Below are 57,671 nucleotides of genomic sequence, written 5' to 3'. Positions count from 1 at the left end.
GGCTTGCTTTTGCTTATTTTATTGTGTTCAAGATGGCCTTCATGTTTACATCTTCTGTTAACCGGAGCATCGGGTTGACGGAAACCTACGGGATCATACAATATTTTTCTTTCATGTTTAACATTTTGCTGCCGATTTCATTGCTGTTCGAGCTTCCCATCGTCGTCATGTTTCTGACCAAACTGCGAATTCTCACCCCCCCGCGTCTTCGGAAAATGCGCAGATACGCCTATATGATACTTGTGATTGTCGGTACGGTAATTACTCCGCCGGATTTGATTTCCGATATCCTCGTTATCATTCCGCTGATTCTGTTATACGAATTCAGTGTTTTCCTGTCGGGCATGATCTATCGCAAGCAGTTGGAGAGGGACAGGCAGTGGGAAGAAGAATTCGGAGATTGATTCACATAATTGAATGGTATGGAAGCCAGGGAAGGTGCCCTGGCTTTCTTTTGCTTGGATTATAGGAATGAGGTCATTCGGGATGGCCGTAGAAGATTAGCCGATTGCCGAAAGGGTCCGTAACGCTAACCTCTAAAGTACCCCACGGAGTTGTTTCCAGCCCGGGTTTGGCATATGCGTAATTTTTGGACAGCAATCTTTCATGAAAGGCGGCAATGTTCTCAGTTTGAATACGAATAGCAGAGCCCGGACAACAATCCCCATGATGTTCCGAAAGGTGAAGGACGGTTTGGTCACGGGAGACCTGCATGTACAGCGGGGCTCCTTCCTCAAACCGGTGCTCCCAATCCAATTGGAATTCCAGGAAAGAGAGATAGAACTCTTTAGCCTTATTATCTTCAAAGATTCGCAGAATAGGCGTAACCGATGTGAACTTGCCGTTTAAAGAATCCATGAAAAAAGCCTCCTCATTTTCAAGATAAAATCTTCGGCCTCAATCGTATTGTAGCGAACCTAAAGAGGGAAATAAACCGGGTGCGGCATCGTTTGAAAAATGAGGTGGAGCAATGGAAAACGCTTCAAATTTCCTCGGCTGAAGGGCTGAGGCCGCGGAACGTGTTCTTTTTACTCAGAGCGGCAAAAAAATATGAAATTTCCCTCAAAACTACTTGCAAAAGCATTGGAAAATGTTTATGATAAAAAGTGTTATTAGCACTTGAATCGAACGAGTGCTAATTCGGCTACATAGGCCGCTAAAGCAAAAATTAAAGGAGGCTATTTATCCATGATCAAACCGTTAGGCGATCGCGTTGTTATCGAAGCCATTGCTAAGGAGGAAACTACTGCTAGCGGTATTGTTCTGCCCGACACGGCTAAGGAAAAGCCGCAAGAAGGCAAAGTAATTGCAGTAGGCAGCGGTGCGGTGAAAGACGGGGAACGCATTCCTTTGGAAGTTAAAGAAGGAGACCGTGTACTCTTCTCCAAATACGCTGGTACCGAAGTGAAATTCGAAGGCCGCGAGCTACTGATCATGCGTGAAAGCGACATTCTCGCTGTATTAGCTTAAACCTGATAGATATCGATTCGTTTCGACGTTAGAGAAAGTAAATTTTTTGAGTACCTATTGAAATAGGAGGGTTTATAACATGGCCAAAGACATTATGTTTAGCGAAGACGCACGTCGTGCGATGCTCCGTGGTGTAGATGCTTTAGCAAATGCTGTAAAAGTGACTTTGGGTCCTAAAGGGCGCAACGTCGTTCTTGAGAAAAAATTCGGAAGCCCGTTGATCACTAACGACGGCGTGACCATTGCGAAAGAAATCGAGCTGGAAGACGCTTTCGAAAACATGGGAGCTCAATTGGTTAAAGAAGTAGCAACCAAAACTAACGATGTAGCCGGTGACGGAACGACTACCGCTACCGTATTGGCTCAAGCGATGATCCGCGAAGGGCTGAAGAACGTTACTTCCGGCGCTAACCCGATGGTTATCCGCAAAGGAATCGAGAATGCGGTTAAAGCAGCTGTAGAAGAGCTGAAGAAGATCGCCAAGCCGATCGAAGGCAAGAACTCTATCGCTCAAGTTGCCGCTATTTCTTCCGGCGACGAAGAAGTTGGCCAACTGATTGCAGAAGCAATGGAAAAGGTCGGCAACGACGGAGTTATTACCGTTGAAGAATCCAAAGGCTTCGCTACCGAATTGGAAGTCGTGGAAGGAATGCAATTCGACCGCGGTTATATTTCTCCTTACATGATCACGGATACGGACAAGATGGAAGCTGTTCTGGAAGATCCGTACATCCTGATCACTGACAAGAAAATCTCCAACATCCAGGAAGTTCTTCCTGTATTGGAGAAAGTAGTTCAGCAAGGACGTCCGTTGCTGATCATCGCAGAAGACGTTGAAGGCGAAGCTCTGGCTACCCTCGTAGTCAACAGACTGCGCGGTACATTCACTTGCGTAGCTGTTAAAGCTCCTGGCTTCGGAGATCGCCGCAAAGCTATGCTCGGCGACATCGCTGCATTGACCGGCGGTCAAGTGATCACGGAAGAGCTCGGCCTTGAGCTGAAATCGACCGGCATCGAGCAGCTTGGACGTTCCCGTCAAGTTCGTGTTACTAAGGAAAACACGATCATCGTGGACGGTTCCGGCGACAAGAAGGATATCGGAGTTCGTATCCAGCAAATCAGAACCCAATTGGAAGAAACTACTTCCGAATTCGATAAAGAAAAGCTGCAAGAGCGTCTGGCTAAATTGTCCGGCGGCGTAGCTGTCATCAAAGTTGGAGCAGCTACCGAAACCGAACTGAAAGAGCGCAAGCTGCGCATCGAGGACGCCCTGAACTCTACTCGTGCTGCAGTAGAAGAAGGTATCGTATCCGGTGGAGGTACTGCGCTGGTTAACGTATACAATGCTGTAGCAGCTGTAGATGCTTCCGGCGACGAGAAGACTGGTGTAAACATCGTTCTTCGCGCACTGGAAGAGCCGGTACGCACCATCTCCAGCAATGCTGGTCTGGAAGGCTCCGTTATCGTTGAGCGCCTGAAAGGCGAGAAAATCGGCGTAGGCTTCAACGCAGCAACCGGCGAATGGGTGAACATGATCGAAGCAGGAATCGTAGACCCTGCGAAGGTTACCCGCTCCGCACTGCAAAATGCAGCTTCCGTAGCCGCTATGTTCCTGACCACCGAAGCTGTCATTGCCGACAAGCCTGAGAAAGATAAGCCGGCTATGCCTGACATGGGCGGAATGGGTGGCATGGGCGGTATGATGTAAGTCGTTCCGTAAAAACCTTGATACACCAAGGATTGTCACTTAGAATGTGAGCGGAATTATGATTGCGAACCCCCCTCTAATTAATGAGGGGGGATTTTTTTTGCAGCTCTTTATTATTTGTCCACCTTATTCTATGGTATTATTAGGAAAATGTCTTTGGGACAATATAAAAGGTAGTGATTGTAGTGGCCTTATTCCGTACATACCACCCACAGCCGCCTTTGTCGGGTTTTATTAATATTTTTTGGTTATATAAAGGTTACAACCCGCCTCATGAAATGGAGCGTGTATTTCCAGACGGCTCCATTGAAATGATTATCAACTTAGAAGAAAATTTGATTAAAGTATACGATCAAAAGAATCATAATCGGTTCAAAAGCTTCCGTGGAAGCCTGATCTCTGGTCCGAGATCAGAATTCGCCGTAATCGACACAGCCTGCCAAGCGTCAACGATGGGTGTCCATTTTAAGCCTGGCGGTGCTTTCCCATTTCTGAAGTTGCCAGCCAATGAATTGTGCAATGAGCACGTCTCTTTGGAAACACTTTGGGGAATAAAAGCGGACCAAATGCGGGAACAGCTCATTGAAGCTAAAACGCCGCTTGCTAAATTTCAAATTCTCGAACAATATTTAATCAGGATGATGACCGGAGTATCTGAACACCATCCTGCTGTTATATTCGCAATAAGTAAATTCCAGGACTACCCTAGTCAGTGGAAAATTGCTGATGTTACTGCACGTATAGGCCTGAGCTCACGTAGATTTATTCAAGTATTCAAGGAAGAAGTCGGATTGACACCTAAACAATTTAGCCGTATTCAGCGCTTTCAGAATGTGCTCCGTCTCATCGAAGGTGGAGAGCAAGTGAATTGGATAGATATCGCTTTGTCTTGCGGTTATTATGACCAGGCACATTTTATCCACGATTTTCGGTCTTTTTCCGGCATTTGCCCAACAACCTATCAATCACTTCAAGGTAAACAAAAAAACCATGTTCCGCTTGATCAATAGGGTCATTTTTTTACAATACAACTCATTCCAATATGACTTAGAATAATTTTGATGCATAGTTCCCAATATGTGACCTGGTCTTTTGGGACGAACGCATTCAATTTTTAAGAAATGGAGGAATGTTTGATGACACCTAAAACAAAAGCCATACCAGAGGGTCATCACGCTGTGACACCTTACATGATTATCAAGGATGCAGCCGAAGCCATAACGTTTTACAAAAAGGCATTTGGGGCCACTGAATTGATGCGTATAACAGACGCCAATGGAAAGGTTCGGCATGCGGAGATCAAGATCGGTGATTCGCCAATCATGATCGTTGACGAGTTTCCGGAATATCCGATAATGCAGAGTCCGAAGTCTCTTGGAGGGGCTACGATGCATATTTTTCTTTATGTTGATGACGTAGATGCACTTTTTGCACAAGCTATTGATGCGGGTGCAAAGGAACTGGAGCCTGTAGAAAATCATGTTGAAGGGGATCGACGTGGAGGAGTAATGGATCCTTTTGGACACATATGGTGGATCGCAACACATATAAAGGATGTGCCCCTTGAGGAACTATAATAACACTACCTTGATTTAAGTTGCTAAGACAACATAATAGAATCCCATCCAATTCTACTACGGTTGGTTTGAAATTAATCCGGTTCACCCCTTTAGGAAAATTACCCGAAGGGGTGTTTGTATGTCTAAAGAACCGATTGTGTCACTTTGATTTCTAAAAAAGGTTATCCCACATTTCTTCATTCCACTTAGCTAAGTAAACTACTTTCTGTGATACAAATCATAGTCGATTAATGCGGAATTGGGGAAGCAACTTTTAAGGTATTGATGAAATATGGATTGGAAAGGTTGACAGTAAGAAAAATAGCAGAGGAAGCAGGTTTAACTATAGGGGGCGTACAATACTATTTTTCCAATCAACAGGAGCTATATGTGTATATGTGTATATGTGTATGCTATGGAGTTATTGTTAAAAAGGGGTGAGGAGAGGATCCCGTTCTATCCAAGAGGGTGATGACGTATTTAAAGGGGTTATTAAAATGCTCAAGCAATTGATCCCGTTAAAGGACCCTGAACAAAGGATGGAAATTGAAGCGTGGTTCAATTTTGCTGTAATGGCAATGAAAGATGAAAAATTAAGTGAATATAACGAACAAATACGTCAATCAACAAAAGAATTTATGAGATATATGATTGAGGTTCTTGCTAAGAATAATCTTTTAAAAGACCATCTGAACATAGACGAAGAATCGGTCGGCTTATATACTTTTATAGACGGATTAACCCTTCAAGCCATTTTTTATCCGTCTCATTTTGATGAAAGCATAGTTGAAACTTACATCGGTAATTATTTTAGTAAGCTATGTTATGATAAATAGAAACTCGGTTTCCTTCTAACTAGCTATAGAAAGATTGGAAGACGTTGAAACGAAGTACAGGGATTTACGTATTTTCTAAGAGGGAATAAATGATATGTTTCCCCAGTGAAGGTGTGAGATAAATGACAAAGAAAACGGTATCCCTATTTGCTTTATCATGTATGCTGTTTATCATCGTAGGACCTTTTGGTGCTTGGATGGTATATAAACAAGCACAACCCCCGGGCCAGTTTTCCAATCAAGTCATTAATCCTGGTGAACCCTTTTCCTCAACTAGACCATCGAAAACCGTAGCAGTGTGGGGGACTCCGGCTAATCTGGATATTCAAGGAGTACAATGTAAATTAGAAGATGAACAGATTAAATTAGAGAAAGAAAGAACAACTGCTGATATCAAAGGAACAGAAACTGTTTTGTTATTTGATGGCGATTATACAGTGTTTGATCGCATGTCCTGTGAGGGTGGAGGATTAGGGCAGATTCATATGTCAACTAGATTTCCAATGGATAAAGCCCGGACGTTCATGATGGCTTTACTTGTCGCGACTCCTATAGTGGGCGGGTTCGGAATCGTTCTATTCAGGCGTACCAGATTATCCAGATAAGGATACCGTTATATAGCCGGAGGGATTTATAAAATTAACATGTAGAAAACAATTATAGAAAGGGCCAAAATCTCTCTATGACAACAAAATCTAAAAGAAATGCTCTTATCGTTATTTCTGTATTCATTTTGCTGTTTCTTCTCAAGGAATTTGTCTGGGACAAATATATCGTCAATCCAACGGAGTGGGACGCTCTGAAAGAGAAATCCGGGCAGCCCGGTACTATGGTGGAGGTTGATGAAGACAATAAATTGGCCGTATTGTATCCCGGGAATGGCTTTCACATTTACCTGGTATCCAAAGGATATTGGGGCTGGTCAATTCATGATGAAATCGCTATTCCAAATGAAAGCAGCGGCGATCCATTTACTGCCCAAATAAAGTCGTTAAAACAAAAAGGAAAAGATAACCTGGATATCATCCTCATCCTCAGTCGGGATAAAGAAATCGATCATTTCATCGCTTTCGATGAAAGTGGCGAGGAGTATCGTTTTAATAGGACGATCAATCGAGAGCAGAATACCTATTTATATTATTCTATTAGGGAAGAAAACGTTCCCGGCAAACTGATTTACGAAGCTTATTCGGCCAACGATAAGTTATTATATAAAGAATAAAAGACAAATCTTCATATAAACTGTCACAGTGTAGTAGAAATATTACTTCTGGGGCAGTTTTTTATTATTCCATTCCCGGATGTTTCCGAAGGTGACCTCACCTATTCGAAGCATCCTTATTTATTTTGCAGGGGTTGGCATCATTAGTTGGTAAGGACAAAAGGCACAGGCTTATTTTTGACGGCATTAACGAATGAAGACACTCTAACCCGACGTAGGGTAATGGCACTAATATTTAACCTCATTTATGAGAACAACGATGCAGGCTTTTAGAACAGTTTTTTTCATACCATGGTTGGTTGTACGAGAATGGGGTAATCCATAAAATAGGTGTAATTATGGAGGATAGGAGAATTAATAGAATGGTAGATATTCATTGCCATATTCTTCCCGGCGTGGATGACGGCTCTCCTTCTCTGGAACATTCATTGCAAATGGCGAGAATGGCGGTGCGGGAAGGTATCGGGACAGTTATTGCAACTCCACATCATGCTAATGGGAAATATGATAACCCGGCAGGCAGGACACAGGAAAATGTAAAGAGGTTGACCGTAGAGCTGAAAAGGCAGGACATTCCGCTGCAGGTTTGTCCGGGCCAGGAAGTGAGGGTGTATTCCGATTTGATCTCGGATATGGATAACGGCAGCCTTTTCACATTGAACGGCTCTCGTTATTTACTGATTGAATTCCCGTCCCACCGTATTCCTCCTTCAATTAAAGAGCTTATTCATGAATTGAAGGTTATGCAAATTACACCGATCCTGGCCCATCCTGAACGCAATAAGGAAATTGCCGAGAACCCTGCCCAACTCTTCGAACTAATAGAATTAGGGGTTCTGTGCCAATTGACCTCCCATTCGATCACTGGCTTATTCGGCCCTGCTATTCGAAACCTGAGCTTGGACATGTGCAGAAGAAACTGGATTCATTTTATTTCTTCAGATGCTCATAACGTAACCCAAAGACCATTTTCCCTGAGAGAGGCCTATGCTGAAATCGATACCGAAATTGGGTCCATGTACTCATCTTATTATCAAAAGAATGCGAAAGCGATCATAGAGAACCAATCGATTTCGATCTGCTCGGAGCCAATTCCGATCAAGAAAAAATGGTACCGGCTCTGGTCCTGAAGTAATATTGTTCCACAAAATTAACTGTGCTAGTATTTGTTGTAATCTGCACAAGTCTCCTAATATATGGTTCGTAATTCGGATTATGGTAGATGGAGGATAAGGAGTTGAAGTTGATGGGTATGAAGAAGAAGATGCTGGTGTCTTCGCTAGCCGCGAGTTTTGTTTTAAGCTCGCTGCCTGTGCTGCCGCTCAGCTCACACGAATGGCCGAATAAGTTGGGAATCCAGAGAGCAGCCGCTTCAGACTTTTCCGAGCTGCCTCTACCAGAGCTGGCGGATAAAATAGCAGGCCAGATAAAGGAATTAACCAAGGATTTTACAGAGGAAGAACGACAGGTCATTAAAGAGTTAAGATCAAGATTGGCATCTCTGGACGCAGCCACAGCCAAAGCCTTGGTTGCACCGATCTGGGCCAGGCTGGAATCGAAGGCAGACGATAAGGTCAAATACCCGGACCTGACTCTGGACAACCTGGTTTGGTTGATTCAGAGAATGGCGGCAATTAACGATGAAACATTAATAGAGGATTTGGAAGAGCTGCATCGCGATCCCAAGGCACGCAAAATGTTCAATCAATTGTCTAAAGTGGCCGGCGTACCCGGCATCGGTATGGGAGATTTTCAACAATTCAGGAAGAAGGTCTATGACGAGCTGGAAGCTTTGGTCCGGAAGGAAATTCCTTCGCTGTTCGTAGCAGTGATCGAGGGCAGATTTAAAGAGGAAGCGGACAAGCTGGTGGATCAGGCGATTGAGATCGTTGTACAGCACAAAAGTTTGAAAATAAGCAAATTGCTTAGAGAGCTCAATGTGACCTCGGAAGATTTGAGGAAGACACGGAAATTATTCTCGGATATTCTTGATCCGGACAACAAAGTACAGCTGGCCGTGGCGGGAGTTCTGGTTCGTTCTCAAATCGAATTTGTGCCGCAAACAACGAATAACGGGAAAACTTTGACTCCAACATTGAGGCTGTTCGGCTATGAAATTAATAAATTACCATATCTGAGCTGGAAGGTAGTATCCGATAGCGAGATTTACGGGAAGGAAGGACGTTTTATTCTTCCGGATAATGTGGAATCAGCCAAAGCGGACATTGCCGCCACCTTGGAATATAAGAACATGAGTATGCTGATCTATAAGGGCACTATTGAGATGGGGAAGGGGATCGTAGCTCCTACAAATCCTCCCAAGCCCCCAAATCCTCCGGGGCCTCCGAAGCATCCAAACCCTCCGAATCCTCCCAGGCCAGGTGGGGGGAATGGTGGGGGAGGGTATTCACCAACGCCTCCCGTCCATAGGCCGGATGTGAGTAAGGCCATCGAATCAATCTCTAAAGTGATAGCCGGACTCGAATCAGCACCGGGTTCATACACCCGCAATGAAGCCAGGGGAAAAGCCAGGAAAGCGGTGGAGGAAGCGATTCGTGCCGTGGCTGTGGCGAAACTGAACGAAAACTTAAAGATAGAAAATGGCGTGGCCAAAGCGGATTATGATGTAGAGGACTTAAGGGACCTTCTGGAGGACGTCAAGGCCATCGCAAATGAAGCTAATGAACAGCTTAAGCAAACAAATCCGGATGCTGGCCCTGCCAAAGTTGTATTCACGCTTGATTTCGGCCAATTGGAAGAGGTATCCAGGGCCGAATTGCCTATCAAGAAGGAGCTTATGGATTTGGCCAAGGAATACGGAATAGATGCGATTGCTGTCCGGATTAACGGCCTTACTGCGACTTTCGATATGGAACAGTTGCAAGAGGACACCATTTGGAAAGTGGAAAAGCTGGATCGCCCAGCCACAGCGGCTCATCAAACCTTGGTCTCTGATGTCTATGAGCTGAGTTTTGATGCGGGCGGCAAGCCGCTCACTACGTTTAGTACACCTGTAGAGCTTAGATTTCCGGCTTCCCCGGGTAACCATGATCAAGAGCTCCTTGCTCTGGTTAAATTCGATCAGGGCAAGACTTTGGTAAAAGGAGGAATGTATGATCCGGATCAGCAGGCGTTGATCGTGGGCAATAAGGATTTCTCGGTCTATGGAGTGATTGAGAACCATGTTTCCTTCCATGATCTGGATGAAGTCAAGCAGTGGGCTGGCCGTCAGGTATCAGTGATTAGTTCTAAAGGGATTGTGGAAGGCCGGGCGGAAGGAGAATTTAATCCGCGGGATTTCGTAACACGTGCAGAGTTCGCCAAGATGATTGTTAAAGTGCTGGGCTTGGAGGATTCCACCGCTACGGAATCATTCTCCGATGTCTCTGATCAGGATTGGTTCCAGCCATACGTGGCTGCTGCAGTGAAATACGGTGTCGTTAATGGCCGATCGGAGGACAAGTTCGAGCCTAACGCGTACATTACCCGCGCCGAAATGGCCGCCATGGCTTCCCGGGCGTTGATGGAAGCCAGAGGTTATCAGATGACGCCTGACATGGAAAAGGCCGCCGAGCTATTTATAGATGCCGGTGAAGTTCATTCGACTCTTATGCCCGGAGTATCCCTTGCGGCTTATGAGGGGATTATTATAGGGGAAGAAAATCAGAGGTTCAACCCTAATAACAACTCGACAAGAGCCCAGGCCGCAGTGATGATCTACAGGCTCTTGAATAAGTAAACAGGTCCCGTCGAATAATTCCTCCTCTCCCCCAAGACTGAGAGGAGGAATTTGCTTAGAAGAAGGCTATTTGCAGCATTTAACAACCAAGGCCCATGGGGGTGGACAACATCAAGAAGCGGAAATGGAAGAAATGGTTAGGATGGTCGGCGGCTTTGCTAATCGTTCTTGTTGTAGGCGGTTATTTCGCCATGGATTATGCGGTCGACCGGATGCTCAGGTCGATCTCGGCGGGACTGGAGCTGGAAGCTGTGTCCCAACCGGGAGGACAGGATAACTCTCCCGACCGAACCTCTGATTCGGCAACGTCTGATTCCAAGGAAGGGGATAAGAATGTTCCGGTGTCGGGAACCCCAGTTCCTGAAGACAAAGGCGAGGCGGTCCCTGATCCAACTAGCGGCCCTGATTCTGGTGGCGCTTCCGACTCTGATTCCGGACAACCTCCTTCTTCCGGGGTTAAGGAGACTAAGGAAGAGGCTGCCGCTGACAAAGGAAAATATCAGGCCAACATAACTCCGGATAAGGCGTCGAAGGCTCAGGAACAGATTACTTTGCAGGATAAGACGAAGGTGACCTCGGTTCTTCTCAAACGATTGGGCGCCTCAGACATTAAAACGCTGATGGACCTGGCTTCCGGCGGAATGTCGGTGGAAGAGAAGAGGGAAGCGAAGAAGGTGATATTGGAAAAGCTGAGCGAAGAAGAATATGACGAGCTTATAGCGATTGCTGCCAAGCTAGGCCTGAGCCAAGGGAAATCTTATGAAGACAGCTTGAAAGAATCGTCGTCTAAAGCCAGCAAGTAATTCCCCGACTCTATCTATTGGCGATACAGCTGCAGCATCTAAACTATTGTAAGGAAAGGTGAGACTTGTGAATAAACTGCGTCGAGTCCTTGCGTTGCTATTATCCATCGTACTATTCCTGGGAATGATGACCAGCGCTTCTGCTCAGCAGATCAGTGAAGAAATTCAGGTATATTATGCTCCCCTCAAATTTAAAATGAACGGGGAAAACATGAGGCCTCCAGAAGGGCAAGAGGGCTTTATCTATCTGGGAAGCACCTATGTACCCCTGCGGTTTGTCGCCTACTCTCTGGACAAAGCCGTTCTGTGGGATCAAGAAACCTATACCGTAACTATTCAGGAGCCCAGCAAGCAGGAAAAGGCCATGATTAAAGACTATAAGCTTAATCGGGTGGTCAGAACCCCCGAAGCTGCTTCAAGCGAGTCGGTAAGTCCGACCACGATTTCGGTTTATTTCGAGACAGTGCAATACATCTTTGATGGAAAACAAAAGTGGCCGGAAGAGGGCCTGCCAGGAATGATCTTCGAAGATACGTTGTATGTCCCTATCCGATTCGTCTCGGAATCTCTCGGGCTTGAGGTGAGCTGGGATCAAGACACCTATACAGTAACCATCGGGAAGAAGGAAACGCCGAAGAAACCGGAAGAACCAGCGAAGGAACCATCGGGAGAACAATCCGGGGAAACGTCCAAAGAACAAATAGACTTTCCTAGCCCACCGAATAGCTCCGGAGGTCCCGGAATACCTAGTTATGGCGGCGGCGGCGGCGGCGGAGGCAACAATGGCGGTTCCGGAGGTACAGGCGGTGGAGGAGGCAACAATGATGGCTCCGGCGATACAGGCGGCGGAGCGACCAAACCTTCTTATGAGAGCATAATCGGAGAGGCGGAGGCTCAAATAGGCAGCCTGCAGAGCAAGGCGGAGTCTGAACTAAGTGCGATCATTAACGAATTTAAACAAACCAGAGACAGCTCCCTAATTACGGAAGGTCAGAATAAGCTAAACGGCTTTGACAACGAATTTGATCAGATCATGAACAGCCTGTCTAACGAATTGAGCAGGAATGGGTATGACACCAGCGCGGTACAAGAGTATAGAGAGGAGTACGAGCGAATTAAATCGGAGAAGGAGCAGGAAGTGATTAACGACTTGCTGTCCTCTATGAGGAAAGGGAAGTAGGGGTAAGCGGGGGAAGCACAATAAGTGTAAATAACAAGATAAAGCCTCGATACTTCGGTATCGAGGCTTTGTGATAAGAGAATTAGTTAATGAAGCCTGCGTTGTTCAGAAGACGATTCAGCATCGCAGCTGCTTGAGCGCGAGTTGCATCGTTTCTAGGAGCAATCGTAGTGTCAGTCATGCCGTCAACGATTCCTGCTTTAACAGCAGCAGCCAGTTCAGCTTGACCCCACACGATGCTGTCCGCATCGGCGAATTTCGCCAACAGGGCATCTTGCTCCGTGCTGGATACTTTCACATCTTTACCGGCATAAGCCAGCGCTCTTACTACCATTGCGGCCAGTTCTTCGCGGTTGATTTGGGCATTCGGACGGAAGGTTCCATCTTCGTAACCATCAACAAGTCCGCTTTGAACTGCTGCGCTAACAACACCTGCGTACCAATCGCCAGATTGAACGTCAGAGAAGGTAGAGGAAGAGCTTGCGTTTGCACTCAGACCTAAGGAACGTACAACAATAGCTGCAAATTCAGCACGAGTAATGTTGCGCTCCGGACCGAAGCTTCCATCTTCATAGCCGTCAACAATCAGTTTGTGAGACAGAAGATCAACATAGGACTTAGCCCAGTGGGAAGCTACGTCGTTGAAGCTGATGTCCGTTTCGATTGCCGCGTAAACGCCGGTTCCGTTCCGCTTGATGGTAACTTTAGAGTTGTCTCCATCTTTGCTGAATACGGAAGGTGCGAAAGCCAGTTTATTCGAGTTGGACACAACACCAGTAGATTTGCTGGCATCTGCACTGCCTTCAAAGTTGATGGAGCTGTTAGTGTAAGTGTTGCCGAAGGAAGTAATAGCCTTCGTCTTATCTCCAGCTTCAGCCGTTACTTTGAAGTCGTACGGAGTAGCGATCAGCTTAGCATTCAGAGCTTTAACTGCATCTTCAATAGCTTTAAGTGCATCATCTTTAACTTCTTTCATTTCTACGCGGATCCACAGATCCTCAAGCTCTACGCCCATCTCTTTAGCCAGATCTTCAAGCTTGAGAGCTTTGATCGGAAGAGTGAAGGAAGTATTCTCGTTGTAGATGGTCAGAGTTTCCCCTTCAACCAGTGCGGAAGCCGGAAGAAGAACAAAATCGCCTTGGATTTCCAAAGATGCATTTTTGTTTTCTTTCAGCAGGTCAGCCAGTCTGTAAGCGTCGGCTTTACCGTTAAAATCAACGATGCTGCCTATCGGTCCGCCAAAGCCGCCGCCAGGGTAACTGCCGCCTGGATTACCGCCAGAGGTTTCTCTGTAAACCCAGTCAGATACTACATCGTTATACTGGAATTTAACTTTCTTGTAGGTCACATCAGTTATTGTACCATCGATGTTAAAGTACACAACATCAGTGACATTCTTAGATGTGTCCTTATTGGCGATAATATCTTTAATTTTGTTACCTTTTTCATCATAAACTGCAAGAATGACGGAAGATTCCCCTTTAAGAGCTTCACCAAGCTCTCCGTCAAAATAAACACTGCCGGTTACGTTTCCGTTCGCCTTATATGTAATCGCTCCGAATCCGGATGCAAAAGCAAGCAGCGGAGTAAGAATGGAAACGATCATAAGGGTCGCGAGAAGACCGGACATCTTTTTCATAACAGAAGCTTTAAACAAGTTCCTATCTCTCCCTCGCAATTGATTGTTTTTATTAGAAAGCATTGTATAGTTTCACCTCCTTTCAAGCGTAATCAAAATATTAAAAGTAATAGTATCATTATCCTTTAAAAGTATAGCATCTTTTCACAGCAAATGGTAGTTTCTGAGAAACAGATGATACTGGAATTTAGTCAAATTTTGTATTTAACAGATCTTCAAGATTTTTAGATTCTTGGGGATTTGCCGCGAAGAGCTTCCCTTTCAACCCGTCCTCCGTTTTCCCTTGTTTATGCAGGGCTGCAAGATACCATCTGGCAACAGTTTGAGCTAACGGTTCCTTCAAGTTCTCGGTAATTCCATGTCTCAATGCTGATTCCGCATTAGAGTAATCACCCTTGATATAATATATCTGTCCTGCGTATAAAGCAATAGCTTGAGTGACATTAAATTCTCTTCCCTGAAGTTGTCCTTCCGGCAAAGACTCCAGATGGTTTACTTTGGCAAGAACAGTATTATATAATTCGATAGCTTCATTCCAGTATTGGTCCGTGAGCGCAATATTTTTATCCAATCTGGACTGATTTCCAAGTTCGTACAGAATATGCATCTGAGATTCATACATCTCGATATCCCAAGGGAAAATTTCTAACCCTTCTATATTGACGCTGTGAGCCTCCAAAAAGTTTCTCTGTTCCATGAAAAAATTTAATTGGAATAATATCCCCAGTCGATGGTACGGCTCTGCTTTTCTAAAATCCTTAATAAGCTGAACGGCTTCTTGTTCCAAAGAAGGATCATTTATTTGTCGAAACACCTGCATCAAAATATCCTGCTTCAGATCAACGTAATCCGGATGATTGGGCTGCATTGACAAGGCTTTATCCACCGTAGCAATAACCTCGGTATATGGCTTCGCTTGCTGTGCTTCTGCAATAGCCTGATGATAATAGGTATTCCCAGAAAGGAGCCTGATTGACATGGTGATAAAGACTATGGCTGTAACAAGCGTTCCCCCGGAAATTATTTTCGGCAGATAACTTTCCCATTTGCTTAATCGATTTGTGAATGGCGCTGCTATCGTGTCAAAACTGGACACAAGTCCACCTAAGCATATGAAAACGACAATAGCAAGGTACGCATAACTCAGATTGAAATCGATAACGCTATGAATAAGCAATGAGATCAAAATAATGAGATATAGGACCCTGGCATCTTTCGTATCCTTGTCGCTTTTAAAGTAGTTTCTGCAATAGTTATACAAAACTAACCCAAGTAAGACGGCAAAAATGAGAAACCCGAAAATTCCGACTTCAACAAGATATTGCAGGAAGAAGTTGTGAGCTTGTTTGCTCGTGTAAGGATTGTTTTGATATTTCTCATAAAGTGCCGCCCAGCCGCCGCCGCCAGCTCCGAAAACAGGATAGTCTTTGACCAACTTCAACGAATCTGCATAGAAAGTTCCTCTCTCCAATACACTATGCTGTTGAAAATTAATATTGTCTATCCTTATTCTAATATTTTCAGGCAAAAGCTTGGTGATACCGGTATCCGTAAATAGAATGATTACGGCAATGGTTCCCAAGATTACGGCCCCAATCGGCAGAACAACAGGAGCATATCGCGATTTGATTTTTTTCTGTATTGTTTTTTCTAACACAGGAGTTAGATAATGATTCAACAAAGTTATGAGAACCGAAACAATAATTGAGGCCGCCGCAAGAATTCCCCAGCCTTTGAGCGATAAATTCGGGTTGAAACTATTTTGTAAGCTTGAACCGATCTCAGTAATCTTTCCAATAGTCAGTAATACGGCTACAGCGGATATCCCCAAGTACAGAAGCAGCTTGATCTGCCTTTCCACGGAAAAAAACAAAAGCAGCACCAGGAGCACGATAGGCAATATAACCAATCCTCCGCGGGAGAGAGTTAGCATGAAAGAAACAAGGATTGGAACCAGCATTAGAGAATGCAAAGCAACAGAATACCATTTGCGTGATCTGAAAATGAAAAGCATACACCCAAAGAGTAGAGCTATTAAATAGGCAGAATAAGTATTAGCGTATTGAAATACGGAAGTAAGTCTCAGGCCGTTGGAATCACTCATCACCGCATGTTTATAGGCGGGTAATCCTTTTAGGCTCGTGAAAAGTTCAGCAATTCCATTAGCAATTTTAAGATTGCCAAGCCAATTGAGCATACCGAAAATAACTATTAAATATCCGGATATTAATAAAGTATATTGCAGAATATTATTTCCAAGCCGGTTATTAGTAACATAAATGGCTAAAATAAAAAATGTTGCATACATCATATGCATGTACAGCATGTTGGCACCATAATAGTGAGATGCGGCACCAATTAAAGAGATTAAAAAACTTAACGGAACCAACCAAATGTAAATTACAAAAAAATCTCGTAGATTGCGATACTTATAGTTGAAAAATAAGTAAAAAGAAGTAATTAGCAATAAAATAGATGACCAAACAAAGGACGAATAGATAGGCCGATCGAAGTCCATGTTATAGCCATTAAACAGCCCCCTTTGAAACGGGGCCCACAGTAAAAATAAAACTGCAATGGCAATTAACGACCAGAATAAAATGGAATGAGAATCATTTGTTGCTAATGTACTTGAAGAGGATGATTTTCCTTTTGCTTTATGTTTCATTATCGAGTACTCCCTTTTTAGACGTAATTCTACAATATTTTATCACACATGAAGGGGGAGTGAAACTCGTTATGTCGAATGGTATACTATTACTGTAGTTTTGTTGGGAGTAATTTGATATTATGTACTGTGTTACATACGCAAAAGCAAATAATATAGGCTAAGGTGCTGCTGAATGAAAAGTCATATACAAAATTTTACTAAGTATAAAGATCTGCTTGTTGAACTAATACGTAAAGATATTAAACTGAAATATCGGAATTCTGCTTTGGGTATCGTCTGGAGTATGTTAAATCCTCTATTGTTAATGATCGTATTAACGATCATTTTTTCAGCTATTTTTAACAATACAATAGAAAATTTCCCGGTTTATGTACTTACTGGAAGGCTGATATATTCCTTCTTTGCTGAAGCAACAAATTTTGCGATGGATTCCATCCATGCCAATGGACAATTAATAAGGAAGGTTTATGTTCCCAAGTACTTTTTCCCATTTGCAAGAGTATGTTCATCTTTTATAACTACTATATTATCTATTGTTCCTTTAATTGCCGTTATGATCGTAACTGGCATGAGTTTTTCATTTATAAACCTGATGATTATTTTTCCGTTGGCATATGTTTTTCTTATTTCCTTAGGAGTAGGCTTGATTTTGTCTACGGTAACTGTATTTTTTAGAGATATTAAACATCTCTATTCAATTGTGCTTATGTTAGTTATGTACATGACTCCCATTTTCTATCCAAAAGAGATTATACCTCAGAAATATATGCCCATTATCGAATTAAATCCCTTATTTGAGGTTGTTGGAATGTTTAGAAATGTCTTGATGTACGGTAATTTCCCTACACTTGAATCCCATTTTATTTGTTTAATTCATGGCCTTCTATATTTCGTTGTAGGTCTATTTATTTTTTATAAAAAACAAGATAGATTTATCTTTCATATTTAATATAATGAATTGATGTTACACAAGTGAGAACAAATAAGGGCTTGTGGAGGCTTGTGAAATGAATGATATAGCTATAAAGTTGGAAAATGTTTCTATGAAATATAGAATGGCTAGTGAAAAAATCTCTTCAATTAAATATTACTTTATACAAAAGATGAGAAAAAAAATCTCTTATGTTGATTTTCACGCGCTAAATAATATTAACTTTGAAATTTATAAAGGTGAGGTATTTGGAATTGTCGGATTAAATGGCGCGGGAAAGAGCACCCTGCTGAAGATTATTGCAGGCATCCTAAAGCCAACAAGCGGAAAAGTAACTAAAAATGGCGCCATAGCCCCTCTTATTGAATTAGGAGCAGGATTTAATGGGGAGCTTTCCGGGCTAGAGAATATATATTTGAATGGACTTGTACTGGGTTATTCCAAAAAGTTTATTCAGGAAAAAGTCGATGAAATCATTGAGTTTTCCGAATTAGAGCAATTTATTCATACTCCATTAAAAAATTATTCATCAGGGATGAGGGCGAGACTAGGTTTTTCAATCGCAACAATTGTCCAGCCCGAAATTCTTATAGTGGACGAGGTCTTATCAGTCGGAGATCATAAGTTTAAAGAAAAAAGTGAAAACAAAATGATGTCAATGATTAATGGAGGAGCCACAGTGCTTTTTGTATCTCATTCGCTGGGACAAGTAGAGAAACTATGCAATAGAGTGGCATGGCTGGAAAAAGGACAGATTCGCGAAATTGGGGAACCCCAGCCGATCATCGAAAGGTTCAAGAACGAGAAATAAAATGTCAGATAGATGAAGGTGAAGGGAAAGTGGATTACAAAATATCAGTTATCATTCCTGTGTACAATGTAGAACAATATATATCCAAATGTTTGGATTCCGTGGTTAATCAAACACTGGGAATAGATAATATTGAAGTTATTATAGTTAACGACTGTACTCCGGATGGAAGCATGGAAATAGTCGAGAACTACGCCAAGGTCTACCCTTCTATTAAAATAGTTAATCAAGTGGTCAATCAAGGGCCGGGCGCTGCACGGAATATCGGCTTGAACCATGTAACAACGGAATATGTATCTTTTTTGGATGCAGATGACTTTATTTCAGAGAATACCTATGAATGTATCCTTAATAAGTTCGAGGAACACGATTGTGAAATAGTTTTGTATGAATATGAGTACTATAGTGAAACCAACAAACAATATACTCGCAATCCTTCCGCTGTTTTATATCAAAATAATAGACTTGTAACGAATATTCTAGATACCCCCGAAATTATTTTTTCGGGGTTTGTCTGTAATCGCGTTTTTAAACATACGCTGTTTCAATATCTTGACTTCCCTAATGAAAGAATGGGTGCTTTCGAGGATACTTTAGTCGCGACGCGGACTTCATTTGAAGCTCAGAAGATATTTATAACGAATGAATGTAGATACTTTTATAGGAAAAGAGAAGATCAAACAAACCAGTCGAGAATGGATGGTATCTTCGATAAAAAAGAGCTTTATTATAATCATATGGAAGTTAGCTTAAAGATGAAAGATTTATGTAATGATTATCCGCAGTACTCAGATTTAATCCACTGGTATAATGCTAGAGGGTATACACCTTTTATTTACCACATGTTATGGAAAAAAACATTTACAAAACAGGAACGGCGGGAATTGTATTATCATGGAGCCCAAATTTTAGCTGATGTTCCTGACCAAATCATTAATAGACTCGAACAAGATTTTACCCAGTTTCTTGTCAGAAAAATTAAAAAGGGCGGGTATTCCCGTTATGTTCTTGCCGTCTATAGTTATTTGTTCACTAGTAAAATGAAAAAAGTACCGAACTTTCTCAAGACACGGTTTCAAAAATTGTTTAAAGGTATGGACTTAGTTTTAATTCTACTGATTGCAAATTTACTTAAAAACAATAGAAAATATCAGGCAGTTTGGCTTATTTGCGAAAGAGGAGATGACGCAGCGGATAACGGATATCATTTCTTTAAATATTTGCGAGAAAATCATCCTGAAATCAATGCCCACTATCTGATAGATTTCAATAGTAAACAAGATTATGAAAAAATAAAAAAGTTTGGGAACATCGTTCAATTTGGAAGTATTCAACACAAATTACTATTTGCGGTATCAAAGTTTGCGATATCAGCACATAAAGGAAAAATAGAACCATGGAATTACCAGTTGTTTCTCAAACTGGCGGGAAGAAAGTTCGGAGATAAGAAATACGTTTTTCTTCAGCATGGAATAACGAAGGATGACGTAAGAGACATTCTTGGACGAGAAAATACTTCTTTCGATCTATTCATAACTGCAGCCAAACCGGAATTCGATTATATTGTGAAGACATTTGGCTATGCACCCACAGAAGTAGCTTATACCGGCTTTCCGAGGTTTGATGCACTTCATGACTTTGAGTCAAAGCAGCAAATTCTATTTATGCCAACGTACCGATTAAATGTTGTTCAGCCTTCATGGCTTCCCAAATCAGTTCCCGATAGCGTATTTATTAATTCTGAATTCTATGCGAGGTTGCAGTCTTTCATAAATAATGAACATTTGATCCAGACCCTGGAAAAAAATGATTATAAATTAGTATTTTATCCTCATTATGAGGTTCAGCAATACTTGAAGTACTTCAGCACAGTAAGTGATAGGGTCATTATTGCCAATAAAAATGAATATGATGTACAGAGGCTATTGAAAGAATCCCAGCTTCTAATTACTGACTTTTCCAGCGTTTTTTTTGATTTTGCTTATATGGAAAAGCCGGTCATATTTTATCAGTTTGATAGAAATAGTTTTTTCGAACAACATTATAGGAAAGGATATTTTGATTATGAGCGTGATGGGTTCGGACCGATATGTGAACAGGAAGAAGATCTAGTAAACAAGGTAGAGTATTATTTTGAGAATGATTTTAAATTGGATGATAAATACATTTCGCGATTAGATGACTTTTTTGAACTGCGGGACCGGAATAATTGTAATAGAATTTTTAAAGCTATAAAGAATCTGGGTTAAGAAGAGGTTTATTATGGCTGTTACAGTAACGATTATTATAAGGACTTACAATAGACCTCATTTATTGAGGGAGGCTTTGAGGAGCGTTCAGCAGCAGACTTTTTGTGATTTTGAAGTGGTTTTGGTTGAAGATGGACCCGGAACTTCAAAACATGTCATAGACCAATTTCCTGACTTGAACATAACCTACCATAGTTCTGGGAATAAAGTGGGGCGCTGTCGAGCAGCAAATATCGGACTGGAATTGTCGGAGGGTCAATATATAAATTTTCTGGATGATGATGATTTGTTCCTCCCTAATCATGTTCAAACAATGATAAACGGTTTTTCAGTTTATCCAGAAGCTGCAGCTATTCACACAAGTTCATTGGAAAGGAAAGTTACATATGTTTCTTTGGATCCTCTTAAAATCAATGTAGCGGAAGAATGCGAGAAATATAATGAACCATTAAATGAAGGGGAGATTTTGTTCCAGAACAAATTTCCAATTCAGGCTGTGATGTTTAAGAGGGAATTATATGAAAAGTACGGTGGACTAGATGAAAAACTCGAGTATCTAGAGGACTGGGATCTATGGATAAAGTACAGTCTGCAAGGCAAATTTTGCTATATAGATGAAGTAACTTCAGTGTATCATGTGCCTGCTGACAGGCAGAGATTAAATGAACGACATAAACAATTAAAGGATTATGAGAAAGTTATTCATGAAAAGTACCGAAAGTACAGGGAAGCGTCCAACTATCGTCCACCGACACGATTTACGAAATTAAAGACGTACTTAAATAAGTATGGCATACGAAAGACGGTTAAAAAACTTGTTGAAAAAATGATGTATCGCTAGAAAATTGTTGATTTTTTCCTAAATGTTTAGTTTATTATAATGAGGCAGTCCTAACGGCTTATATAATTTTTTTTATTCTACGTTTTTATATATTTAAAATTAAGTTCTGGAGGAAGAGGCAGTGCAACTAAGTCAGGAAAGTAGTTATAAGTATTTATTTTCGATTGTGATGGCAATTTATAATGTAGAAGAATATTTAGAAGAAGCAATTAAAAGCGTCGTTAATCAAACCCTTAGTTTTGAAAAGCATGTTCAACTAATACTAATTAATGACGGAAGCCCAGATAACAGCGAGAGAATATGTTTGAAATACCAACAAAAATATCCGGATAATGTTGTGTATGTAAAAAAAGAAAACGGAGGAGTAAGCAGCGCAAGAAACGAAGGGTTGAAACACGTTCAAGGAAAGTATGTTAATTTTTTGGATCCTGATGATAAATTGTCAGAAAATACGTTGCATGAAGTGTTTGTTTTTTTCGAAGATAATTATGCAGCAGTAGATGTGGTTGCTATTCCAATGTTTTTCTTTGAAGGGGTAAACGGACCTCATATTTTAAATAATAAGTTTTATAAGACAAGAGTTATCGATATAAAATTGGAATATAACCAAATACAGCTTTCCTCATCCAGCGCTTTTATAAAGTATTCTGCTATGCGAAACATCAAATTTAACGAAAATTTGCAGTATGTCGAAGACGCTGACTTAATAAGTAGGGTTGTTATAGAAAAATGTACACTAGGTGTTGTAGGGGGAGCTAAATATTATTGCAGAAAGCGTAACAATAAGACGTCAAGTACACAAAATGGGACAAAAAGGAAAGAGTGGTATACAAGCACTTTGATATATTTTTCACATGCTATAATACAATACTCGCTGTCAAAGTACAATGAAGTCCTAAAATACATCCAATATTTAGTGATGTATGACTTGCAATGGAGATTAAACATTAAGGATATAGGCACTTCAGTTATGACTGAGCAACAACAAGAAGAATATATCGAACAATTAAAACGTGTGCTTTATTATATTGATGATGAAATTATATTTCAACAAAAACAACTCAATATCCATTATAAGATGTTTGCCTTGCAATTAAAATACGGAGAAAAGTATCAAGAATTATTAGAAAAAGTTTTCCTTGAAGACGATGTTCGACTTTATTTTAATAATAGGCAGATTAATTCTTTAGGAAACCAAACAGCGGTTATTGAAATATTGCAGATAAATAATAATGAATTACTTCTTGAAGGACATTTTGGTTCTTTATTTAGTTTTAAGGATGTCAAGATTTTTGCAGAAATGGATGGGCAAAAATACGAGGCGCAAACAGTTGATCGCTCTGCTCATGCTCTATATTGCTTAGGAAAAAAAATTAAAGAATTTTACGGTTTCAGGCTTTTATTGCCACTAGAAAATATAGTTGAAGTTAGGGAAATAAAGTTAGTTGCCCAGATAGAGGATTCTAAGATCCCAATTAAAATGAGTTTTTTGCGCTTCACAAAATTGTCTACAGATTTAAAAGCAAATTACTACTGTAAAGATAATTTTATTCTAACTGCCAATAATAAAAGCATTAAAGTCCAAAGGAAGACGCTTCTTGAAAAAATTAAGAAGGAATTCGGGTTTTTACAATATTTGTTTAGCAGTAATAGAATAGGTGCGAGAAAGGCTGTTATAGCAAGACTCGTTAACCACATAAATAAAATTATCAATAAAAACAAGGAGATCTGGTTGTTTCTAGATAGACAGGATAAGGCCGATGACAACGCAGAGCACTTATTTAAATATGCTATTAAGCAAATAGACGGGATTAAAAAGTATTTTATTATCCAGAAGGATTCCAAGGATTATAATAGGTTAAAGCATGATGGACTACCAGTAATACCATACGGATCTTATAAACACAAATTTTTACAACTACAGGCGAAAAAGGTTATTTCCTCACACGTAGGTGATTTTGTCAGAAACCCCTTCTATTCGTTAGAGATATATTATAGAGATCTTATGGATTTCGACTTAATATTCTTACAACATGGAATAACTAAGGATGATGTATCAAATTGGCTTAATAAATACAATGAGAACATCAAGATGTTCGTAACCGCAGCAAATTTAGAATATCAATCGATTCTTTCTGGGAATTATTACTATGATAAAAATGTGGTTAAGTTAACAGGGTTTCCGAGATATGATAATTTAGTAAATGAGGATAAGAAGCAAATTTTAATAATGCCGACATGGAGAAGAAGTATAGTAGAGAAAATAAACCACAGAACTGGCCTTAGACCTTACAGCGAGACATTTAAACTATCAGAATATTTTAAAATGTATAACTCTCTAATTAATGATGAGAGACTTATTACTCAAGCGAAACAAAAAGGGTATAGTATTGTTTTTCTTCCTCATCCCAATATTCAACAGCAGATTTCTGATTTTGATAGAAATGAATACGTGGAGTTTGTTGATTATCATACAAGTTACCAACAGTTATTTAATGAATCCAGTATGCTAATAACAGACTTTTCATCAGTTGCTTTTGATGTGGCATATTTGAAAAAACCGGTACTATACTTCCAATTTGACGAAAATCATTTAGATGAGGGTTATTTTGACTATGATACGATGGGGTTTGGTGAAGTTTGTAGAGATTATGAAGATATAATAAAGAATGCAATAGAATATATTAAAAATGATTGTAAGATGAAAGATATATATGTTAAAAGAGTTGAAAAGTTTTATGCATATACGGACCATAATAATTGTAAAAGAGTTTATGAATCCATCAAAAATTTGTAGGTATTATCAAGGGCGAAATAACAAAATTATATATGTTAACATAATCGAGAAAATACATGAACTTTTGATCACAAGTAGAGGATCATTACTGCTCAGTATTTTCATCGAGCTCAACCCAAACTTTGATTGGTCCCTCTAGACCATCAGCAGAGAGTGGTGTGGTCTCTAGTTCAGAGATTAGAATTGTGAGGCGCGTGGTGCATAATGTAGGCACTTTCCGATAATGTAGTAACAAATGCGGAATGTTAGAAATTATACTAGTAGTTTAGTAAATATTATATGCTTAGGAGTGGCAGTTCATGAAAGGTATCATTCTGGCTGGCGGAACAGGATCGCGCCTTTACCCTCTAACCAAAATAACAAATAAGCATCTACTTCCCGTTGGGAAGTACCCGATGATTTTTCATGCTGTTCATAAATTGAAAAATGCTGGAATTCGGAATATTTTAGTTGTTACGGGAAAGGAACATATGGGGGATGTAGTTAATCTGTTAGGAAGCGGAAGAGAATTCGAAGTAAGCTTCACATATAAGGTTCAGGATGAAGCTGGTGGTATTGCTCAGGCATTAGGACTCGCTGAACAATTTGTTGGACAAGACCAGATGGTGGTTATTCTTGGGGATAATATTTTTTCGGATAATATTGTCTCTTATGTTAGGAGCTTTGAGCAGCAGAGTCAGGGGGCCAAAATTTTAATTAAGGAAGTACCTGATCCACATAGATATGGCGTCCCGAAATTGGAGAACGGAAAAATAATCTCTGTTGAAGAAAAACCCCAGTATCCCCAAAGTAATTATGCTGTAACAGGAATCTATATGTTTGATAGTACGGTGTTTGAAATAATAAAGGGTTTAAAGCCGTCCCAACGTGGAGAGCTGGAAATTACGGATGTCAATAATGAATACATTCGCCGTAATGAACTTACTTATGATATTCTGCAAGGATGGTGGACGGATGCAGGGACGCATTTGTCCTTGGCGAAGGCCAATGAACTGGCCAAAGATATGATACTGGGAGAAACATTTAGTTTACCTTAAACGAACAAAAGTATTAAGCTGTATTGGTGGTCTTAACGATCACCAATATTTTTGTTATTTTATCCATAATCGGTTAAGATGAGCTTAATATAATATTGTGACGGTTGAACGACTAGAAAGGAGGAATAGTATGAACATAACCCCCCTAAAACTGGAAGGCGTGTTCTTTATAGAGCCCCAGGTTCACAGGGACTCCCGCGGATTCTTCATGGAAAGCTACAATGAAAGAAAGCTGAGAGAGCTAGGTATTCATCAAAAGTTTGTCCAGGATAATCACTCACTTTCTACAGAGGTAGGGGTGTTAAGAGGGCTGCATTATCAATTAAACCCTAGGGCCCAGACAAAGCTGGTAAGGGTGACAGCGGGTGCCGTATATGATGTTGTTGTTGATATTAGAAGGGGATCTCCTACATTTGGTCAGTGGATCGGTGTTATTCTAAGCGCTCATAATCATAGGCAGTTGTTGGTCCCTAAAGGGTTTGCTCATGGATTCTGCACCCTGGTCCCTAATACGGAAGTTCAATATAAGGTGGACGAATATTATTCCCCGGAATGCGATAGAGGCATATTATGGAATGATCCGGAATTAGCCATTGACTGGCCTGTAACGAATCCTGTTCTATCGGAGAAGGACAAAGACCACCCTGTTCTGAAAGATGCTGAAATCAACTTTTGACCGCTTTCGTTACAGATTAAGATTAGGGGAGGATAAGATGAATATTCTGGTGACCGGCGGGGCCGGTTTTATTGGAAGCAACTTTGTCATCTATATGTTGAACAAATATCCCGAGTATCGGATCATTAATTTGGATTTGTTGACCTACGCAGGCAACCTGGAGAATTTATCTCTAGTTCATAACGAATCTAATTACAGCTTCGTGAAAGGGGATATTGCCGACCCTATTGTTGTAGAACGTTTATTTCAACAAGGTGTGGATGTCGTTGTTAATTTCGCTGCGGAATCTCACGTTGATCGCAGTATCCAAGACCCCGGGGTATTTGTTAGAACAAATGTAATGGGAACACAGCTCTTATTGGAGGCTGCCCATAAGTACAAAATAAAGAAGTTTGTGCAAATATCTACCGATGAGGTTTATGGGACATTGGGTGAAACGGGATGGTTTACGGAGGAGACTCCGCTTGCCCCAAACAGCCCATATTCAGCCAGTAAAGCTGGAGGAGACCTGCTGGTTCGGGCTTATCATGAAACCTTCGGGCTTCCGGTAAATATTACCCGCTGCTCCAACAATTATGGCCCGTACCAATTTCCAGAAAAACTGATCCCGCTAATGATCACTCGAGCTGTTCAAGATCAACCTCTTCCGGTGTACGGAGATGGTCTAAATGTCCGTGATTGGCTTTATGTAGAGGATCACTGCAGCGCGATAGATCTTGTTCTTCATCAGGGTAAGGATGGGGAAGTCTATAATATTGGCGGGAACAATGAGAAGACGAACTTATCGATCGTTAAGATGATTTTGAAGGAAATGGGGAAACCGGAGTCCTTAATTAATTATGTGAAAGATCGTCCCGGGCATGATCGCAGGTACGCCATAGATGCGACGAAAATTCAAGAACAATTGGGATGGCAGCCTAAGCATCATTTGGAAACAGGGCTTAAAGCTACCATCCAATGGTATTTGAACAATGAGGAGTGGTGGCAGAGGATTCTTTCGGGGGACTACCAGAAATATTATGAACGACAATATGGAAATTCCTAGGATGGGAAAAGTATGAAGATACTGATTACAGGAGCAGCCGGCCAATTAGGGAAAGAGCTATCCATCAAGTTAAATCATCATTATGATGTTTATTCTATGAGCCGGGCGCAATTAGACATTACACAGCCAAAGCACTGCAACGAAGTCATTGGCCGTATTCGCCCTGATGTAGTAATTCACGCTGCGGCCTTTACATCGGTGGATCTGGCTGAAACTCAAGCAGAAGAGGCATATAAGGTTAACGTTTCAGGGACCCGTAATGTAGCCGTCGCTTCGGAGAAAGTCGGGGCTAAGTTTTGTTATATAAGCACCGACTATGTATTTGACGGACAAACGATGAATCCATACCGGGAAATTGATTTACCCAACCCAATCGGGATTTATGGTAAAACGAAATGGGCCGGGGAAGAAATGACTCGGACGTTGACCACCAAATTTTTTATCGTCAGAACCTCATGGGTATATGGGATGTACGGCAATAATTTTGTAAAGACGATGCTTAAACTGGCAAAAGAGCGGGACGAGATCCAAGTTGTTAACGATCAGACGGGATCTCCGACTTATACGGCGGACTTGGCGGATTTTATTGAAAAGCTTATTTTAACAGAGCAATATGGGATTTACCATGCTTCCAACTCCGGGTCCTGTACCTGGTATCAATTTACTAAAGCCATTTTTGAAGAGTGCGGGACGACTACAAAGGTTATTCCATGTACAACAGAGGAATTTCCACGGCCTGCGCCAAGACCTAAATTTTCAGTGTTGGATCATTTGTCTCTGCGTGCAGAGGGCTTCGAAGAATTTCGTCACTGGAGAGATGCACTGCGACAGTTTCTAAATCAAATAAAGGTATGAGACTATTGAACAAAAAAAGCGTCAGTATCCACATAGTCACTTACAACAGTGAACCCTATATTGAAGATTGTTTACAGGCTGTGTTCCGACAAAGTTATCCAATTGACCAGATTGTTGTGATCGATAATGCTTCTCGGGATCGAACGCCGGAGATATTAGAACAGTATTCGGAACGAGTTCATGTTGTATTAAACAAGGTAAACACCGGATTCGCCCCTGGTCATAATCAGGCCTTACGAATGACAACGAGCGATTATTTTCTGGTCTTGAATCCGGATGTGCTGCTGCATCCGGATTACGTTCGTTGTTTGATTGAAAGAATGGAACAGCGTCCTGATGTAGGAAGTGCCACCGGCAAGCTGCTGTTGAAGTCCTCGCCCGATTTGTTGGATAGCGCCGGATTAGTAATCCATAAAAGTCGAAGAGCATTTGACAGGGGGATGGGGCAGCCGGAGGGAGAATACGCTAACTATGCTGAGGTCTTTGGTGTTTCCGGAGCGGCGGCGCTCTATTCACGTAAGATGGCGGTAGATATAAGCGTTAATGGAGAATTTTTCGACGAACAATTCTTCGCTTATAAGGAAGATGTTGATGTAGCTTGGAGGGCTCAAATTTACGGATGGAGTGCTATCTACGTCCCTGAGGCTTCGGCCCTTCATGAAAGGGGCTGGAAAATAGGAAGCCGCCAAAAACAGCCTCTATTTGTAAGGAGACATTCTTATATCAACCGTTACAGGATGATTTTGAAAAATGACTCCATCAAGTACATCTTGCGGCACTCCCCAAGTTTTGTATGGCATGAAATCCTAAGTGCAGGATATTTGATCCTGAGGGAACCGGGATTAATCAAATCATGGGGCGCTTTATTGCGTCAATTATCATATATCAAGCAGCAAAGAAGGGTAATTCAGAAAAATCGAAAAAAAGAATTACAAAAAATCTACTCTTTTTTCCAATAAGCCGAAATCACCTTCAATTCATGCTATAATGGATTAGGTGATTTTTAATGGATTTAAGTATTATTATATTAAATTACAATACCTGTGAGCTGACCTTGAAAGCGTTAAGGTCGGTTTATGCCTCCAGGACAGGGTATCAATTTGAAGTGATCCTAATAGATAATGCCTCTTCGGATTCCTCTGTTGAGAAGATCCGGGAGGAATTTCCTCAGGTTCAATTGATTGAAAATCAGGAGAATGTCGGATTTGCGATAGCCAACAACCAAGGAATGAGGATCGCTGCAGGCAGATATATTCTACTTCTCAATTCAGACACGATTGTTCAAACAGATACATTAGAGATTATGGTTCGTTTTATGGATGAGCACCCGGATGTCGGAGCGAGCGGCTGCAAGGTCATTCTTCCCGATGGTTCCTTGGATAAGGCATGCCGAAGAGGTTTTCCTACACTGTCAGCTTCTTTTTACTATGCGTTTGGGATTTCTAAGCTTTTTCCGCATGTTCCCAGGTTCAATCAATATCAATTAGGATACTTGAATCCGGACGAGGAATATCCGGTAGATTGTCTCGTTGGTGCCTTTATGCTTGTCCGTCGTAAAGCGATCGATGAGGTAGGCCTGTTGGATGAGCAGTTCTTTATGTACGGGGAAGACGTGGACTGGTGCTATCGGATTAAACAGGCCGGTTGGACTAATTATTATTACCCTAAGACTCATATTATCCATTATAAGGGAGCCAGCAGCCGGAAGAGACCCTTAAAAATCGTCTATGAGTTTCATAGAGCCATGTATTTATTCCATCGGAAGCATTTTCGTTCAAGATACTCCCTGCCAACGAATTTATTGGTTTATGGGGGAATCGGATTAAAGCTGGCTTTCGCTGTTTTAAAGAATGGTTTGGTGAGGGCGAGGTGAAGAGAAACAGTGATTCGCGGGAATCAAAGTGTATTGTCCAAAATTTATGCATTTTGCGATTTTGTTGTCATTCAAATCGCATTTTTGGCAGCCTACTGGCTTAAATTTAAGTCTGGTTGGATTGAATCCGAAGGCACTCTTTCTTTCCAGACCTATCTATTATGGAGCTTAATATACGGATTCCTTTGCATCGCTTTTGGTTTTTTTACCGGATTCTATACACCGAAACGTAAAAAACGGTTTGCCTATGAGGCTTATAAAATCATACAAATTCAGGTTATCAGCTTCTTAGCCTTGCTCAGCTTTCTCTTTATTTTTAAAGAAGTACATATTTCTCGAGAGATGCTGGCTATGTATTTAGTGACAAGCATTGCTTTTCTCGGTTTCTACCGTTACTACATTAAGATATGGTTAAAGAAGCTTAGGGAAAAAGGGTTTAACAAGCAATTTGTACTGATTCTGGGGGCTGGAAGCTTGGGAAGAAAGTTTTATGCCAACTTGCAGAAATACCCGGAGCTTGGTTTTGAAGTTGTAGGCTTTTTAGATGATTTTCTGCAAACGCATGAAGATAACGCCTTAAACTACAAACCCATTCTTGGAACGATTGATGAATTAGAGGATAAACTTAATAACCTGCCGATCGATGAAGTGATCATTGCGCTTCCATTGGCGGCTCATGACAAATATGGCAAGATCATTTCCACTTGCGAAAAAGCAGGGGTGCGGACCATGATTATCCCTGATTTCTTTGACTATTTGCCTGCAAGACCCAATTTCGATAATTTTGCGGGAATTCCTCTGATAAATGTAAGGGATATTCCACTGGATGACCTTACGAATCGGATTTTGAAGAGATCTTTCGATATCGTTTTTTCTTTGGCAGCCATCATGATTACTTTGCCGGTTATGCTTCTTATTGCCGTAGGAATTAAACTAACTTCTCCGGGTCCCGTAATATTTAAACAGGAACGGGTGGGTCTAAACCGAAGGACCTTTCCGATGTATAAGTTTAGAACGATGAAAGTGATGGATGAGAAGGATTCGGATACCCAGTGGACGACTGAAAACGACCCTCGCCGAACTGCGTTCGGTGCTTTCTTGCGCAGAACCAGCTTGGATGAGCTTCCACAGTTTTTTAACGTGTTAGTTGGTCATATGAGCGTTGTCGGTCCCAGACCGGAACGTCCGTATTTTGTAGAGCAGTTTAAGGAAGAAGTCCCCAAATATATGGTTAAGCATCATATTCGTCCAGGCATTACAGGTTGGGCACAGAGCAATGGTCTAAGGGGCGATACTTCCATTGAAGATCGCATTAATCACGATATTTTCTATATAGAAAATTGGACTTTCTTATTTGATATTAAAATTATTTACAAGACGATTTGGAATGGGTTTGTTAATAAGAATGCTTATTGATGTCCAACATACGCGTAATCGCGGATAGAAATTGTATGCTATGGAGGAAAAAGATGAAGATTCGTAAAGCCATTATACCAGCGGCTGGAATGGGGACAAGATTTTTACCGGCCACTAAAGCAATGCCGAAGGAAATGCTGCCTATAGTAGATAAGCCTACTATTCAATATATAGTAGAAGAAGCGGTCGCCTCCGGAATTGAAGATATTATTATTGTGTCGGGTAAGAGTAAGCGGGCCATTGAAGATCATTTTGATAGTTCCTTTGAGCTTGAATATACCTTGATGGAGAAGGGAAAGATGGACTTACTCTCCGAGGTTCAGAAAGCTTCCGGAATGGCCGACATTCACTATATCCGTCAGAAAGAACCGAAAGGGCTTGGACACGCGGTTTGGTGTGCGAGGAAATTTATTGGGAATGAACCTTTTGCGGTATTGCTTGGTGATGATATTGTACAATCGGAGAAGCCTTGTTTGAAACAAATGATTGAGGTGTTTGAGCGCTATCACTCATCCATTGTAGGGGTTCAGGAAGTCCCTAAACAAGAGGTACATAGGTATGGGATTGTTGACGCTTCTCCTGTTGAGGAAAGATTGTTTAAAGCCAATCTTTTAGTTGAAAAGCCGGAACCTTCGGTAGCTCCTTCTAATTTGGCCATTATGGGGAGATATATTTTAACACCAAGAATATTTGAAATATTGGATGAGCAGGAAGTCGGGGTTGGCGGCGAAATCCAATTAACGGATGCGATTTCCAGATTGAATCAAGAAGAGCAAGTATTAGCGTATAATTTTATGGGATGCAGATACGATGTTGGAGAGAAACTTGGGTTTATTAAAACAACGCTAGAATTCGCCATGCAGAGAGAGGAACTACGAGAAGAACTATTGGAGTATATGAGAAGGATAGTATCTGATAAAGTATATAGTTAGAAATTGGGCCGTTCGTGGGAACTCTTAAGTAGTTAGTCTTACAATATTGGCAAAAAAGAACCTCAAAACCACATGATTATGGGATCCGAGGTTCTTTTTTTAGCTTACTTTACTTACCCCAACCCCTGAAAAAACTCATCCTCGCGGATCTTATCACCCAGAGTGAGACAGGTGCTTTCGGCGGATTCGATGGTCCAGGCGGCTATTTTGGTTCCGTATTGGACGGCAGTGGACAAGGGAAGGCCTTGGACGAGTCCGGATACCGTGCCGGAGAAGAAGGCGTCTCCAGCTCCGGTGGAATCGACCATTTGGACTGGCTGAGCGGGTTGGTGCCCGGACTCTCCGGCAGCGGAATCGTAGTAGATGCAGCCTTGTTCTCCCAAAGTAATGACCATGGAACGCATGCCGTTGGAGTCCACAAACTTCTTCAGCAGTGGAATCATTTCGTCCGGCTGCATTTGGGTTAGATCGCTTCCGAGCAGCTTGCCGGCTTCGTAATGATTACATATGAAGCATTCCAAGCTTTGCAGTAAATCAGGGTGTTGGCCGATGACATCCAGATTTCCGGGAATTCCATAGACCGGTTTGTTATGCGGTTTGGCCAGGTTTAGCATCTGACGGGAGATCGCTTCGTTTAAATCCAATTCCAGGACCAGATGGCTGCAGGAACGGACGATTTCCTCTCCGCTCTCTTCAATGATGCGAGCCAGATGCTGCAAATCCGGCATTTGCGAGATCGATCCGGCCAGATCGCCGTGCTCGTCGAGGATGGCAAGCCACATCCCCATTCCGCCATTGTCCACTCCCTGCAAATACTTCAGATTGACGCTGATTTCCTGCAAGCGGGCAGGCACTTCTTTCCCTACACCACTTAAGTCGTAGGTGCTTACGAACATAGTGGGGAGCCCGATACGGGCTATATTTTCCGCTACGTTGCGTCCGACTCCTCCATGCACGAACTGAATGGTCCCCAAATTCCGGGACGAGCTATGATAAGCTTCTTTAGCAAAGCCCTTGCAATCGACAAATACGGTTCCAATGACCGCAACCAGAGAATTCATAAGCCCTCTCCTTTTTCGATATACTCTTCGAGTTACTGACACTCCCTAACTAGACGATTGTCATGCTGTTTTAAAGGGTAAAAGATATTCGTAGATCAACCTTAAGATTACAAAAACAGGGACCCGGACTAGTGCAGGTCCAGCGGTTCGCTAACGTAACCTGGTTACTGCCGCGCGGAAGTATGACATTATTTATCAACTGTATTATACCTGATAAATTCCGGATTGGCTTCATTTTTAAGTAAGAGCATCATTTTCAATCATTGGACGGACTTTAAAAGAAAATAATGAATATAATGAAATATGGTATTTTTAGGAAAACGGAACGTATAAGCATGCGATCTATCCCAAAATGAATTTCAGGAACAGACTAACGGAAACGGAAATTGGATGATAGAAAAGACTTCGCGTATCGGACGAGCTGTCATTGTTGAGGCTTAAGGGTTGTTTTGTATTCCAGGGAGGGGTTTACATGAACAAGGAGGGCAAGTCTGGATCGGAAGCGGAAAGAGAAAAAGTAGAAACGGAAGTAGAAGCAGAAGCAGAAGGCAGAAAAATAGCGGAAACCGAAACGAATGCAGAGTTGGAAACAGAGGCAGAAGAAATAGTGCTAGAAACAGAATCAGAGGCAGAAGCAAAAGCAAAACCAGATGCAAACATGGTAAAAGCAGAAGAGACAGCGACGAATGCCGAGGCTAAGGTAGGAGTTGAAATGACAGACGGGGCCGGGGCAGAAAAAGCTGAGTGTGGTGCAATAACTGAGCTAGAAGCAGTAGCAGAGGCAGGAGAAGCAGAGGTGGGGTCTGAGGCAGAACGAAATGCAGAGCAAGAAACAGAAGCAGGAGAAGCACAGCTACAGCTAGAAAACGATGGGAGAGCCGGAGATGGAAAAGTAGCGGAAACGGCAGGGAACTCAGATCTAGAATTAACAGCAGAAATGGAAGCAAAGCTGGAATCAACAGAAGAGCTGGAAGCGGTGCAAAAAGCGGAAGTGGAAGCCGGAGTGGGAGCAATGATGGAACCGGGGGAACAAGCAGAAGGATCGGTAGGCAAAGGGATGGTAGCGGGTGTTTTGATCGGATTGATCTTGTGGGGGATGATTGGCTTCGGTTTATGGATATGGCTGAAAAGCATTTGACAAAAAGTTAAGCGATAGAATATGATGATATATATTTTAAAGGCTGAGATTAAGAAGAGTATGCGGGGAGCCGAGGGCTGGCAGAGAGCCGGTGGTGGGTGCAAATCGGTGCCCTGGTCCCACGGAATGGACTTATGAGCCGCTTGTCGAACAGGGAAGCTTAAGGAAGCAGGCCAGCAGCCCCAAGCGAGCCGGGAGGACCCGGTTAAACCCCAGTAGACCAAGCCGGGAATGAACTCCCCGTTATTCAGAGTCGGGTATCGAATCCGTTCCTTGTCATTCCGGATTCCGTACTTCAGAGTGCGCCTGCTCGGTCAGGCGAATTAAAGGTGGCACCGCGATCCTTCGTCCTTTTTATGGGACGGAGGTTTTTTATTTTTGAAGGAGGTGATGGCCAAATGGAAGATGGCTGGTGGCGGTCGTTGAGAACGTTGAAATCGTCAAGAACGTGGAAAGCAACACGGAGAGAGCAGGAAAGCAGAGGAACAACATTTTATTCGAGGAGGAATTCCATTGAGACAAGAACCGCAACGGGAACGTATTTTGACGGGCGACCGTGTCACAGGAAAATTGCATTTGGGCCATTACGTCGGGAGCTTGAAAAAACGGGTGAAGCTGCAGGAAGAGTATGACCCCTACTTCATTCTGGCGGATGTGCAGGCGTTGACGACTCACTTTGAACAGCCGGAATTGGTAAGGAAGCATTTGCGGGAAGTGGCACTGGATTATTTGGCCGCAGGGATTGATCCGGATCGATCGACGATTTTTATCCAGTCGCTGGTTCCGGAGATCGCGGAGCTGACGGTGTATTATTCCATGTTTGTAACCGTAAATACATTAAGGCACAATCCAACGGTCAAATCGGAAGCGGCCGATCGGGGGTATGACGATCTGTATTACGGATTTCTCGGATATCCCGTCAGTCAGGCGGCCGACATCACCTTCTGCAAAGCGACGCTTGTTCCGGTCGGGGAGGACCAAATACCGCATATTGAACAGACACGAAAGATCGTGCGCCGCTTCAATGAGCTGTACGGTGCCGTCTTCGAGGAGCCGAGGGCATTGGTGGGAGAGGTGCCGAGGCTTATTGGTTTGGACGGGAAAGGAAAAATGAGCAAAAGCCTGGGCAACGCCATTTCACTGGATTCGTCGAAGAGCGAAGTGGAGGCCAAGCTGAAGAAAGCCGTGACGGACCCTGCCCGTGTTTATAAAAGCGATCCGGGCCATCCGGATATTTGCCCTGTATTTGCCTATCATCAGGCATTTATGCCCGAGGAGAGCGAAGATATCCGCGAACAGTGCACACAAGCCAAGATCGGTTGTGCGGAGTGCAAGCTAAGGATTGCCCGCCGGATTAACGATGTTCTGGAGCCCATGCGGGAACGGCGCGCCTACTATGAGGCCAGACCGAAGAGGGTGGAGGAGATACTGCAGTCCGGAACGGAGCAAGCCCGGCACATTGCCCGGGAAACGATGCTTGAGGTCCGTGAAGCTATGAACATAAATTATTTTGCCGAGCGATAATATAAAGTGGGTTCAAGATAAACGGTTGTCGATGAAAGTGGCCGAGACGTTGGAGTATCGTGGAGCAGACTCGTAAGCTGCTAGTAAGCCATATTCCGACGAACTGAACCAGTTGGAAAAAATAGACGGGAAGGGGCGCTTATTAGCGGTCCCTTCCTGTTGTTTGTTAAAAAAGTATAAGTTTCCAAAGGACGGCGATAGCCGTTTATCCTTGAGGCAGATACTTATGAAAGTGGGCGATAGGAACGGCAAGCCCGATGTTGCTTGTTCGGTCCCCCAGTTTCGCCTTGGTGGTAGCGAAGACAACGGCAATGACTTTGCCTTCTTTATTTAGGATCGGACTGCCACTGTTGCCCTTGTAGATCGGGGCTTGAATCATAAGCACGGGCACCTCCCAATCCGTAAGGAGGGTTTGACCAAGAACCGTTCCTTCGTTGGCCATCTGGTTGAAGAATAACGGGTTGCCGATCACGTAGATAGGTGTTCCCTCCTGAACATCGGATGCCGATTCGATATCAAGGGAAGGCAGGAGCTCGCCGGGCTCCCTTATTTGCAGGATGGCTGCGTCAATGGCGGGGTCGCTGGCCACTACGTCGGCAGTATAGTTTTGGCCCGATGGAAAGCTGACCAGGCTCGTACGCTCCCCTTCGATGACGTGATGATTGGTCAGGATGAGGCCGTTATCGGCAATGTTAAACCCGGTCCCCTTGCGGCCGCCGGCATTTACGACAACTACCGCCTGCTTGTATTGCTGAATCGCTTCATTCTTGGACAATTCCCTGTTTGTCTTCAGAAATTCTATCGCCTGCAAGCTGAACATCTGCGGGAAAAAAGCAACTATATTAGCCAATAAGCCCAGCACAAGCAAAAGAACGATCCACCTTCTCAGCCTCCGACGGGAAGGCTTCGGCTCCTCCTCTGAATCGTCATCATCAAAAAAGGAGGGGTCCTCCGGATCAAAATCTTCATATGAAAATTCGGCGTCCCGATCTGTATCCTCCGGTTTTCCGCTCTTGGCACGCGCTTCCTCAAGTGCCGCTTCATCTGCATCTTCGTGCATCTCTCTATGAGGTTCCTGGCCTTGATGAGGGCGTTTGGGCGGATCTTCCCGATTTCCCTTGGAGGCTTCATGAGGTACATTCCGTTCATCCGATTTAATGAGACTTCCCTCCCCGTTTCCTTGTGAACAGCTTATATGGAGTTGAACCGCCGATGCGCGGAGTTAGGTACTGTTCCTGCTGCAGCTGCTGATTCCTCTCGCTGCCATAGTTCTCTTCTTTCTATATTGCCAATCTTTGACTGGCCTTGCAAGACAAGATTAAGACACATTCTGTTACAAACGAATTATTTGAACCTCTTTGGAAAAAGACGGAGCGCAAAAAACCGGCCCTCTGCAAAACGCATCTTTTGCATAGAGCCGGGGGCGATTCTAAAATATTTAAGGTTGACTAAAACGCGCTTATTCCTTTTCGGTGTAGGTAAGAACCGCTTCGGCAAATCCGTCTCGCAGCTTATCCATGCTGGACTGAGGGGCTCCGAACATTATGCGGACGTACTGCTTGGGCGAATCCACCAAGGTGATCAGGAAAGCCATATTCATTCCGTTAGTCGTCACCTTGCCCGATACTTCAAATTGCAGTGCCGGATGGCCTCCCACGGTCAGCTTCACGGGCTTGGTAATCGTCAGATTCTCCATATCGGTCAGCCGGTTGTCCACAATAAACTGATAATATTGGTCCAGGGAAGATTCATTATTATAATCCTGTCCCAGGACGAATAGCACCGAGCTGGTTGCTGTATCGACGGCCTGGATGTCCACCTCTTTCACGTCCATCTGCTCCCATTGGCCGGTTACCGTCAATTCCATGCCCTCATCGCTGCTGGCCAGCTTGACCTTGGCATCAGTCGGACTTTGAGCCCCGGCACCCGATGCCGGCTTCGCTTGAACGATTTTAAACGATTTAATAATTTCGAATAATTCCTTCTTGGTCGAATGGAATTTCTGATCCGGGGTGACTGCGAGAATTTGGTAGAAATGATCCCCCTGATCGACTACCGTAAGGATTCCGTGAATTAAATCCTTATCCAGCATGCCGGTGTATTCCGCTTGCTTGCCGGGAAGCGAATCGATCGTCACATCCTGAATCTCATACATGCGAAAAAGCTGGTATTGATTGCTGAAGCTGCCCTTCATCACTTCCATGAAGCCGTTCAGATCGATATCGTCGGCCATATCGGTCTTGGGCATGCTGTTTACCATTACAGCCTTGTCATCTTTCGGGCCGGATACGTTCAATTCCGGTCCGGATCCCGGATTCCAATCGGACGGGAAGGTCGTCTGGACGTCTCCGCCGCCGCTGGTCAGAGTTTGTCCTCCTCCCGAGCTGCTGCAGCCGGTCATCAAGAGGGCCGTGATCAGGGCGGCGGCCGCCCATTTGTTTAAGTGGTTCATTATTTTCATTGTTCTGATCCTTTCTATTTTCCCTTTGTAGAAGCACCCACTATTTTTTTCGGTATTGAAGCTGGGATACATTACTAATTATTGGTAATTCACTAATTGTTCACAATTTATATAGATAAGGGACGATGCCGCTGCAGCACTTCTTTGTAAAAATAAAAAACTCCGTCCGATAAGGACGAAGTTAAAGTGCAGGTTTGGGAAAAGAAACCGTGAAGGCATTCTATCGCACAACTGAGATTGGCCGCAGCAACCGAGGCTCTCCCGGCGCACGTTGGCGGACTGAGGGTGGATATAGCTTTCATTCTCCTTCGGCGGTTATCCGTCTATCCGCGCAAGCTCCTTCTCGACTTCATCGAGCTGATCCTCGCCGAACACTTGGTACCCATGTTTGCGCAGCAGCTCTGTCGTCACCCCTTCTCCCGGCACCTTCGTATCGGTAAAGGTTCCGTCATAGATAAACAAAGTACCACACGACGGGCTGTCCTGCTTCAGAATGACCAGAGCGACCTGATGCTCATTGGCCAAACGAAGGGCGGCCTGCGCTCCTTTCTCAAACTCGGCGGTGACATCCACCCCGGCTCCGGTAACGACCTTGTCGCCTTGTCTCTGCGCATCCGGACGGGGAATCGGCAGGCCTCCGACGACTTCCGGGCAGATGGGGATGAGGCGCCCTTCATCGTGCCACTTCAGAAAACGGGGGTCCAGACAAGGAACATCTCCCTCGTCATATCTGACCTTCTGGCCGAGCAGGCATGCGCTGACTAATATTTTCTTCATCGTAGTTTTCACTCTCCCGTAACCTTAGCATTATTTTGCGGCTGAATCCCAAATTTCCGTTGTATAGGCTTTGGACAGATCGGCTTCTTCTTTAATTACTCCGAACTGGTAGGCGATATCGGCCGTCTGCTTGAACAAGGCCGGATCGATGCGGCCGATCTGCGACGGATCGGTCCCCTTGGGCAGAATCAGCTCTCCTATCGCTTTCATCATGCTCAACTGGTGTTCTCTTGTCGTGCTTCCTTCATCCACGCTTTTCATGACAATATCGACGGCGGCCTCCGGATTTTCAATCGCATCGGCCCAGCCTCTGATCGAGGCACGCAGAAACTTGACCGCGGCATCCCGATTGTTCTCCAGCCATTCCGTGTTGGCGAACAGATTGTCCTGCAGCATCGCGACCCCTTCATCGTTCATATCGATGACATTCAGGTCCGATTCCGGAATGCCTTGACTCAGCACCAAGGGAAATTCATTATGCGTAAGGGCGGACGCCGTGTCCAATTGATCGTTGAAAAACTGATCCATCGTAAACCCCTGCTTCGTCAATTTCACATCGCTGTCGGCGTCGATCCCGTATTTGTCCAACAAAGCCAGAATTTCGAATTCAAGGCCGCCCATCCAGCTTCCGATTTTTTTGCCTTTCAAATCCTCCGGACGGTTAATGCCTGCCGATTTTTTGGAAACGAGCACCAGACCGCTTCTCTGGGAAATTTGGGCGATTTCCACCAAAGGAAAGCCTTCCTCTTGATGCGACAGCAGGCTCGCTACCCAAGAGTTCCCAATGTGGGCCGTGCCATTGGCAACCTGCTGCTCGGGGACGATGTCCGGACCGCCGGGCAATATTTCGACATCCAGCCCTTCTTCGCGGTAATACCCTTTCTCCAGGGCCACAAAATAACCGGCGAATTGAGTTTGCGGAAGCCACTTGAGCTGAAGCTTCACTTTGACCGGCTTGGTTTCTTCTCCGGCTCCGGTTGGTTTGCTTTCCCCGCCGCCGCAGGCGGACAGAACCAGAGACAGCGAAAGCAGCAAGCTGAGAATCCAGGCGGGGCGAATCCATTTAAAGTTTGATTTCATGTTATCATCTGCGCTCCTTCTATGTGGATGTTTTCCGGGAGGAATGCCAGCGGATGGCCAGCTTTTCTATTTCCTCAATAAGAATGTATAAAATAACTCCGACCGCCGATGCGACCACGATGCAGGCCCAGCCCATGGACATTTTGGCTACTTTAATGGAGTTGGAGAGCAAGTACCCGATTCCACCGGACGAGTAAAAAAATTCGCTCACTATAGCGCCGATCATACTGGCGGTCGCATTGATTTTCAGAGCGGTAAACAGATAAGGCAGGCAGTTGGGCAGCCTTACATAGCGGAACACCTCGCTCTTCCGGGCTCCGTAAGAATGCATCAGGTCAAGCGCCAGCGGATCGATCTGGGTTAAGCCTCTGTGAGCGTTGAATGCCATGGCCGCCATCGTCGTGATGGTGACTACCGCCACCCGTGAGCCGAGTCCGTCCCCGAACCATAGATTCATAATCGGCGCGAGCGCGATAATGGGGACGGCATTGAGGGCCGCGATGAAGATCAGGCCGGTCGAGCCCCAGCGGGGCCATTGAGTCGCCAAGAGGGCGACGGCAAAGCCGATGAGCGAGCCCGCCAGCATTCCCAGCAGAGCTTCCGCAACTGTATAACCGGCGTGTCTTGCCAGAACATCAATATTCGAGCTCAGCGCTTTCCAGATGGATGTGGGCAGCGGCAGTTGATGCACTTTGATATTCAGCAGGGTATGGAACCATTCCCACTGCCATAGAAGAATAAACAGTGCCCCGAATGCCGCCGGAACGGTATATTGTTTCAGGATGCGGACGGCAAATGTTATGGCTCTGCGACCAATCGGCGGGTGGCCGGCCTCTTGGTTTGACGAACGGGCGGCAGCTCCCTCCATCAGCGCTCACCTCCCTTATTGCGATAAGCCGGCTGCCAGGGGGTCAGAGCCCTCTCCAGCCCGCTGATGATTAAGTAATTGATTATTCCCGTTAAAGCGGCCGCCGCTACCGTGGACCAGAACAGATAAGTATTGGCCGGGCCGTAGTATAAATTGCGCAGCATAATAACGCCTAATCCATGCTGGGCGCCCATCATTTCAACCAAGATAGCCGCCGTAACCGAAAGTGGAGCGGCTATCTTCAACCCGCTGAACAACCCGGGCAGCCCGTTGGGCAAGCGCAGCTTCCAGTAGATGCTCCATGTCCTCGCGGCATAGGAGCGCATTAATTCCAAGGCCTGGGGACTTGTGCTCCGCAGCCCTTTGAGCAGGTTTAAATTGACCGGGAAAAAGGTTATATACGCAGCAATCACGATGCGTGACCAGTTCTCGTCCTGCACTATTCCGTAAATGATCGGTGCCAGCCCGAGCACGGGAATCATTTGTGAAATAATGATGTAGGGAAAGCTGACCCGTTCCACCCAAACGGACAGGCTCATGATAATCGCCAGCAGGGAGCCGACGGCAGCGCCGAGCAGAAATCCAAGACCCGCATTCATGAACGTGGACCAGCCTTCGTGCAGCAGGGTAGGGCTGTAGGTGAACAAGGTCGCCGCCATTTCATGAAGATAAGGCAGCTTGGATTGAGCCATATTGGTATCAAGCACTTCTGTTAAGTACCAGGATGCCGTCTCCCATAACACGAGCAGAGCCAAGCCGATTACAAACACCGGAAACAGCCGGTTGTGAATGATTTTCATGCTATACCCCTTCAAACCGATCCCGGATTTCCGTAATCAGCCGGAAAAACTCCGGGTCATTTCGCATGCTCTGGGTACGGGGGCGCGGCAGCGGAATATCGACCACCGCGGACAATCTGCCCGGATGCGGAGACAGGACGAATACCCGATCCGATAGAAAAACGGCCTCCGGAATGCTGTGCGTCACGAACACGACCGTGCTCTGGATTTGCTTCCAGATGGCGAGCAGTTCTTCGTTCAACCGTTCTCGCGTAAATTCATCGAGTGCGGAGAAGGGTTCATCCATCAATAAAATTTCCGGCCGGATCGCCAGCGCCCGCGCGATAGCTACACGCTGCTGCATGCCTCCGCTTAATTGCCAGGGGTATCTATCGCTGAAATTTCCGAGCCCCACCAGCTCCAGCAGCTCGTCGGCTCGTCTGTTACGCTCGGCCTTGGGGATGCTCATCATTTCCAGCGGCAGGGTAATATTCGCTTTAACCGTTCGCCAGTCATACAGCACGGGGCTTTGGAACACGATGCCGTATTTTTGCGAGAGACGTGCTTCCTTTGGCGATTTGCCGGCAATTTTGACTACACCGCTTGTGGGCTGCTGCAGATCGGCCATGATTCGCAGCAGCGTCGTCTTCCCGCAGCCGGAAGGGCCGAGCAGCGAAACGAACTCCCCTGCGCCCACTTCCAGGCTTACCTGATGCAGGGCCACCACTTCGGAACCTTCCGTCCGGTAGCGCATGCTGACATTTTCCACTTCAATTTCGGGCAACAACCGGGGCCCCCCCTTTAGATGTTTTGTCTCTTTGATCCATCATTGTTTTTACATATGTGCTTTTCCGGCGCATATTGCGGTACTGCGCAGGTGGCAGATCCGCACAACTCCATAGCCGCTTAATCGTCGGCTCAAGGAGCCCCTCTTTTCGCGCCGGGTGCAGCTTCCAGCGGGCAGTATCGCGCTGCACGACGGCAGCTCATCGACCGCATGGGGCTACGCCGGTCTTGAATTGTCGGGATATCTGTTGTACGATTTAAACGATACTATACCTACTTATTTACTTGGTTTTAACTTGTAATGGTCATCATACTAAATTTATTCACGAAAGTATAATTGAAAATGGTAATCGAACTGATTAATAATCGTAAAGATGGTGACAGGGATGCAGGTTCGCTTGATTAAAACGTTTCAAACGATTGTCAGAGAGGGAAGCTTTCACCGGGCGGCGGAAGTGCTGCGGTATTCTCAGCCCACTATAACTATGCAAATCAAAAGGCTGGAAAATGAACTGGGCGTCACGTTATTCGAGCGGGGGAAAACGATGAAGCTGACGAAGGCCGGCCAATTTGTATATCATCGCGCCGGTGCCTTGCTGAAAGAATATACGGATTTCAACCGTTCCGTCGAGGAATTCCGTCAAGGGGAGGCCGGAGTCCTTCACATAGGCGCCTCGGAGCCGTCCGCCACTCAGCGGCTGCCGCAGATCCTGGCGGCCTTCCTGGAGCAGAAGCCGAATGTTCAAATCCAAATCGCCGTCGGAACTAATCAGCAATTGATGCAGATGGTGCTGGACGATCAGGTCGATTTCGCCCTCTGCCATCAGCCGGAGCCTCATCTGTTCGCCCTATGCAGACGGTCGGATGCCAATGTGGAGCTGGAGTTCCACCCGTTCGGCTTCGAGCGGTTTGTCCTGCTGCTTCCCGGGGATCATCCCCTGGCTGAAGAGCCTGAGCTTTCTTTGGAGAAGCTGGCCAAGGAGCGCTTTCTGCTGACTCCGGCGGCTTGTCCTTTCCAGATCAAGCTGGACTCGATCCTGTCACGCAAGCTGGGTATGACGCTGCAGAACCACATTGAAGTAGCCAGCATCACGGCGCTTAAGTATTACGTTCAGGCCGGGCTGGGGTTGGCCTTCGTGCCCGAGGTGGAGGCTTCCGTGCTGCCCTCCGGAACAATGGCGAGGCGGATGGATTTTCTCGAGGCCGGGCCCGAGCTCGGCATCCTTGCCCAGCGGAACACCTTCGTGAAGGACTCCATCTGTGAAGCCATGTTTGAAGTCTTCCGCCGGCATCTGGAGCAGCGGTAATTTACAGGGGGCACGGGTTGACCGCGAGCTTGACTGCAGGAAAACGCTGGTGCCTCCTGCCAGCCTGCAAATTAATCAGCGCACAGCCGTTCGTTGCTCGAAATCCCTTTGCGCCAAAGGAAAACTTCGGCCAGTCTTATCCGGCCAAGGCGCCCGGGTTACCCGTTATGATTTAGTAAGCCCACGGTCTGAAGACTGGTTATGGTAGCAGGGCACACCAACAAACGGCAATCAAGAATAAAAGTATGTTTATAAGCTTGTGACTAGAGCATCACAAGCTTTTATAATCATTAAATCTATATAAATAAACATAAAGACGCGGAATCCCGAAAAAATATTGTGCATATATAATTGAAAATAAACAATTTTATTGACTGAATATTAAGAATCGTTGTATTATTACGATACACAAACGAACAATACTTGCTATGAAATGAACATAAATGAGCGAGGGGGTTGGATTTAAATCTGATTTTTTGACGAATATTAATTTGTCAGTCCGGGCGGAATTTTTATTGTACTAAAATTGAAAGCGCTTAAATTTACGGAAATGTAAACAAGGAGGAAAGAACTGTGAGAAAAGCACGTTTTTGGTCCGTTAGTATGCTTATCCCGGCCTTATTGCTGGCTGTTGTCGGCTGTTCTTCGGGGACGAACGGCAGCCCCCAGGGCAATTCCAACGGAGGCTCCCAAGGCTCGGGGCAGAAGATTACGATCGAATATTGGCACGTCAATTCCAATGACTGGGGCGGTAATGAAGTCAAGAAAATTATTGATACGTTTAACGAAACGAACGAGAACATTCAAGTGGTAGGAAAGTATATTCCCAACCAATACCAAGGGGTCATCCAGCAAGCGCAGGCAGCCATTGCCGGAGGCCATCCTCCCGATGTGGCCATGATGGGCTACAATTATCTGTCCTATGTGAACGGCAACCTGCCATATACCCCAATAATGGAAGTCGCCGCGATGGATAAAGAAGAGCCTAATTTCATACAGGACAACTTTTTGCCGAATATTGTTGAGCTAAGCAAGGCGGATGACGGCACGATAGTCGGATTATCGTACGGTCTGAGCAATCCGGTTCTTTATTACAATGCCGATATGCTTAAAGAAGTAGGCTGGGACCCGGACAGCCCGCCCAAGACTTGGGAAGAAGTCATGGAGTTAAGCGAGAAGGTGCGGGATCAGACGGGCAATTACGGGCTGTATATTCAAGAACCGCCGGATAACTGGGCCCAATACGCTCTGGTCAAATCTAACGGGGGGGATTGGCAGGAAGGCGACGGAGGGAATAGGAAGGTAGTCGTAGACTCTCCCGAAGTTGTCGAGGTTTATCAAATGATGGGAGACATGGTCAAGAACAAGCTTGCTTTCCACGCCAAACAGGAGGAAGGCCAGCAGGCATTCGGCAACGGTAAAATCGCCATGCTGTACACAACCATCGGACGGATGAAAGGCATTCAAGAGCAGAGCAATTTCGATCTTCGCACAACCACATCGCCTACGTTTGGAAACAAGCCGAGATCGATACCGGCCGGGGGCAACTCTTTGGTCGTGTTTACCAAGGATCCGGATAAGCAGAAGGCAGCATGGGAGTTTATCAAATATTTGCAGTCTCCCGAAGCATTAACCCGATGGGTGGAAGGGACCGGTTATTTGCCTCCCCGTGAAGGAGTGGCCGAAGATCCCAACGGTCTGAAGCCTTTCCTTGAATCCAATCCCTTAATGAAAGCGGCAATCGAGCAAAAAGATTCTACGGTACAATGGGCCAACTTCCCGGGGGAGAACGGACTTCAGGCGGAACAAGCGCTTATCGATGCCAGAGATCAGATTCTCAACGGAACGAGCAGTGCGCAGGATGCCATGACCAAGGCCGCAGAGCGGATCAGGGAGTTGTTGAAATAAAAGTTAGGGGAATGGGGTTCGAATAATGACGGTATTCAAAAAACTTAAACCGTATCTTTATCTGGCGCCTGCCGTCATTCCGATTGCGGTCTTCGTGTATTATCCGCTTGTGAAGTCGGTGGAAATCAGCTTTCTCAGCTGGAATATGGTGAGCCCTAACCGCAAGTGGGTAGGGCTGGACAATTACGTGCATTTGCTGACAAGCGCGGAATTTTGGAAATCGGTGTGGAACACGGGAATGTATATTGTATTGCTGCTTCTTCTTCTGCTTGTCGCCCCTTTTTTCGTAGCTTATGCGGTGACTCGGGTTCGCGGCAAAATGCAGTCGTTCTTGAAGAGCGCCATTTTCGTTCCTACCGTTCTGTCTCTGGCGGTAGCTTCCATCGTTTTCTTATGGCTGTTCAATCCGATCAGCGGTTCGGTGAACCATTTGATAGGCTTGATCGGGCTGCCGAGCGTCAATTGGCTGTCCGATCCCGGTTGGGCACTGATCTCGATCGTCATCATCACCTCATGGAAAACGTTCGGTTACCATTTTATTTTACTGTTGTCCGGTATTTTGTCCGTACCGCAGGACATCGTGGAGGCGGCCCGCATCGATGGCGTAAGCAGCAGCATGGGGCTGATCCGGAAAATTTACATCCCTCTATCCGGGGGAACGATTATGTTTGTTTTTGTTATCACCGTTGTTCTTGGCATCCAATGGTCGTTCGTGCCTATTCAGATGCTGACGAACGGCGGACCGGATCAGGCTACCACGCACTTGGTCTATACGGTTTACCAGTATGCCTTCCAATTTTTCAGAAGCGGTCTGGCCTCCGCTGTTTCGGTTCTCACCTTCATAGCTTTCAGCGGATTGATTATTTTCCAGGCATTAGTGATGGAACGGAGGGTGCACTATGAAAATTAGTTTCAACTGGTGGCACCTGCTGCTCATCGTTGCACTGCTGCTCAGCTTCTTTCCGCTCATTTGGATGGTCAGCACTTCTTTGAAGGAAACAGGACAAATCTTTAGCGATTTTCTCAATCCGATCCCTCTGCCGATAACGTTTGAACATTTCCAACATGTTATGGTTAGTTCACCTATGTCCCGGTTTGTGTTCAATTCGTTCATTGTCGCAGCGGCGGCTACGATCTTTCAGGTGTTAACGAGCATATTGGCAGCCTACGCGTTAACCCAATTCGAGTTCAGGGGCAGATATGCGCTGTTCTACATTATCGTGGCCAGCATGCTGATTCCCGTCTTGGTAACGATGCTGCCGAACTATTTGCTGCTCAGCAGATGGGGGCTTCTCAACAGCTATGCCGCTATTATTTTGCCGCAGCTGGCTAATGGGATGGGTGTTTTTTTCCTGAGGCAGTCGTTCCGCACCATTCCCAAAGCACTGCTGGAGTCGGCGCAGGTGGAAGGGGCCAGTGACTGGCAGCGCATGTGGCTCATTGTCGTTCCGGCCGTCCGGCCGATGATCGTGGCGATTGGGATTATCTTTTTTATCAATGTTTGGAACGAGTATTTCTGGCCTTTGATGGTCATTAACGATGAGAACATGTTCACGATTCCTCTGGCCCTGCAGCTATTTATTAACTCGGAAGGGGGAACCTCTTGGGGGCCGATGATGGCTGTCGCCACTCTGGCGTCCATTCCGCCTGTGCTCGCCTTTTTGCTTGTGCAGAAGCATATCATCAGCAGCTTTCTGAGTGCCGGTGTGAAATAATAGTGAAACGGGAGGCAACTTTATGAACGGCAAAGTATGGCTTATAAAAACGGTATTTTCTGTTTTAAGTGTACTGCTTGCAGCTTCCGGACTTGTTGTTTCACCTAAGGACCAGATCGTGTACGCCAGTGAGAGGGTGGTCGGACAATCCCTCTGGATTACGGAAATTATGTATGATGCCCCCGGCAGTGACAATGGAGCCGAATATGTGGAGATTTCCAATGCGGGACAGGAGCCTCTCGATATAAGCGGATACTATATCGGGGATGCGGCAGCGAAGGGCGCCAACGAAGGGATGTACCGGTTTCCGCAAGGAACCGTCATCGGAGCCGGGGAGTCGGTAGTGATCACCCAATCAGCGATCATTACCCGTGAAAGATACGGCTTTACCGCCGATTTTGAACTTCCCATGCATGCAACCTACAATCCTCGGCCGGATCCGAATGTCCCGGATATGCTGGCGGATAATGTCTGGGGGAAAGGATACCTCAGTCTGGCCCAGGGGGGCGACGATATATTGTTGATGGATAACAATCAACAGGTCATCGATTATGTCCCCTATATAATCGAGAGGAAGCTGAACGGAATTACCTACAAGGCAGCTCCGGCGATGACTCAGCATGTCCAGTCCCTGCAGCGGATATATACTACCGGAGATGCATCGATAGATTTCTGGCCGCTTGCGCCGACTCCCGGTTCCTACAAATTTCGAAGCGACGAGCCGCATCCGTTCCCTGGTCCGATGATCAGTCGTTCCCTGCTGATTACGGAAGTTCTATATGACGCGATTCACGATGAAGATACCGGGGAATTCATTGAAATTACGAATATCGGCGATGATGTAATCGATATAAGCGGCTACCACATTGGCGATTCCGAGTTCCCGAGAGTGGGCAGTGCCGGGGAAGGAATGTTCAAATTTCCCGAAGGAACCTCGATCAAGCCGTATCAGGTGATCGTCGTAGCGGGCAATGCCCAAGGGATTAAAGCCAGGTACGGCGTTACTCCGGATTTTGAATTGGATGATTCCATGCCGGAGGTTCCGACTCTGAAGAAAAATACGGCTTGGGCGGACGGTACAGTCCGGCTGGCGAATGCCGGCGATCAGGCTCTGCTTTTCGACCGGGATATGCAAATTATCGATGCGGTGGTCTGGAAAGATCCGGCGCCATTCCCGGGGGTTACCCCTTACGATACGACGATATTTGGAAATAACGGGCATTCGATCGAAAGGTTGAATGAAATCGATACGAATAATTGTGCGATCGATTTTGTCGCCCAGCCTAACCCTTCTCCGGGTGTGATTCTATTCGGGCCATATGCCGATGAAAGCCGTATTCCGGACAGAACGCTGCGGGAAGACGTCCTGGCTGCGCGGGAGCCTGCCAACGGCCTTGTTGTATCGCCTACGATTGTGGCCTATGGCGGCGATGCAGTCAATGCACCGGAAAATACCCTGGCCGCAGTCGACAAGCTGCTCGAAACCGAGGCCGCCCACATTATGCTTCCTGTCCGGGAAACATCCGATGGCTACCTGGTCTTGATGAAGGACCATACGTTGAATCGGACTACCAATGGAAAGGGCCGTGTCGATAAGAACACGTGGGAGACAATCCGGGCGCTGGACGCAGGAAGCTGGTTCTCTCCGCAATTCGCAGGGGAGCGGGTGCCTCTTCTATCCGAAGTGTTGGATAGGATAGAAGGCAAGCTGATCCCGGTTATTAAGGCGGATAGTGCGGAAACGGCGGCCAAGGTGGTGCAGCTGCTGGAGGAGAAACAAATGCTCGATGCCCTCATCGTCTCAGAGAATGAGCATGTGGTCGCCGGTGTGCGGGAAATGAACCGTGAATTGCGCGGAGGAATTATCTACGGGAACCATCCTTTAAACAAGGCGCAGCTTCAGAAGATCGTGTTAGCGGCACGCAAAAGCGGTGCTTCCGTCGTCATGCTGGATCACAGCAGGCTAACGGCCGACAGCATTCATTACTTGCGTATTCGCGGAATCACGGTATGGGGCATGAGCAGGCAGGAAGAGAAGGCAGCTCATGATTTGATTGCGATAGGGGCTGCCGGACTAGTAACGGAAAATCCCCGCGACGCCATTGCTTCGTTAAGCCAGTACGATGAAAAGACCGTCACCCAGCGTCCCCTTATCGGAGGTCATCGCGGCTCCCTCGATCAAGTGCCGGAGAATACGATGCCCGCATTTGAGCAAGCTTGGCTGGCAGGGGCCGATTTTATCGAAACCGACATACTGGAAACCAAGGATGGGCATCTCATTCTGATGCATGATGATAATGTGGACCGGACGACGGACGGAACCGGGAAGGTCAGGGATAAGACATTGGCTGAAATGAAACAGCTGAACGCCAACTATATCCAGCCATCGGACCCGGTCCAGGTACCGACGCTTATAGAATTACTGGAATGGGTCAATTCCAAGAAGAAGACGAGAGAAATGGCCTTGTTCCTGGAAATTAAAGCGCCCCATCTGGAACAAAAAATCATTGATCTTGTTAAGAGCTACGGTTTGGAACAAGATGTATTTATCATCACATTCCGCTTGGAGGAACTAAAGACGGTCCGCCAGCTGAACAAGGAGATCGGACTGGTCTATATCCATAACGGTCCGGCGCCCGTGGAAAATCCGCTTGGCCATGCGGATAAATTTATAAGGGAAGCGGTGAGGGAGAACGTCCATTTCAATCCTTCCAATTCCATGACTCCGGAAATGCTGGATTATGTGAAACACCGGGGGCTTGTCACTTTTGCCTGGCCGATAAGTGACGTGACTGATAATCCGAACGATTATGCCGGTGTACCGGTTGCGGTAGAAGCCCCCGATCAGTTGACGATGAAGGTGGGCGAGTCCGCTTCGATATCCGGGTCCGTGCAATATCGGTCATACACCGGGCAGCCGGCTCCCTTGTTCATCCGGCCCCTGGATCCGGAATCCCAGTTGATCGCCGTAGGCGAAGACGGAACGAGCATGACCGCGCTGGCCGAAGGCCAAGCCTGGGTCCAGGCTTATTACCGGTACGAATTTGCCGATGAGCAGTGGACGCTGGTTGCCGGGCCGACTAAAATCAATATTAGGCCATAGATAATGAAAAACCTCTGGATGACCGCCTTTTCGGTCTTCCGGAGGTTTTTTTTGAGGAAATAAGAAAGTATAAGTTTCACCTTATACCCGTTCTTATATTTCATCGGTAAACGCGCCAGTCCAAAGGACGGCGATAGCCGTTAATCCTTGCCCTATTAGAAAGTTTAAGTGCATTAAAGCAATAAATGAAACAACTTTCTAATCGGCATAAAAAGCTTCCGCTAAAGATGGATTCAACAACTTCTTCGAAAAGGCTTCGTTAGAAGCTTTTTTTTAAAAGTGGGAAATTGGCGAAAAGTCTCGATTCTAAGTGTACTTTTTCCATTTAGACGCGCCATTCCGTTTGCCCGGCACCATCAGATGGTGAAAATGGATGGATTTTCAAGGTAGAATAAGAGTTGAATTGCTTCAATAATGTGAAATTTGAAAACTAAATGGATTTCATACAGTTAGATTTCTATATTCGGAAGAAATATGGAAACTAACTGGAAAACCTACAGCTAGTTTGCGCCAAAACAGCCGTTTCGCCCAAAGTTGCCCATTTTAACTGTAGTTTATCCAGTTAGTTTGATCATTTTCGCCCATTCGCTTGAATCTACCTGTACAAAATACAGTTAGACGTGCCGCTCCGCTTGCAACGATGCCTGCAGACGGTAAAATAGACGGATTTTCAAGGTAGTTTAATCATTTTCTATCGTTCACTTCATTTTACCTGCATAAAATACAGTTAGTTGCTACCAATGAATGGGAATCCGTAGAGAGCAGATACTTCTTTATTACCCGGATATCTAGCTTCTTTTAAAAAGGAAGTTACCGTTTAAAACCACGCAGAGTCAGTGCAAAAAAACCGGAAGCTAGAGTTAGCCTCCGGTTTAAGGGTATATTTTCGATCCGGGGTGCACATCGGAAGCAAGAACTTCAGATTATCCCACATCACCTATAGAACATCATGGTCCACGTAACGTTCTCCGTTCATTTCGCTGATCACATTGATGGCTACCTTGGCACCGTCCCCTGCGGTAATGATCGTATGTACACTAACTCCCGCACAAGTACCCGCGGCCCAGATGCCGTCGATGTTTGTTTTTCCGCTGGAGTCCACCTGAATGATGGTTTTCACACGCGGCTCCGTACCGGGCGCCGTCTTGATTCCGCTTTTTTCCGCGAGGTCGGTTAAGAAGCCGGTAGCCAGTATGACGTGCTTGGCCGGATAGGAACCGTTTTCGGAATGAATGATGAAGCCTTCCTCCGATTTGGCAATTTCGACGGCTTTGTCGCGAACATATTCGGCTCCGAATGCTGCGGCTTGCTTGTTACCCACTTCAACTAGATCGGGTCCCTTAATGTCTTCCACACCGTAATGATTCTTGACCCAGGCCCGCCGCGTGACCCCTTGATCATTATCGATCACCAGTGTTTTCTTGCCGGATTTGGCAGCGAATATGGCAGCGCTTGCTCCCGCAGGTCCGGATCCAATAACGGCAATATCGTACATATTCATTGGCTCCTTTCTATTTATGAACTGAGTATGGCAGTACAATCTGATTTTACCATATCTAGAATTTTTATGGTTTTTATTTCCTGAATCTTTTTGAAGATAAGCTGCACTTCTATTACCTTACCGGCTGTCTGATAATGCTCCATAAAAATGTGTTATACTGTATATGATATAAGCAATTTCGTGGAGGCTGAACCCATGCAAGATGAAGATCGCAAGGACAACGAAGCCATGCAAAACCTGCCGCGAGGCATAGCCCTCAGTTGGGGGTTGGAAAAGGAGCCTCAGCGGGGACCGAAGCGCGAGCTTAGCATCCGGAAAATTGTCGATACTGCTATCCAGATTGCGGACAAGGATGGACTATCTGCGGTTTCCATGAACCGTGTTGCGGCTTCGCTGGGATATACGGCGATGTCCTTATACAGATACATTCCGAGCAAGGAAGATTTATTGCTCCTTATGCAGGACGCTGTGTGCGATATCCCCATTCCGCCCGAGGAGAAGGATGAGGATTGGAAAAACGGCATGCGGGAGTATGTACAAGCTTGCATCCAGATTTTGCGGGAACACCCTTGGTTTTTTGACATTCCGATTACAGGGGAACCATATACCCCCAATATCCTTCAAATTGTCGAGTGGGGACTTCGGATCATGCGTCATTGTCCGTTAAGTGATCATGAGAAGATGTCCATCGTGCTGTTGTTAAACAGTTACGCCCGATCTTGGGGAGGAATTATCCGGGATATAGATAAGGCGGTTCAAGCAGGCAGCCGTTCTGCTGCCCCAAGCACATCAGATATACATAATGCGCTTAAGTATTTAGTGACCCAAGAACAATTCCCCCAGCTTTATGCAATGGTGAAATCAGGCACGTATGCCGGGGAGAATGAGTCGGATGATGGAAGCAACGACTTCGAATTTGGATTGGAACGAATTCTGGACGGGATTGAGTACTACCTTAATCAAAGACAAGCGGAAAATGGAAAATAGACCGGCTGTCTCAAAGTGTTCGCAACGGGGACGTCCTGAACCGGCAAAACTGCGAAAACGAGAAAAAGAGTAAGGCCAGTGGTATATCGCTGCCCACTGGGCACAAGGGAAAGCCAGCCGTCCCTTTATGCATGAAGGTCGCATTCGGACTCGTTAGGACGTCGCAAAGTCGCAAAGACGCAAAGACGCAAAGACGAGCAATAGTACATTGAAATCCTGCCTTTTACCAAAAAAAGAGCGAAAGACGCTCAAATGTGCAGGTCTTTTCTCACAAAATGGAGCGATTTCGCAAAAATCTCTCCAAAGACCTGCATTATCGCTTTAGAATAAGGCAGTGCGCGGCTTTTTTCCAAAAAGACCTGCAGTTTTGCTCGTCTTTTACACTATCCGATCAGATGACCGAGGCTGGGGTTGTCCCCTAAACCCGGTGTTAAAGGCAGCTTTTTATGTCCATTAGAAAAGACCTCGAACCCACTCCATGGCGGGATTTGAGGTCTTTTTTGCTTCATATTGGAGACGCCGCCGTATGTTATGCGACCCCAGCTCATACTTGACAGGACTCTTCATGCAAGAGGGTCATTAACGGCGCCCTGCTTTTCGCTGAAATGCCCGGATGCTCCATACGAGAGAAATAAGAATGATAAGCACGCACCATCCGATAGCCCACCAGACTTGATTACCTATCGGGGTTCCGGTGAGCAGCCCGCGGATGGTTTCGATCACCGGAGTAATCGGCTGATGATTAGCGATCCACTGCAATCCGTCCGGCATCGTCTCCGTCGGGACGAATGCGCTGGACAGATAGGGAAGAAAGAGCAGGATGAAGCCGTAACCATTGGCGGCGGATGCGCTTCCCGCGACTAATCCGATTGCTGCATACAGCCATGTGAGCGCCAGGATAAACAATAAGATGATGGCCAGGGCGCCAATCCATTCAAGCACATTTGCGGTAGTGCGGAACCCTACGATGAAAGCAACGCCGATGACTACCAGAGTAGCAAGCAGGTTGCGCACCAAACTTACGATAATGTGCCCGAAGATGACGCCTGAGCTGCTGACCGGCATCGTCCGGAATCGGTCAATGATTCCGTTCGTCATGTCTTGGGCTACACTTACCGCCGTACCGGCCGACCCGAAGCCGGCACATAACAAAATGATGCCCGGAACGACATAATTGACATAATTGCCGCTGGCATCCAGCGCTCCGCCGAAGACGTAGGTAAACAGGAGCATGAGCAGGATCGGGAGCAATAGGGCCATAATCAATGCCTCAACGTCGCGCAGGGAAAGACGGAGGCTGCGTCCGATGAACGCAAGATGAGCAGCTCCGAAAGAAGCTTTTTTGGACGGATTTATCGAAATATTCATCTTTTACACCGCCTCCTTCTTGTCCTCGGACGTCAATTCGAGAAAGACATCATCCATACTGGGCCGGCGAATGCTGATTTTGGTTGCATCAGGAACCGTACCGGCCAGCTCTCCAAGCGCCCGCATAACCCCTTGAATACTTCCGCAGGTAGGAATGCTGCGGATCAGTTCATCCTTGTCATTGCGCAGCTCAATCACCTCTTCGCTTACGCGGGATTTAAGCTCCTTGACCGTTCCGGAGGCTGCGACCTTCCCCTTATGAATCACCGCAATCCTATCCGCCAATTGATCGGCTTCTTCCAAATACTGTGTTGTCAGGAAAATCGTCATCCCCTGCTCTTTGAGCTGCGTGATGATGTCCCACAGGGTGCGCCGGCTGTTCGTATCCAGTCCGGTCGTCGGTTCGTCCAGAAATAATATGGGGCGGCTGACCACCAGGCTGATGGCGAGATCCAGGCGCCGCCGCATGCCGCCTGAGTAGGTTTTGACATACTTGCGGGCGGCTGCCGTCAGATCGAAGGCTTGCAGCAGCTCGTCGGCGCGGGCCCGGGATTCCGCTGCGGTCAGTCCCGAAAGTCTGCCGATCATGCGCAGATTCTCCTCTGCCGTCAGCATCTCATCAACGGCTGCATACTGGCCGGTGAGACTGATGGACTGCTTTACCTTACTCTTCTGGGCAGTGAGATCATATCCTCCCACCTTGACGGTCCCGGCGTCGGGAGCCACTAAGGTAGACAGAATATGGATGAGTGTAGTTTTGCCGGCTCCGTTAGGGCCCAGCAAGGCAAATACAGTACCTTTCTGGACCGAAAGATCAATGCCGTCCAGAACAACCTGTTGACCGAATGCTTTGCGCAGCCCGACTACTTCAATAGCTAACGAACTCATTGCATTCCCCTTTCTGTATATATCATATACCGTTTATAGTATAAACAGTATATGATATATACAATTAAATATCAAGGTTTTTTTGTGCATTGCAGAGGCGCCTCCATCAAAGTGCCGTTCTTCCCGGTGCGCCGCGGCTTCTCATTTTCAAGTACGCAATGTCCCGTCCGGAAGAATATTAAAATATGGCTTAAACGGTTTGAATTATGACCTGCATCGGCTTCTCCAATCGGGTATTTTTCAAAATAGGAGTTCGCTCCGGCTCTTGTAGCCGGCGGCCGTCTATTAAATAGATATGGGGAGGGATTGGATATTGAAAGTATTGGCGATCGGGGCTCACCCGGATGATATTGAAATTTCCTGTGCAGGAACGCTGGCCAAGATGGTCGAGGCCGGTCATGAAGTGGTGTTGTGTCATGCCAGCGACGGGGATAAAGGTCATTACGAAATCCCCGCTTCTGAGCTGGTGCCCATTCGCAGACGAGAGGCCGAGCAGGCCGGGGCTGTCATTGGCAGCCGTGTCGTTTCGCTGGGGCTCCGGGATGGGGAAATTTGGCCGGAGCAAGAGGAGATCCGTCTGAAATTCATCGACTTGATGTGCACGGTTCAACCTGATCTCGTGATCACACATGCTCCTAACGATTATATGCCAGACCATAATGCATTAAGCCGAATCGTCTTCGATACGACGTTCCTGGCCACGCTGCCCGGTGCATCCCGGCAGCACAAGCCCGCTGCGAAGGTGCCCGCATTGTATTACATGGACAATTTGTCGGGGATTGATTTTCAGCCGACTCTCTATGTGGATATTACGGCAACGTTCGGCACCAAGCTTGAAATGCTGAAGAAGCACCAGAGCCAATTGGTCTGGCTCAAAAACCATGACAACGTAGATATTCTGGACAGCGTGATGACGATGAACAAATTCCGCGGAATGCAGGCCGGCTGTGCGTATGCAGAAGGATTTATTCAGCATATGGCCTGGAGCAGGCCAAACGCTGTCCGATTTCCGGTTTGATAAGAGAACATGAGAGGAGAAGAGCGGACATGATACGTTTTGCAGTGGTGGGTACGGGATGGGTCGCGAAGGAGTATATGAAGGCGATTCGCTCGAACCGGGAGGCTGAATTGTACGCCGTGGTGACCGGCGATGCCGAACGGGCAGGGAACCGGTTGGCGGAGCTGGGAATGGAAGCGCGCATCTATACGAATTACGAAGAGATGATCAAGGAACCGAACATAGATGCCGTTATCCTATGCTCGACCCCCGATGTGCGCCCTGATCAGGCCAAGCTGGCGGCAAGGAATGGCAAGCATCTGGTGCTGGAGAAACCTTTGGCCATGAACATGGAGGCCATGAGGCAGATGGCTCCGGCGATAGAAGAGTCGGGGATAACGGCCATCGCGAGCTTCGTGCTGCGCTGGAATCCGGCCATCGAGATGATCAGAGCACTAATCCGGGATGATGCCGTCGGACGTATTTTCATGGCCCAAATCGATTATTGGAACCATATCGGCCCGCAATTTCCCCAGTACCGGTGGAGCACCAAGACAGAGCTTGGCGGCAGCAGCATGCTGTCGGCCGGATGCCATGCCGTGGATGCACTGAGATATTTTGCGGGCGATATCGTCGAAGTAACGGCCTATAGCTGTGCTACGCGTGCGGATTCCGACTACGAATTCGATCCGAATGTAATAGCTCTCTTCAAGCTGAAGAATGGCGGGATCGGCAAAGTATCCTCTTCCCTGGAGTGCAGGACGCCCTATAAATTTAACATTCACCTTCTGGGGGACAAGGGAACAATCATGAATAACCGGGTATTCAGCGACAAGTTTCCAGGACAAACGGATTTCGCCACCTTCCCGGTCGTTTTGCCGGAAAGCGGTGATGTATCGCATCAGCCTTTCGAGATGGAAATTGCTGAATTCGTGGAGGCTGTCCAAACCAAGAGACCGACCCGATGCGATTTTAAAGATGCGTACAAATCGATGGAAGTATGCTTTGCTATAGACCGGTCCATCGCTACGGGCGAGAAAATTTCGCTCGAAGCTTGAGTCCCCTTGGATAGTGTAAAATCTCTGTGGGTGTAGGAATTGGAAAAAGCGGATATAGAAAAAGAGCTTCTCCCT

At 45.5% G+C, this 57,671-nt stretch carries 50 protein-coding genes (1 of these 50 running past the window's edge); 36 read left to right on the top strand and 14 right to left on the bottom strand.

The annotated features are described in order from the left end of the window. Window positions 1-404, top strand: partial view of a twin-arginine translocase subunit TatC gene (gene tatC / locus ACFQ03_RS10315; protein WP_144934564.1) — the 3' portion only. It extends 349 nt beyond the left edge of the window; the window shows 404 of its 753 coding nt (coding positions 350-753); its start codon lies beyond the left edge, outside the window; its stop codon occupies window positions 402-404. Between the two features lie 73 nt (window positions 405-477). On the opposite strand, the gene ACFQ03_RS10310 is transcribed toward tatC, so the two are convergent. Beyond that, window positions 478-858 (bottom strand): glyoxalase superfamily protein, encoded by a 381-nt coding sequence (locus ACFQ03_RS10310; RefSeq protein ID WP_144934562.1) that lies wholly within the window; start codon window positions 856-858, stop codon window positions 478-480. Between the two features lie 330 nt (window positions 859-1,188). Between ACFQ03_RS10310 and groES the strand changes: the two genes are divergently transcribed. The 12 genes from groES (at window position 1,189) to ACFQ03_RS10250 (ending at window position 12,517) form a co-directional block, all read left to right on the top strand. Next, window positions 1,189-1,470, top strand: coding sequence for a co-chaperone GroES (groES, locus tag ACFQ03_RS10305; protein WP_144934559.1), 282 nt, complete (start codon window positions 1,189-1,191; stop codon window positions 1,468-1,470). A 79-nt stretch (window positions 1,471-1,549) separates the two neighbouring features. After that, window positions 1,550-3,178 carry a chaperonin GroEL gene (gene groL, locus ACFQ03_RS10300; protein WP_144934556.1) on the top strand — a complete coding sequence of 543 codons (1,629 nt, stop codon included), beginning with the start codon at window positions 1,550-1,552 and terminating at the stop codon, window positions 3,176-3,178. A gap of 185 nt (window positions 3,179-3,363) precedes the next feature. Then, the gene (locus tag ACFQ03_RS10295) at window positions 3,364-4,188 is read left to right on the top strand and encodes a helix-turn-helix domain-containing protein (RefSeq protein WP_379287957.1); all 825 of its coding nucleotides are present in this window, start codon (window positions 3,364-3,366) and stop codon (window positions 4,186-4,188) included. Between the two features lie 126 nt (window positions 4,189-4,314). Beyond that, a complete protein-coding gene (locus tag ACFQ03_RS10290; RefSeq protein ID WP_144941265.1) occupies window positions 4,315-4,755 on the top strand; it encodes a VOC family protein in 441 nt (146 codons plus the stop codon). 240 nt (window positions 4,756-4,995) lie between these two features. After that, the gene (locus ACFQ03_RS10285) at window positions 4,996-5,178 is read left to right on the top strand and encodes a TetR family transcriptional regulator (protein WP_379288033.1); all 183 of its coding nucleotides are present in this window, start codon (window positions 4,996-4,998) and stop codon (window positions 5,176-5,178) included. A 56-nt stretch (window positions 5,179-5,234) separates the two neighbouring features. Further along, window positions 5,235-5,573 carry a TetR family transcriptional regulator C-terminal domain-containing protein gene (locus tag ACFQ03_RS10280; RefSeq protein ID WP_379287955.1) on the top strand — a complete coding sequence of 113 codons (339 nt, stop codon included), beginning with the start codon at window positions 5,235-5,237 and terminating at the stop codon, window positions 5,571-5,573. A 122-nt stretch (window positions 5,574-5,695) separates the two neighbouring features. After that, window positions 5,696-6,178: a hypothetical protein gene (locus tag ACFQ03_RS10275; protein WP_379287953.1), complete on the top strand. Its 483-nt coding sequence runs from the start codon at window positions 5,696-5,698 to the stop codon at window positions 6,176-6,178. Window positions 6,179-6,255: 77 nt separating this feature from the next. Next, entirely contained in the window at window positions 6,256-6,795 is a 540-nt protein-coding gene (locus ACFQ03_RS10270; protein WP_379287951.1) for a hypothetical protein, read from the top strand. Between the two features lie 362 nt (window positions 6,796-7,157). After that, window positions 7,158-7,925, top strand: coding sequence for a tyrosine-protein phosphatase (locus ACFQ03_RS10265; RefSeq protein ID WP_144941273.1), 768 nt, complete (start codon window positions 7,158-7,160; stop codon window positions 7,923-7,925). Window positions 7,926-8,041: 116 nt separating this feature from the next. Further along, complete coding sequence (locus tag ACFQ03_RS10260; protein ID WP_379288031.1) at window positions 8,042-10,534, top strand: S-layer homology domain-containing protein; 2,493 nt, start codon at window positions 8,042-8,044, stop codon at window positions 10,532-10,534. 101 nt (window positions 10,535-10,635) lie between these two features. Next, window positions 10,636-11,337: a hypothetical protein gene (locus tag ACFQ03_RS10255; RefSeq protein ID WP_379287949.1), complete on the top strand. Its 702-nt coding sequence runs from the start codon at window positions 10,636-10,638 to the stop codon at window positions 11,335-11,337. A 67-nt stretch (window positions 11,338-11,404) separates the two neighbouring features. Beyond that, a complete protein-coding gene (locus tag ACFQ03_RS10250; RefSeq protein ID WP_379287947.1) occupies window positions 11,405-12,517 on the top strand; it encodes a copper amine oxidase N-terminal domain-containing protein in 1,113 nt (370 codons plus the stop codon). 82 nt (window positions 12,518-12,599) lie between these two features. Here ACFQ03_RS10250 and ACFQ03_RS10245 read toward each other — a convergent pair whose 3' ends face one another. Together ACFQ03_RS10245 and ACFQ03_RS10240 are read right to left on the bottom strand one after the other, a co-directional pair. Beyond that, window positions 12,600-14,219 carry an S-layer homology domain-containing protein gene (locus ACFQ03_RS10245; protein WP_379287945.1) on the bottom strand — a complete coding sequence of 540 codons (1,620 nt, stop codon included), beginning with the start codon at window positions 14,217-14,219 and terminating at the stop codon, window positions 12,600-12,602. A gap of 124 nt (window positions 14,220-14,343) precedes the next feature. Then, window positions 14,344-16,824, bottom strand: a complete 2,481-nt coding sequence (locus ACFQ03_RS10240) for an O-antigen ligase family protein (RefSeq protein WP_379287943.1) — start codon at window positions 16,822-16,824, stop codon at window positions 14,344-14,346. 175 nt (window positions 16,825-16,999) lie between these two features. On the opposite strand from ACFQ03_RS10240, the gene ACFQ03_RS10235 reads away from it, so the two are divergent. The 13 genes from ACFQ03_RS10235 to galU all read left to right on the top strand — a co-directional run bounded on the left by ACFQ03_RS10235 (window position 17,000) and on the right by galU (window position 32,290). After that, window positions 17,000-17,776: an ABC transporter permease gene (locus tag ACFQ03_RS10235; RefSeq protein ID WP_379287941.1), complete on the top strand. Its 777-nt coding sequence runs from the start codon at window positions 17,000-17,002 to the stop codon at window positions 17,774-17,776. Between the two features lie 58 nt (window positions 17,777-17,834). Next, complete coding sequence (locus ACFQ03_RS10230; RefSeq protein ID WP_379287939.1) at window positions 17,835-18,569, top strand: ABC transporter ATP-binding protein; 735 nt, start codon at window positions 17,835-17,837, stop codon at window positions 18,567-18,569. Between the two features lie 29 nt (window positions 18,570-18,598). Next, the gene (locus ACFQ03_RS10225; RefSeq protein ID WP_379287937.1) at window positions 18,599-20,818 is read left to right on the top strand and encodes a bifunctional glycosyltransferase/CDP-glycerol:glycerophosphate glycerophosphotransferase; all 2,220 of its coding nucleotides are present in this window, start codon (window positions 18,599-18,601) and stop codon (window positions 20,816-20,818) included. Window positions 20,819-20,831: 13 nt separating this feature from the next. Next, a complete protein-coding gene (locus ACFQ03_RS10220; protein WP_379287936.1) occupies window positions 20,832-21,659 on the top strand; it encodes a glycosyltransferase in 828 nt (275 codons plus the stop codon). A 121-nt stretch (window positions 21,660-21,780) separates the two neighbouring features. Further along, window positions 21,781-24,456, top strand: a complete 2,676-nt coding sequence (locus tag ACFQ03_RS10215) for a bifunctional glycosyltransferase/CDP-glycerol:glycerophosphate glycerophosphotransferase (RefSeq protein ID WP_379287934.1) — start codon at window positions 21,781-21,783, stop codon at window positions 24,454-24,456. A gap of 299 nt (window positions 24,457-24,755) precedes the next feature. Continuing rightward, the gene (locus ACFQ03_RS10210) at window positions 24,756-25,493 is read left to right on the top strand and encodes a sugar phosphate nucleotidyltransferase (protein ID WP_379287932.1); all 738 of its coding nucleotides are present in this window, start codon (window positions 24,756-24,758) and stop codon (window positions 25,491-25,493) included. Window positions 25,494-25,623: 130 nt separating this feature from the next. Then, on the top strand, window positions 25,624-26,169 hold the full coding sequence (gene rfbC / locus ACFQ03_RS10205) for a dTDP-4-dehydrorhamnose 3,5-epimerase (protein ID WP_379287930.1): 546 nt from the start codon (window positions 25,624-25,626) through the stop codon (window positions 26,167-26,169). Between the two features lie 37 nt (window positions 26,170-26,206). After that, complete coding sequence (rfbB, locus tag ACFQ03_RS10200) at window positions 26,207-27,214, top strand: dTDP-glucose 4,6-dehydratase (protein ID WP_379287928.1); 1,008 nt, start codon at window positions 26,207-26,209, stop codon at window positions 27,212-27,214. A 12-nt stretch (window positions 27,215-27,226) separates the two neighbouring features. Beyond that, window positions 27,227-28,069 carry a dTDP-4-dehydrorhamnose reductase gene (gene rfbD / locus ACFQ03_RS10195; protein WP_379287926.1) on the top strand — a complete coding sequence of 281 codons (843 nt, stop codon included), beginning with the start codon at window positions 27,227-27,229 and terminating at the stop codon, window positions 28,067-28,069. Beyond that, window positions 28,066-29,028 (top strand): glycosyltransferase family 2 protein, encoded by a 963-nt coding sequence (locus ACFQ03_RS10190; protein ID WP_379287924.1) that lies wholly within the window; start codon window positions 28,066-28,068, stop codon window positions 29,026-29,028. The genes rfbD and ACFQ03_RS10190 overlap by 4 nt, the downstream gene beginning before the upstream one ends. Before the next feature lie 47 nt (window positions 29,029-29,075). Next, a complete protein-coding gene (locus tag ACFQ03_RS10185) occupies window positions 29,076-29,942 on the top strand; it encodes a glycosyltransferase family 2 protein (RefSeq protein WP_379287922.1) in 867 nt (288 codons plus the stop codon). A gap of 9 nt (window positions 29,943-29,951) precedes the next feature. Beyond that, complete coding sequence (locus ACFQ03_RS10180; protein ID WP_379287920.1) at window positions 29,952-31,358, top strand: undecaprenyl-phosphate glucose phosphotransferase; 1,407 nt, start codon at window positions 29,952-29,954, stop codon at window positions 31,356-31,358. A gap of 53 nt (window positions 31,359-31,411) precedes the next feature. After that, the gene (gene galU / locus ACFQ03_RS10175) at window positions 31,412-32,290 is read left to right on the top strand and encodes a UTP--glucose-1-phosphate uridylyltransferase GalU (RefSeq protein WP_379287918.1); all 879 of its coding nucleotides are present in this window, start codon (window positions 31,412-31,414) and stop codon (window positions 32,288-32,290) included. 113 nt (window positions 32,291-32,403) lie between these two features. Here the strand turns inward: galU and ACFQ03_RS10170 are convergent, their stop codons facing one another. After that, a complete protein-coding gene (locus tag ACFQ03_RS10170) occupies window positions 32,404-33,351 on the bottom strand; it encodes a PfkB family carbohydrate kinase (protein ID WP_379287916.1) in 948 nt (315 codons plus the stop codon). Between the two features lie 472 nt (window positions 33,352-33,823). On the opposite strand from ACFQ03_RS10170, the gene ACFQ03_RS10165 reads away from it, so the two are divergent. Together ACFQ03_RS10165 and trpS are read left to right on the top strand one after the other, a co-directional pair. Continuing rightward, window positions 33,824-34,489, top strand: coding sequence for a hypothetical protein (locus tag ACFQ03_RS10165; RefSeq protein ID WP_379287914.1), 666 nt, complete (start codon window positions 33,824-33,826; stop codon window positions 34,487-34,489). A 513-nt stretch (window positions 34,490-35,002) separates the two neighbouring features. Continuing rightward, window positions 35,003-36,013 carry a tryptophan--tRNA ligase gene (gene trpS / locus ACFQ03_RS10160; protein WP_379287912.1) on the top strand — a complete coding sequence of 337 codons (1,011 nt, stop codon included), beginning with the start codon at window positions 35,003-35,005 and terminating at the stop codon, window positions 36,011-36,013. Window positions 36,014-36,218: 205 nt separating this feature from the next. On the opposite strand, the gene ACFQ03_RS10155 is transcribed toward trpS, so the two are convergent. The 7 genes from ACFQ03_RS10155 to ACFQ03_RS10125 form a co-directional block, all read right to left on the bottom strand. Beyond that, the gene (locus ACFQ03_RS10155; protein ID WP_150959450.1) at window positions 36,219-37,073 is read right to left on the bottom strand and encodes a S1C family serine protease; all 855 of its coding nucleotides are present in this window, start codon (window positions 37,071-37,073) and stop codon (window positions 36,219-36,221) included. A 399-nt stretch (window positions 37,074-37,472) separates the two neighbouring features. After that, the gene (locus tag ACFQ03_RS10150) at window positions 37,473-38,474 is read right to left on the bottom strand and encodes a hypothetical protein (RefSeq protein ID WP_379287910.1); all 1,002 of its coding nucleotides are present in this window, start codon (window positions 38,472-38,474) and stop codon (window positions 37,473-37,475) included. Window positions 38,475-38,789: 315 nt separating this feature from the next. After that, complete coding sequence (locus tag ACFQ03_RS10145) at window positions 38,790-39,251, bottom strand: DUF523 domain-containing protein (protein ID WP_144940546.1); 462 nt, start codon at window positions 39,249-39,251, stop codon at window positions 38,790-38,792. 30 nt (window positions 39,252-39,281) lie between these two features. Then, a complete protein-coding gene (locus ACFQ03_RS10140; RefSeq protein ID WP_379287908.1) occupies window positions 39,282-40,331 on the bottom strand; it encodes an ABC transporter substrate-binding protein in 1,050 nt (349 codons plus the stop codon). Between the two features lie 19 nt (window positions 40,332-40,350). Beyond that, the gene (locus ACFQ03_RS10135; protein WP_379287906.1) at window positions 40,351-41,199 is read right to left on the bottom strand and encodes an ABC transporter permease; all 849 of its coding nucleotides are present in this window, start codon (window positions 41,197-41,199) and stop codon (window positions 40,351-40,353) included. Continuing rightward, window positions 41,199-41,999 (bottom strand): ABC transporter permease, encoded by an 801-nt coding sequence (locus ACFQ03_RS10130; protein ID WP_379287904.1) that lies wholly within the window; start codon window positions 41,997-41,999, stop codon window positions 41,199-41,201. The genes ACFQ03_RS10135 and ACFQ03_RS10130 overlap by 1 nt, the downstream gene beginning before the upstream one ends. A gap of 1 nt (window position 42,000) precedes the next feature. Next, on the bottom strand, window positions 42,001-42,732 hold the full coding sequence (locus ACFQ03_RS10125) for an ABC transporter ATP-binding protein (RefSeq protein ID WP_379288029.1): 732 nt from the start codon (window positions 42,730-42,732) through the stop codon (window positions 42,001-42,003). A 430-nt stretch (window positions 42,733-43,162) separates the two neighbouring features. Between ACFQ03_RS10125 and ACFQ03_RS10120 the strand changes: the two genes are divergently transcribed. The 5 genes from ACFQ03_RS10120 to ACFQ03_RS10100 all read left to right on the top strand — a co-directional run bounded on the left by ACFQ03_RS10120 (window position 43,163) and on the right by ACFQ03_RS10100 (window position 50,797). Beyond that, window positions 43,163-44,071, top strand: coding sequence for a LysR family transcriptional regulator (locus ACFQ03_RS10120; RefSeq protein ID WP_186328470.1), 909 nt, complete (start codon window positions 43,163-43,165; stop codon window positions 44,069-44,071). A gap of 573 nt (window positions 44,072-44,644) precedes the next feature. After that, window positions 44,645-45,979, top strand: a complete 1,335-nt coding sequence (locus ACFQ03_RS10115) for an ABC transporter substrate-binding protein (protein WP_144940536.1) — start codon at window positions 44,645-44,647, stop codon at window positions 45,977-45,979. A 25-nt stretch (window positions 45,980-46,004) separates the two neighbouring features. Continuing rightward, complete coding sequence (locus ACFQ03_RS10110) at window positions 46,005-46,889, top strand: carbohydrate ABC transporter permease (RefSeq protein ID WP_144940534.1); 885 nt, start codon at window positions 46,005-46,007, stop codon at window positions 46,887-46,889. Further along, window positions 46,879-47,694 carry a carbohydrate ABC transporter permease gene (locus tag ACFQ03_RS10105; protein ID WP_144940532.1) on the top strand — a complete coding sequence of 272 codons (816 nt, stop codon included), beginning with the start codon at window positions 46,879-46,881 and terminating at the stop codon, window positions 47,692-47,694. The genes ACFQ03_RS10110 and ACFQ03_RS10105 overlap by 11 nt, the downstream gene beginning before the upstream one ends. 22 nt (window positions 47,695-47,716) lie before the next feature. After that, a complete protein-coding gene (locus ACFQ03_RS10100; RefSeq protein ID WP_379287900.1) occupies window positions 47,717-50,797 on the top strand; it encodes a glycerophosphodiester phosphodiesterase family protein in 3,081 nt (1,026 codons plus the stop codon). Window positions 50,798-51,734: 937 nt separating this feature from the next. On the opposite strand, the gene ACFQ03_RS10095 is transcribed toward ACFQ03_RS10100, so the two are convergent. Continuing rightward, window positions 51,735-52,292: an FAD-dependent oxidoreductase gene (locus ACFQ03_RS10095; RefSeq protein ID WP_379287899.1), complete on the bottom strand. Its 558-nt coding sequence runs from the start codon at window positions 52,290-52,292 to the stop codon at window positions 51,735-51,737. Window positions 52,293-52,493: 201 nt separating this feature from the next. Between ACFQ03_RS10095 and ACFQ03_RS10090 the strand changes: the two genes are divergently transcribed. Then, window positions 52,494-53,285 carry a TetR/AcrR family transcriptional regulator gene (locus ACFQ03_RS10090; protein WP_379287897.1) on the top strand — a complete coding sequence of 264 codons (792 nt, stop codon included), beginning with the start codon at window positions 52,494-52,496 and terminating at the stop codon, window positions 53,283-53,285. A gap of 579 nt (window positions 53,286-53,864) precedes the next feature. Here the strand turns inward: ACFQ03_RS10090 and ACFQ03_RS10085 are convergent. Together ACFQ03_RS10085 and ACFQ03_RS10080 are read right to left on the bottom strand one after the other, a co-directional pair. After that, on the bottom strand, window positions 53,865-54,653 hold the full coding sequence (locus ACFQ03_RS10085; protein ID WP_379287895.1) for an ABC transporter permease: 789 nt from the start codon (window positions 54,651-54,653) through the stop codon (window positions 53,865-53,867). A gap of 3 nt (window positions 54,654-54,656) precedes the next feature. Beyond that, window positions 54,657-55,541 (bottom strand): ATP-binding cassette domain-containing protein, encoded by an 885-nt coding sequence (locus ACFQ03_RS10080; protein WP_379287893.1) that lies wholly within the window; start codon window positions 55,539-55,541, stop codon window positions 54,657-54,659. 313 nt (window positions 55,542-55,854) lie between these two features. Between ACFQ03_RS10080 and ACFQ03_RS10075 the strand changes: the two genes are divergently transcribed. Further along, window positions 55,855-56,559 carry a PIG-L deacetylase family protein gene (locus ACFQ03_RS10075; RefSeq protein ID WP_191964308.1) on the top strand — a complete coding sequence of 235 codons (705 nt, stop codon included), beginning with the start codon at window positions 55,855-55,857 and terminating at the stop codon, window positions 56,557-56,559. Window positions 56,560-56,588: 29 nt separating this feature from the next. Beyond that, window positions 56,589-57,596 carry a Gfo/Idh/MocA family protein gene (locus ACFQ03_RS10070; protein ID WP_379287891.1) on the top strand — a complete coding sequence of 336 codons (1,008 nt, stop codon included), beginning with the start codon at window positions 56,589-56,591 and terminating at the stop codon, window positions 57,594-57,596. Window positions 57,597-57,671: the final 75 nt, after the last annotated feature.

Origin of the sequence: Paenibacillus residui, assembly GCF_042677205.1 — a bacterium.
Lineage (GTDB): Bacteria > Bacillota > Bacilli > Paenibacillales > NBRC-103111 > Paenibacillus_L > Paenibacillus_L residui.
Note: the sequence above shows the minus strand (reverse complement) of the source record. Positions and strands in the feature narration are given on the sequence as shown.

Bases quoted from the DNA above. Each gene is read 5' to 3' on its own strand.
- ACFQ03_RS10290 (WP_144941265.1), top strand. From the start codon at position 4,315: ATGACACCTAAAACAAAAGCCATACCAGAGGGTCATCACGCTGTGACA.
- ACFQ03_RS10070 (WP_379287891.1), top strand. From the start codon at position 56,589: ATGATACGTTTTGCAGTGGTGGGTACGGGATGGGTCGCGAAGGAGTAT.
- ACFQ03_RS10080 (WP_379287893.1), bottom strand. From the start codon at position 55,541: ATGAGTTCGTTAGCTATTGAAGTAGTCGGGCTGCGCAAAGCATTCGGT.
- ACFQ03_RS10245 (WP_379287945.1), bottom strand. From the start codon at position 14,219: ATGCTTTCTAATAAAAACAATCAATTGCGAGGGAGAGATAGGAACTTG.
- ACFQ03_RS10165 (WP_379287914.1), top strand. From the start codon at position 33,824: ATGAACAAGGAGGGCAAGTCTGGATCGGAAGCGGAAAGAGAAAAAGTA.
- ACFQ03_RS10265 (WP_144941273.1), top strand. From the start codon at position 7,158: ATGGTAGATATTCATTGCCATATTCTTCCCGGCGTGGATGACGGCTCT.
- ACFQ03_RS10095 (WP_379287899.1), bottom strand. From the start codon at position 52,292: ATGTACGATATTGCCGTTATTGGATCCGGACCTGCGGGAGCAAGCGCT.
- ACFQ03_RS10280 (WP_379287955.1), top strand. From the start codon at position 5,235: ATGCTCAAGCAATTGATCCCGTTAAAGGACCCTGAACAAAGGATGGAA.
- ACFQ03_RS10190 (WP_379287924.1), top strand. From the start codon at position 28,066: ATGAGACTATTGAACAAAAAAAGCGTCAGTATCCACATAGTCACTTAC.
- ACFQ03_RS10150 (WP_379287910.1), bottom strand. From the start codon at position 38,474: ATGAAAATAATGAACCACTTAAACAAATGGGCGGCCGCCGCCCTGATC.
- ACFQ03_RS10130 (WP_379287904.1), bottom strand. From the start codon at position 41,999: ATGAAAATCATTCACAACCGGCTGTTTCCGGTGTTTGTAATCGGCTTG.
- rfbB (WP_379287928.1), top strand. From the start codon at position 26,207: ATGAATATTCTGGTGACCGGCGGGGCCGGTTTTATTGGAAGCAACTTT.
- ACFQ03_RS10090 (WP_379287897.1), top strand. From the start codon at position 52,494: ATGCAAGATGAAGATCGCAAGGACAACGAAGCCATGCAAAACCTGCCG.
- ACFQ03_RS10210 (WP_379287932.1), top strand. From the start codon at position 24,756: ATGAAAGGTATCATTCTGGCTGGCGGAACAGGATCGCGCCTTTACCCT.
- ACFQ03_RS10185 (WP_379287922.1), top strand. From the start codon at position 29,076: ATGGATTTAAGTATTATTATATTAAATTACAATACCTGTGAGCTGACC.
- ACFQ03_RS10220 (WP_379287936.1), top strand. From the start codon at position 20,832: ATGGCTGTTACAGTAACGATTATTATAAGGACTTACAATAGACCTCAT.
- ACFQ03_RS10135 (WP_379287906.1), bottom strand. From the start codon at position 41,199: ATGGAGGGAGCTGCCGCCCGTTCGTCAAACCAAGAGGCCGGCCACCCG.
- groES (WP_144934559.1), top strand. From the start codon at position 1,189: ATGATCAAACCGTTAGGCGATCGCGTTGTTATCGAAGCCATTGCTAAG.
- ACFQ03_RS10125 (WP_379288029.1), bottom strand. From the start codon at position 42,732: ATGCGCTACCGGACGGAAGGTTCCGAAGTGGTGGCCCTGCATCAGGTA.
- ACFQ03_RS10310 (WP_144934562.1), bottom strand. From the start codon at position 858: ATGGATTCTTTAAACGGCAAGTTCACATCGGTTACGCCTATTCTGCGA.
- ACFQ03_RS10100 (WP_379287900.1), top strand. From the start codon at position 47,717: ATGAACGGCAAAGTATGGCTTATAAAAACGGTATTTTCTGTTTTAAGT.
- rfbC (WP_379287930.1), top strand. From the start codon at position 25,624: ATGAACATAACCCCCCTAAAACTGGAAGGCGTGTTCTTTATAGAGCCC.
- rfbD (WP_379287926.1), top strand. From the start codon at position 27,227: ATGAAGATACTGATTACAGGAGCAGCCGGCCAATTAGGGAAAGAGCTA.
- ACFQ03_RS10145 (WP_144940546.1), bottom strand. From the start codon at position 39,251: ATGAAGAAAATATTAGTCAGCGCATGCCTGCTCGGCCAGAAGGTCAGA.
- ACFQ03_RS10260 (WP_379288031.1), top strand. From the start codon at position 8,042: ATGGGTATGAAGAAGAAGATGCTGGTGTCTTCGCTAGCCGCGAGTTTT.
- ACFQ03_RS10235 (WP_379287941.1), top strand. From the start codon at position 17,000: ATGAAAAGTCATATACAAAATTTTACTAAGTATAAAGATCTGCTTGTT.
- groL (WP_144934556.1), top strand. From the start codon at position 1,550: ATGGCCAAAGACATTATGTTTAGCGAAGACGCACGTCGTGCGATGCTC.
- ACFQ03_RS10155 (WP_150959450.1), bottom strand. From the start codon at position 37,073: ATGCACGAAGATGCAGATGAAGCGGCACTTGAGGAAGCGCGTGCCAAG.
- ACFQ03_RS10085 (WP_379287895.1), bottom strand. From the start codon at position 54,653: ATGAATATTTCGATAAATCCGTCCAAAAAAGCTTCTTTCGGAGCTGCT.
- ACFQ03_RS10240 (WP_379287943.1), bottom strand. From the start codon at position 16,824: ATGAAACATAAAGCAAAAGGAAAATCATCCTCTTCAAGTACATTAGCA.
- ACFQ03_RS10170 (WP_379287916.1), bottom strand. From the start codon at position 33,351: ATGAATTCTCTGGTTGCGGTCATTGGAACCGTATTTGTCGATTGCAAG.
- ACFQ03_RS10230 (WP_379287939.1), top strand. From the start codon at position 17,835: ATGAATGATATAGCTATAAAGTTGGAAAATGTTTCTATGAAATATAGA.
- ACFQ03_RS10105 (WP_144940532.1), top strand. From the start codon at position 46,879: ATGAAAATTAGTTTCAACTGGTGGCACCTGCTGCTCATCGTTGCACTG.
- ACFQ03_RS10110 (WP_144940534.1), top strand. From the start codon at position 46,005: ATGACGGTATTCAAAAAACTTAAACCGTATCTTTATCTGGCGCCTGCC.
- ACFQ03_RS10270 (WP_379287951.1), top strand. From the start codon at position 6,256: ATGACAACAAAATCTAAAAGAAATGCTCTTATCGTTATTTCTGTATTC.
- ACFQ03_RS10140 (WP_379287908.1), bottom strand. From the start codon at position 40,331: ATGAAATCAAACTTTAAATGGATTCGCCCCGCCTGGATTCTCAGCTTG.
- ACFQ03_RS10275 (WP_379287953.1), top strand. From the start codon at position 5,696: ATGACAAAGAAAACGGTATCCCTATTTGCTTTATCATGTATGCTGTTT.
- galU (WP_379287918.1), top strand. From the start codon at position 31,412: ATGAAGATTCGTAAAGCCATTATACCAGCGGCTGGAATGGGGACAAGA.